Source organism: Alphaproteobacteria bacterium (genome assembly GCA_037200005.1).
Taxonomy (GTDB): domain Bacteria; phylum Pseudomonadota; class Alphaproteobacteria; order UBA9219; family RFNS01; genus JBBCGY01.
The window spans coordinates 1,294,705-1,350,673 of record JBBCGY010000001.1; the positions used below are offsets into that span (position 1 = coordinate 1,294,705).

A 55,969-nucleotide genomic window follows, 5' to 3' on the forward strand; every position below is an offset into this window, starting at 1 on the left:
CAGATTGACGCCGCGCGGCGCGTAATCTTTTTTCAGCATATCGAGCAGCGCCTCCAGCGTCACGTCGTCGCCGACGCGGGCGAGCAGAGCGTTTCGCGTTACCGGTTCCGTGCTGGCGAACAGCAGCGCCTCGATCATACGTAACTGGGGATGCAGTTCTTCGGTCATTGCCGTATTTCCTCGTTTTCTGGCTTGGCCTTGCGGAGATAGATCGGGCCGAAATTGGCGTCCTGGCGCAATTCGACTTCGCCCAGCTTGACCATTTCCAGCGTCGCGGCGAAAGTCGAGGCCACGGCGGAGCGCGCCTCAAGATCGTCCACGGGTTCTTTCGGCATGAAGCGCGTGAGCACCGCCCATTCCGGCATGAATCCGATCATGCCGCGAAGCCGGACGAGAGCGTCTTCCATGGAAAACAGCCTCCATTGCGGCATCAACGCATAGCTCGGCGATTTGGTTCTGCGCTGCGGCGCGGCGAGAGCCTGCAGCAAATCATAGAGCGGCAAGTGATAGACAGGCTTCTCGATCCGGCGGATGGGTTCGGGAATGCCGCGCAGGAAAATCTCCGTTCCCAATTGCGGCAAAGCGGCCAGTTGCGCCGCCGCCTTCTGCATCGCTTCCAGGCGCAGCAGCTGGAATTTTAGCGCCGCCGCGAGCGAGGCGGGATCGGGTTCCTCGCCGGGAGGGGCGGGAAGCAGCAGGCGTGATTTCAGATAGGCAAGCCAGGCCGCCATGACCAGGTAATCCCCGGCGACTTCCAGCCGCAAGCGCCGCGCCGTCGTGATATAGGCAAGATATTGCTCGGCAAGCGCCAGAATCGAAATGGAGCCGAGATCGACCTTTTGCTCATGGGCGAGATTGAGCAACAGGTCGAGCGGCCCGTCATAATTGCCAAGCTTGACGACCAGATCGTAATTCGATCCGCCGTCTTCCTGTTCGTTTGATGTCGCTGTCTCGGTCATGGCCCTGAGAATACCTGCATTTTCTTGATTCGGGAAAGAATAGAATATAGGCTCCCCGGCATCGGAATTAACCATAATGGAGGTTATCATGGCCGGCGTGATTTCTCTATGGGTAGCCACCGCCCGCCAGCTTTATGCGCATAGAAAAATCAAAATGGCCTACAGAGCCTATGCGCGCCAACTGCCGCAGTTGATAAAGGAACATAACAAAGAATGGATTGCCATGGACTGGAACCCCTTGACGGGTGCCAAACAGGTTGCGATCGCGCCGACCGCACAACAACTTTATGATCATCTCAATAAAAGAGAAATTCCTATCCACCCGCTGCTGATCCGACGGATCGAAGAACAAAAGAAAAAACTCCAGCTTAATTGGTAATCCATAAAACAGAGCGGTTGAGCCTCAAGGCGTTCTCGGGTTTATGCCAGCGCGGCCTCCAGGCGACGATAAAGTTCCTGGGCCAATAACGGTCGCTCGGGCTGATGAATGGCCCGTTTCGCCTTTTCCCAGCGCGACCAGGCCTGTTCGGTCATGGGTGGCAGCCCGGCGGCGAGATCATGCATATCGGCAACCTTGCTATTACAAATAAGCGCGACATCCGATCCCGCCGCGAGCGCCAGCCGCGCCCGGTCGGACAGCGCGCCGCCAAGCGCCCCCATATCCAGATCGTCCGTTATCAATAATCCATCGAAGCCGATTTCCCCGCGAATGATATCGCGGACAATCGCGGGCGATTGCGAAGCGGGCAGCACGGGATCGATGGCGGGAAAAAGAATATGGCTGCTCATGCCGACGGGCAGATGGCGCAGCCGCCGGAACGGCTCAAAATCCGGCGCGAGTTCGGCGCGGCTTTGATAAACCGTCGGCAGCTCGACATGCGGATCGACGACGGCCCTCCCATGGCCCGGCATATGCTTGATGACCGGCAAGACACCCTGGCTCAACAGACCGTCGGCATAGGCTTGGCCAAGCGCGGCAACGGCCTCGGGGTCGGTGGCAAAGGCCCGGTCGCCGATAGCCTGATGCGTTTCGGGATGGGCGATATCCAGCACCGGCGCGCAATTCACCGTCACGCCAATTTGGCGCAATTCATCGCCGATCAGGCTCCCTGCGATCCGCGCCATGTCGAGGCCGAGCGCATGATCGCGCGCGTAAAGCATGCCCAGAGATGCGGCGGGAGGAAATTTCGGCCAGTGCGGGGGCTTGAGGCGGGCGACCCGTCCACCTTCCTGGTCGATTAAAATAGGCGCGTCGTCGCGGCCCACGCTGGCGCGAAGCTCGGCGATCAAGGCGCGCGCCTGATCTTTTGTGACGCAGTTCCGCCCCATAAGAATGAAACCGAACGGACTGACCGAGGCGAAAAAATCGCGCTCTTCCTCCGTCAGTTCCGTCCCGCTGCAGCCGCAAATCAGTGGCGCGGGAAATTTTCGTTCAGGGCGGGGCAATCAGGCACCCCGCTCCGGCCGCCCTCAGATCGGCGCATACTTTCTGTGCCGTCGCAGAAGGCAATGGCTGGCTTTGAATGCGATAAGAGCCGCCGCTTTTGACGACGGATAATTTAACGCTGCGCAGCATGCCTGCATGCCGCGTAACGATATCCATCAATTTCTCTTGGGCCCTGGCGGAATCAGGAAACGCGGCCAGTTGGATGCGCGTTTGGCCCGTCTCGGCCTTCGCCGGATTCGGTGGTGGCGGCGCGGGCGGTCTGATAAGCGGCTTAACCGGCTTGACCGGAACGGGCGCGGGCTTTTGCTTTGCCGGTTTTTCCTGCGCTATTTTTTCCTTGGGTTTTTCTTTCGCGGGAACGGTCTTCTCGGCCCCTGCCGCCGGAGGCTGAGATATGGGTTGGGGAGCAGGCTGGGGGGCGGGCTGCGGCTGGGACGCAGGCGTGACGACTTTCTCCGGCAACGGCGCGGGAACGGTAATCGGGGGAGGAACAACAGCCGGCAGCACGGCAGCGGGCGGAGACTGAGATGGAGGAGAAACTACAGGCGGCTCCACCGCTGGCTTCTCGGGAGCTTTTTCGGGCGGCTTTTCTGATGGCTTCTCTGCCGATGGAACCGGCACGGACGGAGGCGGCGGAACGACTTCGATAGGCGCCTGCACGGCATGCTCGTTCGGCGCTTCGGGCGGCGGCAGCAGATGCTCGACCTGCTCACTATCTTCTTCCTTTTGGCCAAGCCGGTCGAAGATCGTCACATCCTGGTGCGGCACGTCGATGCCGCCGGGCGCAGCGGGGCGCTGCTTGACCGGCCCCCGTTCCGCCATGATAAGCGGAATTTCGCGGGGCGTGGAAGGAAGTCCCGAGACATATTCATAAATGCCTCCGCCCGCGAAACACAGCAGGGATGCGGCGATAAGAATAATTCCTCGGCGCTGCCGCAGCGTCAGTTTCGGCCTGGAACGACGAGGCGGCTTCAGCGCCGGATCGGGAAAGAGCTCAGGCGGCAACGGATTGCTCATCGCGCAGTTCCGCAAGCGGGGTGACGCCAAGCACGGCGAGGGCGGAGGCAAGCACGACCCGCGCCGCCTGCACCAGCGCGACGCGCGACAGCGAAACCTCGTCATCGCCGGGGATCAGGAAACGCATCGCGGCGTCCTCCCGGCCCTTGTTCCAAAGGCCATGGAAATGCCCGGCGAGGTCGATCAGGTAATAGGCGATGCGGTGCGGCTCCTGCGCCTCCGCAGCCGTCGCCACGATACGCGGCCATCCGGCAAGAAATCGCAGCAGCCCCAGTTCCGCCGCGCCGTCGAGCCGTGCCAAGGGCAGCGCCGCCAGCTTCGCCAAATCTTCCGCCTTGTCGCCATAGGCTTCGCGCGCGTGGCGGATGACGGAGCAGCAGCGCGCATGCGCGTACTGAACGTAAAACACCGGGTTGTCGCGCGTCTGCTCGATGACCTTGGCGAAATCGAATTCCAGCTCGGCGTCGGGCGTGCGCGACAGCATGAAAAAGCGCACCGCCCCCGCCCCGACTTGCTCCACCATCTCCTTGAGCGTAATCAGGTTGCCGGAACGCTTGGACAATTTCACCAACTCGCCGTTGTTATAGAGCTTGACGATGGCGTTGAAGATGACGTTGAGATGCGCCTTGCCGTCGGTGAACGCCGCCACCGCCGGACGCAGGCGCTCCAGATAGCCGCCGTGATCCTTGCCGAGGACATTGACCATCATCATATAGCCGCGCCGGATTTTGTCATAATGATAGGCGATGTCGGGCATGATATAGGCCCAGGTGCCGTCGCGCTTCTTCAAGGGCCGGTCGGTGTTGTCGCCGAACTTGCTGGAGCGGAACAAGGTGAGCGGCACGGGCTCCCAATCTTCCATGGTCTTGCCGCGCGGCGGCGGCAGCGTGCCGGTATAGATCAAATCCATATCCTGCAGAATCTTGAACGATTTTTCGAGCGTGCCGTCGGCGATGAGATCGCGCTCGTTGGTAAAAACGCTATGCTGAATGCCGATCAGCGCCAAATCTTCCCGGATCACGCCCATCATATGCGCGACGGCGAAATCGCGGATCGGCTCGAGCCAAACAGCTTCATCCTGTTCCAGCCATTTTTTCCCGTCGCGCGCGGCCAGCGCCTGCCCGACATCTTTAAGGTACTCCCCCGGATAAAGCCCTTCGGGAATAGCGCCGATATCCTCGCCAAGCGCCTCGCGGTAACGCAGATAGGCCGTGCGCGCCAGCACATCGACCTGGGTTCCGGCGTCGTTGAAATAATACTCGCGGGTGACGTCGTAACCGGCTTTTTGCAGCAGGTTCGCGACCGTGTCGCCGATCACCGCGCCGCGCACATGCCCGGCATGCATCGGACCAGTCGGATTGGCGGAGACATATTCGACATTGACCTTGACGCCCTTGCCGATATCGCAGTCGCCATAGGCAATCCCGGCCTGCAAAATCTTGCGAAGCTCGCCATGCCATGCATCGGGCTTAAGCCGCAGATTGATGAAGCCCGGCCCGGCGATGGCCGCGTCGTCAATCGTCGGTTCGGCCAGCAGATGCGGAACCAGAGCTTCGGCAATCGCGCGCGGCGGCTTGCCGAGCGGCTTGGCCAGCGTCATCGCCGCATTGGTCGCGATATCGCCATGCGCGGCCTCGCGCGGCGGCTCGACGGTGAAGGCGGCTTGCGGCGCATCGGGAAAAGCAGCGGCTATGGCTGCGGCCACAACGTCGCGATATTGCTCGAAAATAGACATCAGACGAACTTTTCCATCGAAAACAGCCGGTTATATTCGGTCACAGCGTAGCGATCAGTCATACCGGCAATATAATCCGCGATCAAGCGCGCGCGACGGGCTTCCTCGTTTTTGCCGTCGAAAGCAGCGATTTCCGCCTGCCAGTCGGGCGGCAGGCAGTTCGGATATTTCACGAAAAAATGGAACAGATCGGTGACGATCCGCTCGGCCTTGGCGTTGAAGCGGTTGACCTGGGAATGGCGGTACATTTTCTGCATCAGGAAATCGCGGAAGGTGCGGAAATGGCCCTGGGTTTCCGTGCTGCATGAGACAGTCGCCCTCCCCGCCCCGCGGATATCCTCGACCCTCTCCGGCTTGAGCTTCGCCAGATTTTCGCGCGTGGCGGTCAGCAGGTCGTTGACAATGAAGCCGATCACCTGGCGCACGGTTTCATGCAGCAGCTTGTCGTCAGTGATGCCCGGATAGTTTTTCCGGCTCTCGGCCAGCACGGCGGAAAAGACCGGCAAAGCGGCCACGTCGTCGAGCGTCAGCAGCCCCGCGCGCACGCCGTCATCGACATCATGGCTGTTATAGGCGATATCATCCGCGAGCGCCGCGACCTGCCCTTCCGGCCCGCACCAGTTGCCGAGTTCCATATCCCATTTCTCGTTGAAGGCGGCGATGGTCGGCGGAATTTTTTTCTCCGGCGCGAGCGGGCCGTTATGCTTGACGATGCCCTCCAGCGTTTCCCAGCTTAGATTGAGGCCGTCGAAATTCGGATAACGCCGTTCGAGTTCCGTCAATATCCGGAATGTCTGCTCGTTATGATCGAAGCCGCCATAGGGCTGCATGACGGCGTTGAGCGCCTCCTCCCCGCGATGTCCGAAGCAGGTGTGGCCGAGATCATGGGCAAGCGCGATGGCTTCGGTCAAATCCTCGTCGAGATTGAGCTGGCGGCTGATCGAACGCGCGATCTGCGCCACCTCCAGCGTATGCGTGAGCCGCGTGCGGTAAAAATCGCCCTCGAATTCGACGAAGACCTGTGTCTTATTGCGCAGCTTGCGAAAAGCGCCGGAATGAACGATCCGGTCGCGATCCCGCTGGTATGCCGTGCGCGTCGCGCTGACCGGCTCCACGATCAAGCGGCCCTTCGATTTGTCGGCATGGGTGGCGTATGGGGCTAACGGCATGGAAACCTTATGATTAACGTGGCTTTAACTACGATCATGGAATGGTGAGGCCAGTGTAGCCTATCGGCAAAACGAGTCCAAGGCATGTCGGAATCATCGCATTTTGAAACCTTGGCCGTTCATGCGGGCGCGACGCCCGACCCCACGACCAAAGCCGTCATCACTCCCATATACCAGACCGCCGCTTACGCCTTCGACAGCGCCCAGGCGGCGGCGGAACTGTTCAGCCTCGACCGGCCCGGCGATTTTTACAGCCGGGGCGGCAATCCGACCAACGCCGTGCTGGAAAGCCGCATCGCCGCGCTCGAAGGCGGTGCGGGCGCGCTGGCGGTGGCGTCGGGACTGGCGGCGGAGTTCATCGCGTTTCATACGCTGATGGATAAAGGCGGGCATATCGTCGCCTCGAACCGGCTTTACGGCGGATCGGTCTCGCAGCTCAAGCATGCCTGGCATAATCTCGGATGGCAGGTCAGCTTCGTCGATCTTGACGATCCGGCGGCGATCAAGGCCGCCATCACGACCAAGACGCGGGCGCTATTCGCCGAAAGCCTCGCCAATCCCGGCGGCGTGGTGACGGACATGGAAGCGCTGGCGGAAATCGCCAAAGGCGCGAATATTCCGCTGGTCATCGATAACACGCTCGCCTCTCCCTATCTCTGCCGCCCGATAGCGCATGGCGCGGATATTGTCATCCATTCGGCGACGAAGTTTCTCGGCGGCCACGGCAATTCGATGGCCGGTCTGATCATCGATAGCGGCAAGTTCGACTGGGCGAAGAGCGGAAAATATCCCGCCCTCAGCCAGCCCAACCCCAGCTACAACGGCAAAATATTCACCGAAGCGTTCGGCAAGCAGGCTTTCATCGTCGGATGCAGGGCGCTGGGGCTGCGCGATTTCGGCCCGTGCCTGTCGCCGTTCAACGCCTTCCTGATCCTGACCGGCATCGAGACGCTGCATCTGCGCATGGCGCGGCATTGCGAGAATGCGCTCGCCATCGCCACATGGCTGCAAGAACATCCCAAGGTCGCGCGGGTGAATTACGCCGGACTGCCGGACGACAAATATTACGGGCGGGCGCTGAAATATCTGCCATGGGGCGCGGGAGCTGTTTTCACCTTCGGCCTCAAAGGCGGTTATGATTCCTGTGTGAAGCTGGTGGAGCGGGTCAAGCTGTTCTCGCATCTCGCCAATATCGGCGATACGCGCAGCCTTATCATCCATCCGGCCTCGACCACCCACAGCCAGGTTTCGCCCGAAGCCCAGCGCGCCGTCGGCATCGGCCCGGACGTCATCCGCCTCTCCGTCGGCATCGAGCATGCGGCGGATCTGATCGCGGATTTGGCGCAGGGGCTGGAGTGAGTTTAGCGGCGATTATTGCTTGGGCGCTTGATGTTTCAGCATAAGTTTCTGCAATTGCTTTCTGAATTTCGGATCGGGCAAAAGACCCGCCACGGTTCCCAACAACTCGCTCGCCTGCCGAAAGCCTTTGACGATATCCTGTTCAGAGCGTTCGGCGACCAACTCGCGCACTTCGTTTTGGAGGCCACTGTCCGGACGTGGCGTGGCCGCCGGCGCTCGAACCGCCTCCAATTGGGCGGCGCGGAAATCGGCTTGGGCATCGGATCCCTGCTCGGCTGGAACCATCTGGCCACCGGTAAATCTGAACTTTGCCAGTTCATAATAATTCTGTTTAGCAAGCGCGTTCGCCTCCTCATGGCGGCTTGCCAATATCGCCAGGAATTCTTCTTCCGGAGGCTTGTCCACGATTTTCGTGTTGAGGCTAAGGCCTACTTTCCCAAGAACGCTCTTCAATTCACGAATGCTCTGCCTGCCGAAATTTTTCAATTTCGTGAAATCGCCTTCCGATTTCTGAATCAACTGCGCCACGAAAACAACATTTTCGGCAGAAAAAGCATTGGCAATACGAACCGACATGAACAAACAGTCCGTCGACATGGAAAATAACGGGTTAGCCTTAACCTCGTCCATCGTTATGCGTGAGCCGTCCGTCATCCATCAATCCTTCGTTATAGTATGCTCGCATGGCTATGAGCGATTATTGCTTGGGCGCCTGATATTTCAGCACAAGCTTCTGCAATTGCTTTCTGAATTTCGGATCGGGCAAAAGACCCGCCACGGTTCCCAATAGCTCGCCCGCCTGCTGAAAGCCTTTGACGATATCTTGTTCAGAGCGCTCGGCGATGAGCGCCGCAACCTCTTGAAGACCTGGGGGCTTTTTCTGGACAGGCTGCTTCGCGGCCTTACCGGGCTGCGGAAGGATCGCCGGCCCTTGAGTAAGAGAGTGAAGAATATCCGTGACAAGATCGTTTTTAACGACTTGAGAAGCTCCCTGCTTGAAAGCCGCGGCGGCGGAATCGTCAGGCACTGTCCGCCCGCCGCTGAATCTTTCCATTTGCGCATGGCCCAACGCAACATCGGCTTCCTTTTGACGGCCTTTTAAAATCGCAAGGAACTCCGGATCGGAAGGCTTGCCTTCGATTTGGGTATTGAGGCTAAGGCCATGGTCTTCTCCCAATACTGTCCGCAGTTCGACAATGGTTTTTTTGCCACAGTTTTTCGTGTGCAGCAGATCTCCCTCGGTCTTCTGTATCAGCTGGCCGATATGCTCAATGCCCGCATTCTGCATCACATTAATCGCACGAATGGAAAGATTCAGATAGTCCACCGAAGCGGCAAATATAAGATTCGAGTTAACGTCTTCCATCGTTATGATTGTTTTTTCCGCCATCGATAATCCCCACTTTTCGGCAATATGCAAAAATGAAAACTATCCGCAGAAAGCAGCGCGCAGCAAGCGCGTATTTACTTTCACGCGCTGCCTGAGCGCCAATGATGGTTAAAATTCTTGGGGATGACGCTCCTACGCCCGCAAGGGCGTAGGGTGGTCGGAGAAAGAGGATTTGAACCTCCGGCCCCTGCCTCCCGAACGGCGTCCCATATAACGCAATCAGTGGGTTGGCGACGAAGCCCGTCGTCCAAAACCGCATAATTTCCATTGTTACTCATGGATTTTATTACAGTGTAATAATCCGAATTAAAGAGGGCGCGGCAGACAATTTTGCTTCGCTACTCAAAATGAAATTCTTGCTTCAAGATATTAAAAAGAGAAAAAGCCCCCTCACGATCGAGCTGAATGACTTGGCTTTGCTTGCCTGGAACGGCCCTGCTATCGCGGCCATAACTGTTGATCTGCAAGAAGATGCTCCCATCATCGTTTCTGAAACTGGTATAGGTAGCTTTAATTTCATCATGAACGGTTTGACGCTCATGATCTTTACGGTCGAAATTTCTAATTAATGCCATTCCCGTCCTCCATTGCCATGAGGCAAAACTTTTAGCTTACTCATTGTCTTGCTGACTTTTACGGCGTCGCATCAAATATTCCTTTATCGCTTTTCTGGTGATCCAAGCAAGGCTGCGTTCTTCTTCTTTTGCTATTCGTTCAAGCTCAATGCGCGCGGCGATTCCAGTGTTACCGTCAATCGACCGCTTGTATCACCAGTGGCGGCTACCATAGGAGGCCTCGTTTAATGTGTGATGATGCTAGCTGCATCACTAAGATTCATATTAATGTTCATATATTATTTTTCAACTATCTTTTCGTAATTATGAATGTTATTATATTAGCGTTGCATCAGATGTGGAAAACTGCAATGAAATCAATGATATTAAATGACAGGCGCAAAATGCCAAGAACGGACAAGGAAGAAATGCCTCAGGGAATACAGGAATACATTGCCCACCTCGAAGCTATCGCCGCAGTCTTTAATGACCATGCGAGAACCTTAGGCTTGGGCGTATACCTCGATGCATCAAATGTAATTGCGGCCGCAAAGAGCGGCATAGGATTCTCTAAAATCAAGAGATTCATAGACAGGGCAGATGATTCCGGCGTTCTGCACGATTCGCAACTTATGACGGCCCTGGATTGTATTGGGGAACTTTTGACTTCGCCTAATCAGAATGGTCTCGTAACGGGCGCCATGCAATCTGGCAAAACGACCACGTCTTTAGCGCTGCAATTTTCTGGCCCTATTGTATATCTTCTTACGGGACGTCGTCTTTACCCGATTTATCTCATCACTAGCCATACCAGCCAAGAAGACCAGACGAAAACCGAGATTGCTCGATTCTTGGACTTTTATGGCGAACTAGCCATCGTTGTGGATGAGAAAAATCGTTGCACGCTTATCGACTATGTCACGCAATTTGCCCTCGATGAAGGGTTTAAGCATTCACCCACGGTTAATACCTATCGCGAACATATTCTACAAAAAGCCTTGCCCGATACGTTCGCCGGCCCCCGATTGGATGACTTTATTCATCGCCGTGCGCCTGGGGAAGGCATAAAGCAAATAGCAAATCTTTGCCGGCGAGCGGCGTCGAAGGGATTTGAACCTTTGCTATTAATCGATGAACCACAATATGGAGCCAGCGATCGCCAAGTCACAACGGAAGACGACAAGGTCGAATGGCGGTCTTGCGTATTAGCTCAAATTTTCAATCGTATCAAAGAAGCACTCGGCAAGGACGCCCCCGCCCATAGCTTTATTGGCCTTTCGGCCACCCCTTATGAACTGCATGACGTTAGGGCTGTATGGCAGGTAACTCAATACCTGACCTCCGCCTACTCTGGCTTTAATTATTTCGGTGGAATAGTTCTTGACCCTGACGCGGCAGTGACACCCCCCAGAACAATAAGCTTTGCGGATTTTAGTGCCGAAATCGAAGTGCCCTTTCTTGCTAAAGTCGACCTTAGAGCCTACGACGCGCGTCCGCGGGCGTTTCAATGGTTCGCGGATGAGAATGAGTATCTCGGAACCCAAGATGAATATCGCAAGGACGTAGAACAGGCATTACGAAAGGCCATTATGTATATGGCTGGGAATGGAACCACGCCGGCCACGGGAATCTGCATAAGATTATTCAACAACAATAATCGCTCACATGAACTCCTGCGACGCCTATACCTGAACAACCAGGAAATCGAAATAATCGAATACTTCGGCTCGGATCATCATGGCCGAAGCGTTAAGCGAGCCATCGCGGAACGGTCTTGTCCAGATCTACCTTTCTTGATCGCGGTTACCAACCGCGCGCGCATGGGCGATGCGTTTCCAAATGAAGTCGAATGGTTCTTGGAATTTTCGAAAAAAGCAGCCGACCTGAACTCTTTATTGCAAGGTCTGCTAGGACGCGCCTGTGGATATGGAAAAAACTCCACCGTTATTATGTCCAACGAGAATATCCGTATCGTTGACGCATATAAAAATAGGCAAGGTGGTTTTGTCCACAAGCCAAGTCGGCATAGCGTTCTAGTCGGAGGGTATCGACGGGGAGCGCCGACCAGCCTTATCCGCATTAGGCGGGATATGAACGATCCCCTAATTGCAAAATATTTCGCGCGCATCGATCAAGAAATTGTCAAACCATACACCATTCAAACCGAGCCTACCGCCTCTCTCAAAACCACGCGCACCAGAGGTGAAGATCACCGGAGAGGGCCTATTTTGACTATCGCGGAGGAAATCGGGCTGTTTGAATATATAGAAGCCGAAGAAAATAGGAGACGCCTTTTTCCCGCTTACGAACCATTCCAAATCGTGCGCGCTGGTGACGAAGTTTCTGATCCAAAAGACTCAACCCGTAAATTTCGTTATACCTTGGGTGAAAATGGCGATTGCCGATTTACCTTTCGTACTCTGCGTAAAGAGAGTGCCCACAGCGGTATCCGCAGCCGTGGTCTTGGCCGCAAGGATGCTACGGACCCAGAACAAGCAGGCAATACGCTAGAGCCTCAGGTAAATATGGTGAAGATCGACCCAGACAATGGTCAAATCATTGAAAATGAGAATGCAAAGGGATGGTGGCGCGCGGAAGCCGTGACGCTTCCACTTCTTAAACCAGTCCGCACATTACGAGATGGAGAAGCAACTTATCCCGTTCAGCATGGACCGTATTCAGGGTTACTTGACGATGAAGAAAGAACGGCGGCCGGCTATGAGGAATAGCGGTTCTGCCGAATGGATTTACGCCTCATCGGCGCTTTCCTCGGCTTCTTCTTGTTCTTTGGCTTGCTGTTCGGCGATTGCCTTCGGCAGTTTCGCCAAGGGACGACCAGCGAGATAATCGGTGACCTGTTGCTCCAAGAATTTTGGCGTTAGTCCGCCTTCAGCCAGCTTAACCGCGAACTTACGGCCAGGATGGAGCACGTCCCATGGCGATTTGTATTGCGTGGCGCGGCGATTTCCGGGGTCTTTGTTTCCGAAACCATCAATCGCGCGATTCCAGACCGGCTTGAACGTTTCGATGAGCATGTTTTCGCCAAGCGGAATCCATATGTCATCGACGATTAAATGCCTGAAGTAAAAATCGGCGAGATCGAGATTATTGGCCTCCTCTATGGAGGTAGCATGTTGGCGGAGACGATCGACCAAGGCATTGCCTTTCGCCGCGTCCTTGGTAAGTCCGCCTTTCCGCCCGCCTTTGGGTATTGCCTTGCCGATATAGATAGGGCTTTTGAATCCGCCCTTCTGGTTCTTGGCGGCGATAGGTACATAAAAAGATAGTTTTCCGGTGTAATAAATGACGTAAATGCCCGCGCCCTTGATGCCATCCGTCGCGGTCAGCGGCAATGGATCGCGCTCCAGCAACTCGGTTTCGATGCTGCGCGCGAGGTTGAATTTATCAAGAGGATTATACGGCGTATCATTCATGGGTAGACCCTACAGCCGAATCAGGCCGTTCGCCTCGTTTTTGTTTTCCGGCCCTGGCCGCAGGCGAGAGCTTTCCCCATGCTCGACGCGATGGCGGTCGCCATCGACACGGGCACGGCATTGCCAAGCTGCCGCATCGTTTCCGTCCACGATCCCGGAAAGATGAAATTGTCGGGAAAATCCTGGAGCCGCGCGGATTCCCTGACCGTCAAATATCGTACCTGTCCATCGGGGAAAAGCAGCATGTTCTCTCCCCCTGGCACTCCATGATCTCCCGCTTTTAATGCCTTCGAGGGTTCGTCGAGCACGCTGCCGGTATGCCCCGCATAGGAACGAGCGCCCGGCTGGAAATGATGGTTTGGAATCCCATGCTTGCTCGATTTTTCTGGATCGGGAAGATCGGCCAGGGCGTCCCTTACCGTTCGCCAAGGCTTGGTATTGGGCTTGACGTTCAAAGCACCGCCCTTAAGCGATTTACTGCCTCCGATGATGGCGTCGCGAGTCTTGGACGAAATCCGGTGCCTCTTCCAATAATCGCGAGTGATGAGCTGATCCCAAATCAGGGCATCACGCGAATGCGTGGGGTTGGGGAAGTTCCACTCGATTCCTAGGTCAAGACGAACGCCAGCGATGATGACACGATGCCTTTTTTGGGCTGCCCCATAATCTGCCGCGTTGATCTTATGAATTTCGACCCGATAAAGGGGGCCATTGCCATGGCCAGCCGGAAGTCGCTTCAGGCGCTCTAAATGTTCATTCCAGCTTTCGCCCGGCTTCGCCATCATGGCGGGACGGCGCAAGCGCTCGACGATATATTGCAAATAGTCGGCGAAGGCCTCGCGCGCCAAGCCGCGGACGTTCTCGAATAGGAACATCTTGGGCGTCAGTTCCCGCACGGCTCGAATGGCATGCGGCCACATATCGCGAGGATCATTCGGCCCTTTATGCTTGCCCCCAATGGAAAATGGTTGGCAAGGCGGGCCACCAGCGACCAGGTCTATTTCTCCCATTCCCTGGAAAATCACGTCGCGCACGTCGCCGTGGTGGATGGGCCATCCTTGGGTGGGGCCGCCGCGCCCGGCATTTGCCTTGATGGTGGCGTATGCGTCGCCGTTCCATTCCACCATCAGAACAGGCTCGAAGCCCGCGCCTTGCAGGCCTAACGCCAGCCCCCCAGCCCCGGTGAACAACTCCACGCTATGCATCCAAGAATCTCCTAATGGTTTTTTCCAGTTTTTCTTGGTCCTTCAATCCACATTCCCATAGCACCAAAACGCTCCAGCCCATCTTGCGAATGGCGCGACGAACGGCGGCATCTCGGTTTTTGTTGGAGGATATTTTCCCCAGCCAAAAATCCACGCGCGATTTGGGTACCCGCGCCCGCCCGGAATGACATGGATGTCCATGCCAAAAGCAGCCATGTATGAAAATCGCCTTTTGCAGACGCTTCAGCACGATGTCCGGCGATCCTGGCAGCTTGGAATCGTGTAGCCGATAGCGATACCCCATCCCGTGCACGATCCGGCGAACAAGCAATTCCGGCTGGGTGTGCTTGGAACGAACGAGGCTCATGCGCTTGCTTCGTTCCTTGGGCGTCAAGGTATCCAAGTCGCATCACCGTTCCTTATGGTTGGCTCCGAGACGGGAAAATATCCGATTCGAAACGTTTTGCCCTATCTTTTTGACTCTATTAGCAAAGATGGTCAAGTGTTCTCTTTATGTTCTCAGTCTTTTGGAATCGTTTTTCGACATGTTGTAACCAGAAAGACTCATCCGCCTGATGGGGGGTTTTCGGTTTCTTCGTTAATTTTCATGGCCTTGAATTGAAACCGATGTAAGAAAGTCTTTGGCTCACAAAGGCAGACTACGCCGACTCTTGCGGTCGCTTCATCCGCCTTTGTGAATAAAATCCGTAGCCCACATAAGCCTCAATGAGAACCTAGCCGTGTCCGAAGGGAAGCTATGACGCCTTGCATGGCGTGACGGCAGTATATTTTAAAGTTTCGCATCCTTACGCGACGAATAATTTTTGGAAGCCGGTCTTTGCGGATAAAATGCATCTTCGGCATTATGCGCAGGCTCCATGCCCAGTTCCTTTTTAATCCATTCAAGGACATTTCCATGAACGCAAAGGGCGGCTTGCTCCTCTGGATCGGCTAACGGCAGCCATTGCTTTGAATATCTCAAAGTCTGCTTGTACTTTCCTTTTCCAATCTCTGCTTGCCGCTCTTCCCCAACGCGCATTCCGCGCGATTGGGATTTAAAGCTGGCAAACAAGGTCCGCACAAACTCCGTTTCCGGACTTGTGACCATTGGATTGGCTTCCAACGCCTCAACCACATTACCAGCAGTGAGCCATTGCGACGTTTTGCACTGGCGGATAGAGGGCTGCTCTGCCCAAGCAATGGCTTTCTCTTCATCCGCGCCATATATATGGCGATAGGCAGGAACAAGAACGTCAGGGAATAGGAAGAACTCCGATGCACCTTCCCTATTTCTGTAGAATCCGAAGTGATCATATGAGAAATCCAGGCCATTCACTTCGGCGCGTCGCGCATAGGGCTTACGGTGGAAAAAGGCATGCTGCAATTCTTGCCAAAGCTTTCCTATTTGCTGATCATCGCAGCCAAGCAGACGTTTGGCGTTTTCTTTTCCAAGAACTTCCAACGGCGCTTTTTCCAAACGGCCATAAAGTGTATGCTCGCAAAGATGGATTAAGCCTTCATCAATGCAAAATACTTCCCGTGCTTTTTGCTGATAAAATCCCATGCGCCAAACAGGGAACATTTTTCCGCGCACATGCAGAACGTCTTGCTGATTAGCCACAATGTCTACGAATTTTTCCCGAGACTGCCTTTTTTCATAGGCTGCCTGCAAAGGAGCATAGACTCGTTCCTGCAATATGGTTTGGTCAATGCCGAGTGCCTGCGCCATGTCTTCCAAAACCAGCATATTCTTGAGCTTAATCGGAAGACCGTCTACATAACGCTGCTGCTTTCGCTCGCGGGCGAACATTTCCAAATGCCGTTCGGTATAAAAGACTTTAATCCCCTCTATATTCGGCCAGGGCTCAGGGTCAGACGGGTTGTTATGTTTTCCTGCGGTGGGCGGAAATTCATATCCACCGGGAAGCATGTAAAGTCCGCCCAGCAGCTCGCCGACTACCAACTGGTCAATGCCTTCAATATAAGGGCTTAGATAAATGGCGGTTTTTCTCCCGTCATGCCTGCGGCTGGCGCGTGTGTGAAATTGCACGATCTTGCCCGGCGAGAGGCTGGGCGCATGCTGCACGGTCATTTCCAGCGGAGGAAAGTCAATGCCACGCCCCCATAATTTGCATTGCACGACCGCTTTTAGTTTTCCCTCCATGAAGGCGCGCTGGATGAGTCCATGCTCTTCCCGATCCATATTTCCCCACACAACGCCCGCGTAACCTTCACCAAACGCTTCATTCAGTTTTTGGGCGATATGAATGCCATGCTGCACGTTCACGGCCTGATGCAGTTGCATCATGTCTTTCAAGGGTTTTCCTGTTTTGGGATGGAGGCCTTTCCTGATGACCTGCAATAACGCGTTGTCACTACCTGTTTGCTCGATAAACCGCATTTGTTCGGCTTCCGAATAATCCTCCCAACGATTGGTCTTGGGCTGGATAATAGAAGTCGGATCGATTTCGCGGCTGACGATGATGTTGACATGCGGCGCGATTTCCTTGCGCTGAACGCCCTCGAGATGCGTAATTTCGCATATAGGCTTTTTGCCGCCGAAAAGATAATCGCCGATTGTTTTTCCGCTTCTGAATAGCGGAGTCGCGGTGAATCCAATAATCAGACAGTTAGGGAAGAAAGCTTCCTGATAAAACTCTTTAGTGACATCCCCGCGCGGCTTGTCGTCGACTTCGTCGATCAATACGACATCAAATTCTTCCGGCTTTATCGAAGGTGCTGGCAGGCGCGTTTTGAGGTGAGCGCGGCCATGCAAAGCCCTGGCGGAATCATGGGTCGCGATTACAATAGCCTTCTTTAAAATTTCTCGTTTCTTATCGTCGGGCAGATCGGCATGGTATAGGCCGATATTATCCTCGTTAAAACGATCTCCAAATATGCCCGCCTTACGCGCGCCGGGTTCTTCGTCTTTTTCTCCTAAAAGCCTGCTGCCCCACTGGTCAACCAGTTGATTGGTCGGAACCGTTATCAAAACGCGCTTGCATAACGCGGGATCGTTCAGCACATAGCGTCCGTTGGGCATGGTATTGATGCCTACGATGAAATCGCCGCCGCTGATGGTTTTGCCTAGGCCGCCGGGCGCGACGACGTGGCCGTTGGTATGAAGCTGCTGAGTTTCTGGATCGGACTCATGGAAATAAGCCACGATGCCATGCCCGATTTCTTGCTGGCTCCCCTCGCGCAGTACATGATCGCCACTCTCAAGATGGCGCTCGTAGCGCCTGATCATCGTGCGAACGTTATTGACGAGGGGATCGACCATAGATTAACCCAATTGAAGTCTTGTCTGGGATGAACTGTCGACAGGCGCACTTCTGGAGGGTTCGAAATCCGCCTCCGCTGGCGCTTTATGCCAGTCCCTGGGCAGCGTCAGTTGGAAGCATTCTTGATACGTTTTCTCTACAGCACGAATAATGCCTTTGCGAATTTGCGCCGCGCGATATTTCAGCGGCTTCTTGCGCTTACTCTCCTGGCTGTTATCTCCTAATGCAATGGAGCTATAGGCCTCGTCTGCATACCAGCGAACCTCGCTGTGAACCTTGGCGAGAAACCCATCGATCTTATCAGCCTTGTCGTTAGGCACCGGCACCACGAAAGTCACCGGTTTTCTCGCCGCACCGCCTTCGCTTTCGTAAACAAGTTCCGGTATGGGCTTGATCGTCCCCCTCTGATCGCCGGTCAGGCTGCGAATGGCTTGAATTGTGAGCTTTATGGCACTATCGTTCGTTTCGCGCTTATCCAGCGTGACCCCAATATCGCGCTCATAACGCGCCATGTCGTCCAGGAAATGTTGCAACGGCTGATCGCCGATATAGACTTCATCCAGCATGGCATGGTTTTTCTTCACGCGCCATTCATGATCGGTGGAACGCATGTGCCGCTGTAAGCTAGGAATAAACCCCTCGAAAACTTGCTGCCCTGTTCCACTGTTTGCGCCAAGCAAAGATTCCAAAGCCCTGGCGACGGCCAGCTTCTGACTGCGCGTATGGAGATTCAGAGAGCGCGTGCGTACGGCCTCTCCCATTACCGGCTGATCTTTGTCACCAACATGAAAATGAAGGTCGCAATGCCAGAATGGATTTTCGCCACCGACATCCAAATGCATGGAAACCGGAGCAAGAGTAATTTTCTGGCTGCCCCGCGATGAAACATGAATAAGGGTGTTATTCTCAAAGCCAGGAAGATTGAAGCGCTCCGCCGTTGCCCATTCCTTGCCCTGCTCTTCCAGCCAGTATTGAAAGCTCTCCATGACGTCGCGTTTGGTCACATGAATGCGCTGGCCTTCCGATGTGCGCCGCTCTCCCATTCTTTGCAGGAAATCGACCACATAGCCCGCGCGGCTATCGAGTTCACGTTGTTCCGTTTCCTCGCCGTCGCACAACGCGGCAAGACCTAAAGGAATGCTGAACGTCAGTTTATCCTTCTTCGAATATGGGTTTGTAGACGTGAAGAACACTGTATGCATGCCGGAACGATGCTTTATATCGAAACTTTCCGCAGGCAGAGGCAGCGATGTGTTGAGATCGATGGCGTGATCTCCAGCGGCGGTAAGATCACGAGCGGGAACGATCCCTTCCGTATTGTAAATCATGCTTTGCACGGCTATTTTTAGATCGACCGCGTCTTCCATCGTCAGAGGAATGCCGCGTTCCGCATAGGCTTGATCGTACTTCTCAAGCGTATAATTGGCCTTTTGAGCTTTTCTCCCATCAGCGTCTTCACCTCTGGAAAAGAGCATTTGAATAGGGAAATCCGGCCTGCGAAGGTCGATACGACATTCAAATCTATTAAGCTCCTTGTTTTGCGCCTGCATCAAATACATCTGGGCGTCGGCAAGCAGGCGCGTTCGCGTTTCTTCAAAAGCCTCGTCACGCTTGATCATTCGTTCGAGAATCTCATCTTCCGTGAGCGCGCGCGCCGGGCTAAGAACGGCCTCGCTTGGCTTGGCTTGCACATCGGTTGCGACTTGCACGGACTCGGCAGGTTTTTCGGACGGAGCCTCCGGCGCTTTTGCTGGGGCAAGCGACGGATTCTCGACAGGCGGCAGCGCAGCCGTAATATCGGCTGCCGCTGCCGGAAAAGTCGACACACCTGCTCCGTTCTGTACGGATTCAGTTGGTTTTTCCGGCGCAGGCAGCAGAGGGGGACTATTATCGACCGGCTTCAGCATCTCCGGTTTATCCACTGGCGGCACGATAATGCCGATCCCCGCCAGCAACATTCTGGCTTTTTCTCCGCGCTCCCATACCAATAATGCGCGCTTTCCCTCGCCGCTTTCAGCATGAGAAGAAAGGTTGCTATGCAGGGGCAGCGTATATTTATCACGCAATTCCTTCAGCGACTTCTCGTCACCCAATGCGGCAATGACGAGGCCTGAAAACTCAGCGATATGCTGTTTCAGCGCATTGTTACGCTCCAAATCGCCGATGCCAAGCTTCGGGTGCTTCTTGCCATCGACAGCAAAAATCTTCTGCATGGCCTGCACGAGATTTTCGCGCGTCGCGGCGGCGACAACGGGAACCTTGCTCTTACCGTTCACGGGAATAACGTGCGCGAATTCCAGCGGGCGCATGATTTCATCGCCAAACAGCACGGATGCCAATTCGGCATGAGGCGGAAATTTGGCATTCATATATGCGAGTGTCCCGAATGGCTTTAGCTGCCCACTCAACCAGCTCATGCGCGCGATATCGTCATTGCGCTCAGGAGAATTGCTTGAATGTGCCTTGTCAGCCTCGCGGAAAATGCGCCGTATTACCACGCCGTTTAGAGCAACGGGGACGGGGGTGTTATCTTCTTTTTTGGGTTTTTCTTCTTCGATTTTTACGTCATCGACCCTCGGAGATGTAACGTCGGATTTTGCCGCGAGAGCTTCTTGTTGTATTTGTGGCTTTGGCGCTTCTATTTCCTTGAGGCGGCGAGCATGGCCCAAAAGTTCCAGGATATTATCTCCCAGAAAACCGTCAGAGAATGTACTTTTTTCTCCAATTGCGGCCTGTACTCGATGAGAGTTCCCGAACGTTAACAAGGCAGGAGATTTTCCACGGAATTCTTGCTTAAACGGAGGAATCACTGTCAAATCCTGACGAGATTTCATCGTTGTTAGTGCATATATGGCCATTAGATATGCAAAATGGCTTTGTTGATTCAGTTTTTCAGCCATATCCTCTTCAAATTTTTTCATTTGAAAAGATGCAGGCAAGCTCAGCGGATATATCCGCTGAGCTTGCATATGCCCCGGTGTTCCAAATGTCATCGAGATTGGGCTATTGAGCGACGGATATAGATGGCCCTCATTGCCCTGGATAAGGGTAACCCTAATCCCAGATTTTTTGCTCTGGCGACCGATGTCTTCTATAAAAACGCCTTGCTTATACGCATTTCCGCCATGCTTGATATCCCATTCTAACCACATGAGGGGATATGGTGGCGAGTATAACTGAGGAGATTTTTCTAGATGCGAAATAGATTGCTGAATCTGTTTTGCACTAGAATTACGTTTGTTCACTGAATCATTTATGACGTTGAACACATCTGTATCCAGAGCATAACCCGGGCTTTTTTCAATGCAATGAGCGAGCCAGACGATATCCCTGTCGTTAACGGGTATCGCCATGAGTTTTTCTGCCGAAAGTTCGGTATATTCATTGGTCTTACGCGCATCCGTCAACATGGCATACGCGCGGAACTGACTAGACAGCGCAATATCTTGTCTCAGCGATAATGTCGCAGGGTCATATGTTTTATTCATACTGTAAACTGCTCTTATAAATTTTATTCAGAACTCCGAAACGCATACAATATGCCGAAATCATGAAAGTAAAAAACTTAAACGCTTTCTTTTTCTTGCCAAGCGTCAAATTATTCATTTTTTCTGATTTTACCCAACGCATAAGACACGGCCATTAACCATGTCTAATGCCTCCCAACTCAAACACGGGGGTGCATCCCCCTATATATGGGAGAACAGACTCGCTTTTCATGACGACGCGCCAATTATTTCATTCTCCCAACATCGCTCATGTAAACTTTGGACGCCATGGAATGTCTGGAGAGAATGGGAGATATTATCGGACACTCCGCCAAAAATTTCCTGAAACTATTGAATTTTCTTGACTTTCCGCGATCTCGTGATATAGATATAGTATCAGCATAGATGACCTTTCCGTGGCCGCTTGGATTCTGTCTCCGGCGGCTTTTTTGTTGCCCTCACGAACCCAAGCCGGTTTTTTCCGCGCTTGGGTTTTTTTATTGCCCGCGAGGAGGCCGCATGTCCGAAGACGATGCCCCTTCCTTGCCGATCAAACCTCTGCTCCATAAATCGGCGCGATCCGTTCACCGGCTCCAAGGAGCTTATGCGGGTCTAAAAGATGTTCGACATTCATCGGACAAGCCCGTCAGCCATGATGATAGTACAGGCGGTAGGACTAAAAGCTACGCGCAAGTTGCGACTTTGGTCAGACCACGGGTGGTCAGACCAAAGTCATGCGGGCTGAAGCCCAATCGGAAACGCCCCTACCGCCTCATGGGAAGGTTCTCGAAGGAAGAACGAAACGCAGTCATTTCAAAGGCGACGGCGGCCCGGTTGTCGGTCAATGAATTCATTCGCCTGTCGACGCTGGAAACCGATTACGCGGCGTCTCTTAATCCGGCCTTGCGGCAATTGTTCGTCGCCGTCCACCGGGAGCTTTGCAGGCAGGGACAAGATTTGGGGCGGATAGCCGATCACCTGGGCGCGAATTTCCTGTCGCCCAACGAAACGAATTCCATGCTTGGCATGATCGGCTGGGATTTAATGGCCGCCATTCGAGCCGTCACGAACGCCCTAGCCGAAGGGCGAAGCCCGCCCGATTAAGGGCCTGCCCGTTCCGAACTCTCAAACGCCTCTTTCGCCGGAAGGGGCGTTTTTTATTTCCAACAACCAGCAAAGGAGGAATCGCCATGAGCGATAGCAACGGCGCGTTACCGGCACGGCACTTCACCGTGCAAACACTGGCCCGATATTGGGAAGTCTCGCCCAGCCATATCTACAACCTCGTTCATAGCAACACGCTTCGCCATCTGCGGATCGGCAAGGCCATTCGCATTCCAAGTCATTTTGTCAAAGAATTTGAGGAGGCGGCATGTCAAATCACAAGGAGAAATATCGACTCTGGCAGCATCCAAACGGAACAATTTATGTCATCTGGACGGAACGGGACGCAACAAGCAGCACCGGCGCGCAGACAAAACGCGTTTCAACGGGGGCAACGGATTGGAACGCCGCCGAACAGTACCGCGCCCAATTCATCGCGGGACTAAATAATCCGGCCCCGCCTGCGGAGCCGACGATTGGCTATCTGCTCGACCGTTATCGGAACGAACATGGGCCGAAAACCCGCTCGCCAGAAACGATTGATTTCCATCTGAAGGTACTCAAGCCCTTCTTTGGCAATCTAATGCCGAGCCATGTCAGCAATAAATTGCTTGAACAATACGCCCAGCGGCAGGGAGGAATTTCTAATGGCACGATCTTGCGTCAATTGAGCACTTTGAAGGCCGCTTTACGCTATGCTGCCGGCAACAGGTGGATCGCGCCCTTGCCGCCGTTCAAAATGCCCGTGCGCAAGCCGCCGCCGCGCGACCTGTGGCTTACACGGGAACAGGTGGCTACGCTGCTGGAGAAGGCAAAAACGCCGCATCTTCGCCTTTTCATCTTGCTGGCGGTCTCCACGGCAGCGCGGTCGGGCGCGATCCTTGATTTGAAATGGTCGCAAATCGATTTCGCGGAACGCCTGATCGATTTCGGCGCGGGATGGGGCAACAAGCGCCGCGCCATCGTGCCGATGAACGACGACGTTCACGCGGCCCTGAAAACGGCGAGGGAGTTAGCGCAGACCGAGCACGTCGTCGAATTTAACGGCAAGCCGATAAAATCGGTCAAGGGAGCGTTCTGGAGCCTGTGCAATGATTGCCGCATCAAAGCCAGCCCGCACGTCCTGCGCCACACGGCGGCGACATGGCTGGTCATGGACGGCGTACCGTTACGGGAAGTCGCCCGCTTGCTCGGCAATAGCGAGGCGATGGTGGAACAGGTTTACGGGAAGCATTCGCCAGACTATTTGCGGCGGGCCGTGCGCGCCTTGGCCGTTCAGAAGCCTAAAACTCTGGAGCCATAGAGCCAAAATAACAGATCGAAGATAGCGGCTATTTTTTTGACTCGTGCTTCCGGAATTGATTCTCACATGCATTCCATAGAGCGCCGCCAAATCCAGCCCCACCCGCTGGAAACAGGATTATTCCGACCAATAAGTATTTCTCCCAGTTGAAGGGTAGGCCAAGCCATCGTGGCACGACGGCCATTAAAATGAACATGGGCAAGCCCCAGCCCAATACTCCATGAAGAAGAATAAATCTCATGCGTCCTTTGGCGCGAATAACACGCCATTTCTCATGCGCCTTTTCAGTCCATTTCGAGCTAGGAATTTTCATGTGCGGCAAACTATACGGCCAAAATTATTACACCTGTAATAATTTTCAGAAACGGGCAACGACCTAACCTATTGAAAAAATTGGTCGGAGAAAGAGGATTTGAACCTCCGGCCCCTGCCTCCCGAAAGCAGTGCTCTACCAGGCTGAGCTATTCTCCGATTTACGCGCAGGCGGATTTTATAGCGGGTCAAAAGGGGATTGTCCATTATTCCCGCCATACCCCCCGCTACGCCCCTTGCGACCCCCTTCGCAAAGCATCCTCTTGACCCTTTCCCGCCTTTTCTGGACAATGCGGCCATTATTGATAGGGGAGCGGATTATGGGCGGCCTGCGCCAGGATATCGCAAAGCTCAGCCTCGGCGATTACCTTATATTGCTCGGCCTTCTAAGCGGCTTTACGGGACTGACAACGCGTCTCGTCATGGAGACCTGCTCCGATTGGCAAGCCTATCGGGATGCCCGAACGCCGATAGAGGCCTTGCCCGTCAAAAAACAAATCGCGCATGTGGATGCCAAACGCGCCATGATCCTGTGCAGGAATTCGATCACCGGACGGGAAGGCTATATCGACCTTCCGCGAAACGGCCCCCAGCGCGAGACACTGATTAAAATACTGGAGAGCCCCGACAGAGCGGTTTCCTGTCACATCCGCACGGGAACACCGAATAGAACGGCTCTCTTCCACGGCTTATGACACTACCGCACGATCTGGCATAAACTCATCTGGCATTGCACCGTAATGCTAGTGGGAGAGCCTTCCCGCTGATCGGTCGCTTTCGGAATATTGCATTCGACCTTATAGGTCACGTCGGACTGAAGCCCGATCGATTGCCGCAGGATTTCGATTTTCTTCGGAATGCAGTTATTCTGCTTGGCGATATCGCGCACTTCCGCCTGGCCCGCGAAGCTCGTGCCCGCCAGCAGCAGCGCCAATAACCCAAGAAAAATTGCGAATCTCATCATCCGGACAGAATGGGCGCCTGCCGGTTAAGAAAAATTTAATCCGCCTTTTCCAATACAAATAAAAATCCATCGACCGGCTTTCCTTTTTCGTGCCGCGGCACGCAAGGCTCGAATGTGCAGATGCGAAACCCGTTTTCGGCGGCAAGGCGGCGTAAATAAGCCTCGCCATGGGCATAGCGCCGCTGCGGCTGAAGGATGAAATCTTCCCCGGATTCCAACCGCTCCACCGTGGCCGCGAATAGCCCGCCGGGACGCAACGCGGCGTAGACGGCGCGGAACAACGGCGCGAGATCACCCAGATAGACCAGCACATCGGCGGCCAGCGCCAGATCGAAAGCACGCCTGATTTCAGGAATGGCCGCCACCACCTCTCCGGCGATCAGCTGGTGATAAAACCCTGTCGCTTCCGCATGCGCCAGCATGCGCGGCGACAGATCGATCCCGGCCATGAAACGCGCCAGGCTCGCGAACTCCCGTCCGGCCAAGCCCGTGCCGCAGCCGAGATCAAGGATATCGCACGGTTCCATGCCGGGACGCGCGCGTTCGACCGCCCGGCGCAGAAGGCTCGGCGCCTGATAGCGAAGCTTGCCCCGCAGATTATCGTCGAATTCCGCCGCATAGCCGTCAAACAGCGCGCGCACATAATCCGGCGACAAATTCTCTCCGCTCGCCGCCGCCAGCCGCACCGCCGTCCGCGCCGGGTCTTCGGGGCACAGCGCCCGATAATGCTCCCACGCCCTGCCCGCCTTCTCGGATTCCTGCACCGCGAGCCATAAATCGCCGAGATGCAGCCATGCTTCGGCATCTTCATCCCGATCCCGCAGATAGCGCGTCAAATGCTCGATAGCGGCGCGATACTCGCCGGTTTCCGCGCACCAGGCGCAAAATTGCCGGACAAAATCTCCGTCGGGATGGCCGAGCATAAAAACTTCCCGCCCCAGCGCCACGGCATCCTCATGACGGTGTTGATCGGCCATGATAGCGGCGAGCATCCGCATGACCGAAGCGGCGGGCGTGTGCGACAGAAATTCCCGTAGAACGCGTTCGGCCTCGGCAAAACGGCCCGCCGCGCGGCAAGCGTCGGCCAGCGCCAGCGCGAGATCGCTGCGTTTCGGCTCATCGGCCAGCGCGGCCTTGAGTGCGGCGCGGGCTTCTGGCACATCTTGCGGATGAATTACCGTCATATCTATCACGCTGGCAATGTCTGCGATGTCGTCAAGCATGTCACGCTGCTCGCTCTGCTTGCCCATCTCAAGCAAAAAACCGCGCCATTCGCCGCGATCGACACGCATGCGGGCTGCGGGCTTTACGATCTCGACAGCGAAGCGGCCCGCAAGACCGCCGAAGCGGATGACGGCGTTAGCGCCTTGCTGCGAAGCCCTGCCGCGCCGGAATTTATGGATTACCGCGCGGCGCTGGGCAAGGCAAATCCCGGCATCTATCCCGGCTCGCCGCATTTGATCCTGCATGCGCTGCGGCCCGGCGACCGTTATATCGGCTGCGAGCTTCATCCGGAAGATTATGCGGAATTGCGCAACAATTTGGGGCGCAGTCCGCAGGCGCAGCTTCACCAGCGCGACGGCTATGAGGCCTTGGCCGCGCTGGTTCCGCCGCAGGAGAAACGCGGCCTCGCGCTGATCGATCCGCCCTATGAGCAGCCGGACGAATATGCGCGCGTCGTTGCCGCCGTCGCTGCCGCCTACCGCCGCTGGCCGGCCGGGATTTACGCCATCTGGTATCCGATCAAAGACCGCCCCGCTTTGTGGCAATTCCATGAAGCCATGGCCTCGACCGGCATCGGCAGGCAACTGCTACTGGAATTCATTTATCGCGACGAAACCCGCGCCGACCGCCTGAACGGCAGCGGCATGATCGTCATCAATCCGCCCTGGCAATTCGACGCCGCGATGCGCGCAACCTATGCCAAATTGCACGAAACGCTGGCGACCGAAGCCAAAACAACCAAAATCAGCTGGCTAACGCCCGAAAGTAATGCGTGAAAGCTTTGACTTTGACACCCGCAATCGGGCATCTATCACCCATGACACAATCGGAAAAACACGCAGCCGCGCCCGTTGCCGGAAACGCAGGCCGCAATCTCGTCGGCCTGTCGTTCGACGAGATGCGGGCGGAATTCGACGCGCTCGGCATGGAGAAATTCCGCGCCAAGCAGGTCTGGTCGTGGATTTACTGCCGCGGCGTCACGGACTTCGCGGCGATGACCAATCTCGCCAAGCCCGCGCGCGAGAAGTTGGCGGAGCATTTCACCATCGCCCGGCCCGCCGTCACGCAGGATCAGCAGTCGGAAGACGGCACGCGCAAATGGCTGCTCAAGATGGCGGACGGTCAGGAAGTCGAAGCCGTGCATATCCCGGAGGAGGATCGCGGCGCGCTATGCGTCTCGTCGCAGGTCGGCTGCACGCTGACCTGCCGCTTCTGCCATACCGGCACGCAAAAGCTGGTGCGCAATCTTAGCGCGGCGGAAATCGTCGGCCAGGTAATGCTGGCGCGCGACATGCTGGGCGAATGGCCGTCCACCAAGGAAACCCGCATGCTGTCCAACATCGTGATGATGGGCATGGGCGAGCCGCTTTACAATTTCGACAATGTGGCGAAGGCGCTGAAAATCGTCATGGACAATGAAGGCATCGCGATTTCCAGGCGGCGCATCACGCTCTCGACCTCCGGCGTCGTGCCGGAAATCAAGCGCTGCGGCGAAGAACTCGGCGTCAATCTCGCTATCAGCCTGCATGCCGTGAATGACGAGCTGCGCGACAAGATCATCCCGCTGAACCGCAAATATCCGATCAAGGATTTGATGCAGGCTTGCCGCGACTATCCGGGCCTGTCGAACGCGAGGCGGATCACGTTCGAATATGTGATGCTGAAAGGCGTCAATGACAGCGACGCCGACGCCCGCGCCCTGGTGAAGCTCATCGGCAGCATTCCCGCCAAGATCAACCTGATCCCCTTCAACGCCTGGCCCGGCGCGCCGTTCGAATGCTCGGACGACGACCGCATCGAGAAATTCGGCGACATCGTCAATCGCGCCGGTTACGCCAGCCCCGTGCGCACGCCGCGCGGGCGCGACATCATGGCGGCTTGCGGCCAGCTTAAATCCGCCAGCCTGCGCCTCTCCGCCGCCGAGCGCGCCGCCATCGACGCGCTCATCGCCGCCAAGGACAAAGCGGAAGGGCTGGAAACCCCCGGTTTTACTGGTTAACGCTCGGATTCTTCCGCCGTGAAAATAAATACGGCATTGGGAATCCCGCCCGCGAATGATACGTTGCGCGGATATTATTCTACCTAGCAACAGGAGATCGGCATGCCGGTAAGCAAAAAATTCAGTCGCGCCAAGACGGCATTGTTATTTGTCGTTACGGTCGGCGGGGGCGCCGCGACATTTAAATACCTTTCCGATGCTACAAAGGCCCAATGGCAGGAAACGCGCCAGCGAGCCGGTATCCTCGACAAGGCAGAAAAGACGGGCGCCTTCAATACGACGGAAGAAACGCCTGTAAGTGATTGCGTGAATCGGGGCTATGCTCCCGACGCTTGCGCTGCCGCCTACGAGTCCGCGAACGACCTCGCCGCGCGCTACATTAATTCCGATATAGCGCCGCCCGTCGTGGCGGTGCAATTCAAGCTCGACGATCCGAAGATCGCATTGGCGCTGCGCGGCGGACATCTCTCGCAGCGGCCCGCCAAACCCGGCCATGCCGTGCGTCAGGATAACAAGGAAATCGATACCCGGCCCGCTCGCCCCATTATCACCGGCCTGAGCGGACAGCAAACGCCGTCTCCGTAACTTGATGAAGCAGAGCGGCGCGGCCTCCCTCCTTTCCGGAGGCGAGATTCCGCCGCTTTGCCGTCCGTCCCGCACTCCGTCACCTGAAATCCATGGCCGCCACCGTCCTGCTCAACGTCCAAAATGCCTGCATCCGCTTCGGCGATAAGGTTCTGTTCGAGGATTTGACCTTCAACATCCGCCAGGGCGATAAAATCTGTCTTGTCGGCAAGAACGGCGCGGGCAAGACCACGCTGATGAACATCATCACCGATCAATGCGAGCTTGACGGCGGCACGCGCTGGCAGCTGCAAAGCACGACCATCGGCTATCTGAAGCAGGAAGTGGCGCCGAAGCCGGGGCAGACCGTTTATGAATATATCTTCGAGGAATTCATCGGCCGGGAAGACGCCGAGCTTCACGCCTATAAGATCGAGGCAGTGATCCAGCCGCTCGACCTGCATGTCGAAGACCGCATGGACGCGCTGTCGGGCGGGCAGCTACGGCGCGCCGCTTTGGCCCGCGCGCTGGTCGAGGAGCCGGAAATCCTGCTGCTCGACGAGCCGACCAATCATCTCGATCTCGACGTCATCGAATGGCTGGAGAATTACCTGCGCTATTACAACGGCGCGCTGGTCTGCGTCAGCCACGACAAGACTTTCCTCGGCAATATCTCCGATCAGGTATTCTGGCTGGATCGCGGCAGGCTGAAAATCTGCCCGAAGGGCTTCGCCGATTTCGAGGAATGGTCGGCCATGCTGCTGGAGCAAGAAGAACGCGAGCTTCACAACCGGCAGAAAGTGCTGGACCTGGAACTGGAATGGGCCAGCCGGGGGGTGAAGGCGCGGCGCAAGCGCAATGTTCGCCGCCTCGATCTGATGAAAGAAGAGCGCAAAAAACTGAAATCGGACAAGCACGCCCTCGCCCGCATGCTGGCCAAGATCGAATTGCCGGGACTCGATACCGACGCCGCCTCGTCGCGCATCGCCGCGGAATTCTACCGAGCGGATAAATCATACACGGACGAAAGAAACGGGCGCACCAAGACCATCCTCAAGAAATTCAGCCTGCGGATTCTGCGCGGCGACCGCATCGGCATCGTCGGCAAGAACGGCGCGGGCAAGACCAGCTTCCTGAAAATGCTGGTCGGTGAGGAAAAGCCGGATATGGGATCGGTCAAACTGGCGCGTGACATCGCCTTCTCCTATTTCGACCAGAAGCGCCAAGAACTCAACCCGGATCATTCGCTGCAACGGACTTTATGCCCCGGTGGCGGCGATTACATCGAAGTCATGGGCAAGACACGTCATGTCTGCGGCTATCTGAAAGATTTCCTGTTCGATCCCAAGATGGCCGCCCATCCCGTATCGGTGCTTTCCGGCGGGCAGAAAAACCGCCTGCTGCTCGCCAAAATCCTCGCCAATCCCGGCCAGTTGCTGATCCTCGACGAACCGACCAACGATCTCGACATGGATACGCTCGACCGGCTCGAGGATATTCTGTCGCACTATACCGGCACGCTGATCGTCGTCAGCCATGACCGCGATTTTCTTGACCAGACGGTAACGAAAATCCTCGCCTTCGAGGGCGAAGGGCGCATCGACGGTTATATCGGCGGCTATCAGGATTATCTGGCGGCAAAGCGCGACGGCCTTCGCCCGAGGCAAGATTACGACGACGAGGAGGAGGCCGAAATCACCGCGCCGCCGCCGAAACCGGCAAGCGCGCCGAAACAGAAAGCTGCCGCGCCGCGTATGTCCTTCAAGCAGCAATTCGAGCTGGACAAGCTGCCGGAACGCATTCGTGCGCTAGAGGAAGAAATCGCTTACATCGAAGTGCAAATGGCCGATCCGACGCTCTATACGCGCGAGCCGGAAAGCTTCGACAAACTGTCGCGCCGCATCGGCGCGGCTAAGTTCGAACTGGAGCAGGCGGAAACGCGATGGCTGGAGCTGGAGGCGATGCGGGCGGCATCAGGCGGATAGGCTTCTGCCGACGCTATTCTTTCGCGTCGGCCTTCTTCTTGAAAGCCGCCGCGATGGTCTGCCAGGTATTCGCCTGACGCACGGGATCGACGAGGATGGGTTCCTGCTCCGCGCCCTGCGATGCGGGAACCGAGCGGCGCAAACCGACTTGATCCATGATCCTCGATAAAATATCCGGCGGCAGGGTTCCGCCTTTCACGCCGCCATGCTCGGCGATTTCCTTCGCCGCCTGATCCAGCGCGAAACTCGCCATGGATTTCATGTGCGGCTTGGCAAGGCCGAGCAGCAAAGTCTGGTCGCGCACCGCCCAGGCGATGAGCAGCTTCTGCGCCTCGTCCTTGTTGCCTCGCATGGCAGAAAGCGCCTGCCGGGCCTTGGTTTGCGCGTAGTCTTCGGTCATGATTCTTTCATACCCTTAAGCCGCCAATTCCGCAAGCTGGCGAAGATGGGAAAACAGCCCGCCACTAAAAACCGAAAACTTTTTGCAGCAGTCCCTCTTGCCACAGCAATTTCAGGCTCATGCTTAGGGATACCACGACCAGCAAAGGCTTAAGCAGGCCAGCTCCATGACGAAGCACCATGCGGGCGCCAATATTGCCGCCGATGACCATGCCAATCGCCATCACGGCGCCCTGAAGCCACGCAATTTGCCCGCCGAAGAGAAAAAACAGGCACGCGCCGACACTGCTCATGAAATTATAGATTTTGGCCCGCATGGTGGCTTCATCCAGCCTTAATCCCAGAAAACTTACCAGCCCCATGGCGAAGAAAGTTCCCGTCCCAGGGCCGAAGAATCCATTGTAAAAACCGATGAGAGGAATGAGAGTGAAGTTAGAGACGGCGAAAGATAATCGCGCCGCCCGTGGCACCTCGCCTAGTTTGGGGCTGCACAAAATCCATAAAGCGATTCCGATCAATAAGAACGGTATCAGAATTCGCAAAACGCCTTGATCCAGGAAAGAAACGCTTAAGGCTCCTACGATCGATCCGGCGAACGCCGTCAGCGCGGGAATCCAATGATCACGCAGCCGCAGCTTGCCCATGCGCCAGAAATGAATAGTCGCGCTTAATGTGCTGAAGATGCCCTGGAATTTATTGGTGGCGAGGGCGGCAACGGGAGACAGGCCGCTCGCCATCAGGCCGGGCACCGTCAATAGCCCACCGCCGCCCACCATCGCATCGATCGTGCCCGCGATTAAGGCTAGAAGAAAAAGCCCGCCGAGGCCGAAAAAGGAAATATCATCCATCTATCGGCAATATATCTTAAGCCGCCAATTCCGCAAGCTGGGTCAGTTCCCGGCGCAGGCCGCGCAAACGTCCGGCGGGATCATCCCAAGTGCGGATCAAAACCAACTTCTGGTCGGGGCGCATTTTAGCCAGACCGCTTTGCTTGTTAAGCCAGGCGATCAACTTCTCCGGATTGCCGAAGCTGTTTTGGTAGAATGAAATGACCGCGCCCTTCGGCCCGACATCGACGCGGTCGATCCCGGCCTGCTTGCAGATTTGCTTGACAGCGATGGTGTGCAGCAGGTTTTCCACTTCGTCCGGCAGCTTGCCGAAACGGTCGGCAAGCTCCGCCGCGAAGCCGTCGATCTCCGCCTGATCGACCAGCCCCGCGATCCGACGGTAAAGCCCGAGCCGGACATGCAGATCGGCGACATAGGTTTCCGGAATCAAGACCGGCACGCCGAGATGAATTTGCGGCGTCCAATCGCGCTCGACATGTTCCGCGCCGCCCGCCCGCGCCGCCGCGACGGCATCCTCCAGCATCTGCTGATAAAGTTCGATGCCGACTTCGCGGATATGGCCCGACTGCTCTTCGCCGAGCAGATTGCCGGAGCCGCGAATATCCATGTCGTGACTCGCAAGTTGGAAGCCCGCGCCCAACTGGTCGAGAGTCTGGATCACCTCCAGCCGCCGCTGTGCGGTCTGCGCCAGAATCTGCTGCGGCGCGTAGGTGAAATAGGCATAGGCGCGCTGCTTGCCGCGCCCGACGCGCCCGCGCAGCTGGTAAAGCTGCCCGAGGCCGAACATATCGGCGCGATGAATGATCAGCGTGTTGGCGTTCGGAATATCGAGGCCGGATTCGACGATATTGGTCGAAAGCAGCACATCGAACTGCCCGGCGTCGAACGCGGTCATGATATCTTCAAGCGCCGTCGGACTCATGCGTCCGTGGGCGCTGACCATCCGCGCTTCGGGCACCAGTTCGCGCAGGCCGCGCTCGACCTCCGCCATATCCTCGATGCGCGGACAGACATAGAAAATCTGCCCGCCTCGGAAATGCTCGCGCATGATCGCCTCGCGGATCACCATCGGATCGTAGGGCAGCACGAACGTATGCACCGCGAGCCTATCGACCGGCGGCGTGGCGATCAGGCTGAGCTCGCGCACGCCCGCGAGCGCCAGTTGCAGCGTGCGCGGAATCGGCGTGGCGGTGAGCGTCAGCACATGAACCTCGCTGCGCAACTGTTTCAGCTTTTCCTTCTGCTTGACACCGAAATGCTGCTCTTCGTCGATGATGAGCAGGCCGAGATTCTTGAACGCCATATCTTTCGCCAGCAGCGCGTGGGTGCCGATGACGATGTCCACATTGCCGTCGCGCGCCTCCTGCTTGGTCTGCGCGGCGTCCTTCACCGGAACGAAACGCGACAGCTGCGCGATGCGGAACGGAAATCCGGCGAAACGGCGGGTGAAATTCTGGTAATGCTGCCGCGCCAGCAGTGTCGTCGGCACCACCACCACGACCTGCAACCCCGCCTGCGCCGCCAGGAAAGCGGCGCGCAAGGCGACTTCCGTCTTTCCGAATCCGACATCGCCGCAGATAAGCCGATCCATGGGCTTTCCACTGGCAAGATCGCCCGCGACATCTTCGATGGCTTGCGATTGATCGTCGGTTTCCATATAGGGAAACCGGCTGCAGAATTCATGGAACACGCCGTCCGCCGCTTCGATACGCTCGCCCTGGCGCAATTCACGCGCGGCGGCGATTTTCAGCAGCTCGTCCGCCATGTCTTTCAGGCGTTTCTTGACCCGCGCCCGCCGATTTTGCCAGCCGACGCCGCCGAGCTTATCCAGCGACGCGCCGGAATTGTCGGAACTGTAGCGCGACAGCACTTCGAGATTTTCGACCGGCACGAACAGCTTATCGCCGCCGTCATAGATAATTTTGAGGCAATCATGCGCCGCGCCGGAAACATGCAGTGTCTCCAGCCCCTCATAGCGCCCGATGCCGTGCTCGGCATGCACCACCAGATCGCCGAGATCGAGCGCCCCAAGCTCCAGGCGGAACTGGTCGGCGGCGCGCCTTTTCCGGGGAGCGCGGATAAGCCGGTCGCCGAGCAAATCCTGCTCCGTGACCACAGCGAGATCGCCGCTGACGAAACCATGATCGAGGCCGAGAATAATTGCCCCTGCCGCATTGCCCGGCAAACGGCGCAGCGCGTCATAGCTATCGACGGCGGCCAGCATATCGACGCCCTGCTCGCGGGCCATGACCAGCAGTCTTTCGCGCGCGCCGGAACTATAGCAAGCCAGCGCCGTTCGCTTATTCTGTTTTTGCTGTCCGATAAAATAGCTATGCAGCGCCGGGAAAATGCCGTGCGCCTCCCCTCCTCCAGGCGCTGGGGCATTTCTTATCGCTCCGAAATCCATCCCCAGCTTGCCGCCGCAATCGACCGCGCGTTCGTCGCCGGGTGCGGCGGCAAAGGGCGATAGCTGCAAGCGGCAATGCACCGCCATCATTTTCTCCAGCGCGGCGGGCGCCAGATAAAGCTGCTCCGGCGGCACCGGCTTATAGACGATAGCCATCTTCGTCGCGCGTTTTTGCTTCTCGGCCTGATAGAGCGTCAAGCGCGCCTGATAGAAATCATCGATCTGGGTTTGCCGCGCCGCCAGGGACTCATCCATATGCGTGTCATAGCTGACCGCCGCGCGCGGCAGGTAATCAAACAAGGTGCCGAGCCGCTCGTAAAACAGCGGCAGCCAATGCTCCATGCCGGGAAAGGCGCGCCCTTCGGTCACGGCTTCGTAAAGCGGGTCCGCGCCCTGCACTGCGCCGAACAGAGCGCGATACTGGCTGCGGAATTTTTCCTTGGCCGCCTCACCGCCCGGTATCTCCGCCATCGGGCGCAAATCGAGCGCGGGCAATTGCCCCACCGTCATTTGCGTCAGGGGATCGAAGCTGCGGATGGTTTCGATCTCGTCGCCGAAGAAATCCACCCGCACGGCGTGATCGATGCCCGGCGGGAACAGATCGACGATGCCGCCGCGCACGGCGAATTCGCCGGCCTCGCGCACCGTTTCGGCGCGGCGATAGCCATGCCCGGCCAGGAACCCCAGCAATGCCTCCATCGCCAGCCGCCCGCCGGGACGCATCGCCAGCCCAGCATCGCGATAGGTTTCCGGCAAGGGGATTTTCTGCGCAATGGCGCTTACCGTGGTCAGCAGCAGTCTCGGCGCGGCGCTTTCATGCAATAGGTCGCTGAGAGTCGCGATCCGCCTGCCGATAATCTCATGGCTCGGCGATACGCGGTCATAGGGCAGACAGTCCCAGGCCGGGAATTCCAGCACCGTCACGTCCGGCGCGAAGAACGCCAGCTGGTCAGCCAGCGACGCCGCGCGCATATCGTCGGTGGCGATATGGATCAGCCCGGCCGCGCCCGCCTTGCGCGCCAGTTCGCCCAGCGCGCGCGCGTCATGCCCGGCGGGACAGCCGGCGAGGGTCCATTGCTTATTTTGGTTTAAGTCGATGTCGATCATAGACGCGGGAGTATCATATACTCTTGCCGCGCACAAATTCCTTCGCCTTATTTCTTTTTAATTCCTTCTTTCAGCGTATCGACGAATTTCCGGTCGTCCAATTTGCTGCGCGAACGCGCCGGAACGGCCTTGCTAAGGCTCCACAGGAATTCAAACTGACGCCGGAACGTATCGGTGATCGATTGGTTGCGGACGATAAGGACTCGCTGCGCGTCGCACATGAGCAAAGCGAACCGGTCATTATACAGAAGATAAGGAATGGTGCCGATCAATTCCGGCGGCAGCCAGCGATAGACGGAGGGTTGCGATAAAAAGAACGAATCTCCCTCCCGCAACAGAATTCTTTCCCGGAATCCGGTCTTTCTGGCGTAGGCGTCATAGCGCAGGCATTCTTCCGGATCGCGGGCCGGGAATTCGCGCTCGTCGAGATTGCACATCATGATCTCGTCATGCGGCCCGCGCATGCAGGAATAGATATCCCTGTTCAGCACGCGGATGAAATCAGGACCATGATGCCGCTGCACCTCGAAGGTTTCCTTATGCAAGGCGACGCCCATATTATCGGAAAAAACGATCCCCGCATTGCTCAACGCATTTTCGATCGCCTGCATCGTGCCGACACGCGGTGAGCCGAGCGCGCGCTCGATATTATTGATGCTGGGCAGAGAGACGCCGGATGCCTTGGCCAATTCCGATTGCCGCCATTTCAGCAGGGCGCGAGCGGCTTTAATTTGTTCGGGCGCGATCATTAGTATGGGCTCGTCATAAAATCGGCGATCATATTATGCATTATATATACTTTTTGATGTTTTGAAACTATATTATTGGCGGTAGATTGCCCGGATAGCATTTCGCCAAATTGGAAAAGGATGAAGATTATGGCCATGAGTTATGCGCGTTTCCCGATTTTTTTCCTTGTCATCGCCGGATTGCTTTGCATCTGGCCCGCGACAGGCCGGAGCGAAGACAAGCAGGCGGGCAGCGTCTATGAAAAGGTTCTGGAGCGCGGCAGCATCCGCTGCGGATATCTGGTGTGGCCGCCCTATATTACGAAAGACCCGAACACGCTTCAGCTTGGCGGGATCAATTATCTTATCATGGAAGAAATCGGCAAGACGCTCGGCCTCAAGATCGAATGGGTTGAGGAAGTCGGGGCGGGAGAAGCCATCCAGGGACTCAATACGGGCCGATACGACGTCATGTGCGCGACGCTATGGCCGGATCAGGCGCGGCTGAAATCGTCGCTGATGACGCGCCCGACATTCTATTCGACGGTCTACGCAGTCGTGCGGGCGGACGATAATCGCTTCGACGGTAAACGAGAGAACATGAACGCACCCGATGTCACCTTCACCGGCATCGAAGGAGACGTCACGAAAAGCCTGGCAATGGAAAGCTTTCCCAAGGCAAAAAATGCTCGCCATGCCGGAAAGCGCCGACGGAAGCCTGCTGCTGCAAAATATCGTATCCAAAAAGGCCGACATCGCGCTTATCGATCGCGGCATGCTGAAGACCTTCATCAAAGCCAACGGTTCTCTGCTTAAGCTGGTCGCAGGCATCGAGCCGATCGGCGGCGCTTTCGGCGAGACGCTGGTGGTGCGCAAGGGAGAAGTCGAGATGAAGCTTCTCCTGGATAACGCCATAGGGATTCTTATCGACAAGAATGCGATCGCGGAACTCGGAACCCAATTTCCCGACAACGGCTATCTCTATCCCTTGCCGTCATGGAAGGCCGCGCCGGAAAACCGCCCATAGACGCCCTAAACGATCTTATGCCGCAGGAACATCTGCATCACGCCGGTCAGCTTATTGCTTTCCGGGCGGGTTTTTCCCGTGAGCCATTCGTATAAGTCCGGGTCGGGTTCCGCGAGCAGATTTTCGTAATCGTCCAGTTCCGCCACGCCGAAATCATGGATATGCCGGTCGGCGAAGCTGCCGAGCAGCAAGTCCATTTCCTTGGTGCCGCGATGATGGCTGCGATAGCGCAGGCGCTCGCGGCGGCGGTGGAGGATTTCGGGTTGGTCATCCATGATCCATCTCTTATAATCCCCTCCCATGCGCCCTGCCATCCTTTTTCCGCTCTTCGCCCCCGTCACGTCGTTGCCGGGCGTCGGGCCACGCCTGGGCAAACTGTTGGAGAAACTGTGCGGCCCGCATATCACCGACCTGCTGTGGCACCGTCCGTTCGCGGTTATCGACCGTGCCTACCGGCCCACGATTGCCGAAGCCGAACCTGGACGCACCGCGACGCTGGCGGTCAGGATCGCCGAGCATATCGCGCCGAAAAATCCCCGCCTGCCCTACCGTATCGTCGCTTATGACACGAGCAGCGAGCAAATCACGCTGAATTTTTTCAACACGCAGGCGAAATACCTGACCGAGCAATATCCTGCCAATGTCGATCTTCTTATCAGCGGGCGCGTTGAGCTATATCGCGGCGAGAAGCAGATGAGCCACCCGGATTTCGTGGCGCCCGCAGCGGAAGCTGAGAAAATCCCGCTGGCCGAGCCGGTCTATGGTTTGACCGAAGGGCTGAACGGCAAGCAGATGCGCCGCTTCATCGCCGCCGCGCTCGAGAAGCTTCCCGCGCCGCCGGAGTGGATCGATCCGCATCTGATGGCGGCGCGGCAATGGCCGGAATGGAGCGCCGCGCTGCGCCAATTGCACAACCCCGCAAGCCCCGACGATCTGGCTCCGGCCCATCCCGCGCGGCAGCGGCTCGCCTATGACGAACTGCTGGCGAACCAGATGGCGATGATGATCTATCGCCGCAACCGGGGTCATAAGGGCCGCGCCTTCCAGGCGACCGGCAAATTCACCGCGCCGCTGCTGGCGAGCCTGTCCTTCAAGCTGACCGACGCGCAGGAACGCTGCCGCGCCGAAATTGCCGGGGCCATGAGCGGCGAAGACCCGATGCTGCGCCTGCTGCAAGGTGATGTCGGCAGCGGCAAGACTGTCGTCGCGCTGCTCGCCATGCTGCAGGCGGCGGAAGCGGGGTCGCAGGCCGCTCTGCTCGCGCCCACGGAAATATTGGCCAAGCAGCATTGTGCGAATTTGCGCGCCATGCTGCAACCCATCGGCATCGAGATCGGTCTGTTGACCGGCAAGATCAATCCGCAGGACAAGCGCGCCGTCACGGCGGCGCTTGCCGATGGAACTTTGTCACTTGTCGTCGGCACTCATGCGCTGATCCAGGACGATGTCGCGTTCCACGATCTCGGCCTCGTGGTGATCGACGAACAGCACCGTTTCGGCGTGCAGCAACGCGCGCAGCTGGCGAAAAAAGGCCGCGGCGTCGATATTCTCGCGATGACGGCAACCCCGATCCCGCGCACGCTGATGCTGACCGCCTATGGCGACATGGAAGCGTCGCTGCTCGACGAGAAGCCGCCGGGACGGCAGCCCATCGATACCCGCGCCGTCGATATCGCGCGGTTGGGCGAAGTGATCGCGGGCCTGGAGCGTCATGTCGCTTCTGGACGGCAGGCTTACTGGGTCTGCCCGCTGGTCGAGGAATCGGAATTGATCGACCTTGCCAATGTCAAAGACCGCGCCGCGCTGCTGGCGGCGCAGCTGGGCGCGAACGCTGTCGGCCTGATTCACGGCCAAATGCCGGTGCCAGAGCGCGACGCGATCATGGCGCGCTTCGCCGCCGGAGAACTCAAGGCGCTTGTCGCCACCACGGTGATCGAAGTCGGCATCGACGTGCCGAACTCTACGCTGATGGTGGTCGAACATGCCGAGCGGTTCGGCCTCGCGCAGCTGCATCAATTGCGCGGGCGCGTGGGACGCGGCGACGACCGCTCGGTTTGCCTGCTGCTCTACCAGGGGCCGCTCGGCGAAGCGGCCAAGGCTCGGCTCAAGATGATAAGGGAAACCGAGGATGGATTCCGCATCGCCGAGGAGGATTTGCGGCTGCGCGGCCCCGGCGAAATGCTAGGCACGCGCCAAAGCGGCGCGCCGGAGTACAAGCTGGCCGATCTTGCGGCGCACTATGATTTGCTGGCGGTCGCGCGCGACGACGCCCGCCTGGTTCTGGACAAAGATCCGGCCCTGCAATCGCCGCGTGGACAAGCCATGCGCATTCTGCTTTACCCTGTTCGCCTATGATCGCGCCGCCGGTCCTTTTGAAGGGCGGCTGATACCGAAGGAACACCATGCTGCTGACTTTGATGAAGGCAAACTCCACCGCGCCACGGTGGACCGAGGCCCATCTGGATTATATGGGATCGGTGGCCATCGACGCCGATTTGATCGCGGCGGCGGGCTTTTTGCTATGGGAACAGGTGGATATCTATAATATCAGCAACGGCGAGCGGTTCACGACCTACGTCGTGGAAGCCCCCGCCGGAAGCCGCACCGTCAGCATTCAGGGCGCGGCGGCGCATAAAGCCGGGCCGGGCGATCTTATCATCATCGTCGCCTATGCGCAGATGGAAGAATCCGAAGCGCGCGGATTCAAGCCAAAGGTGGTGCTGCTGGATGGAAAAAATACGCCGATTAAATGACTTCAGGCTCGGCGTTTCTTGATTCTCGCTTGCGCTTCACCCACCCCGACAGATGCTCCAGATACAGATAGATCACCGGCGTGATGTAGAGCGTCAATAGCTGCGAAACCAAAAGACCGCCGACCACGGCGATGCCAAGCGGCTGGCGCAATTCCGCGCCGGCGCCGAAGCCGACGGCGATCGGCAAAGTGCCGAACAGCGCCGCCATCGTCGTCATCATGATCGGGACGGAAACGCAGGACGCAGGCCTGATAGATCGCCTCCTCCGGCTCCACGCCCTCATGCCGCGCCTGAATGGCGAAATCCACCATCATGATTGCGTTCTTCTTGACGATGCCGATAAGCAGCACGATGCCGATGATGGGCGATGACGCTCAAATCCATTTTGAAAATATAGAGGGCCAAAAGCGCGCCGATCGCCGCCGAGGGCAATCCGGATAAGATCGTGATCGGATGGACGAAGCTCTCATACAGCATGCCGAGGATGATATAGATCACCAGTACCGCGACCAGCAGCAGGAATCCCTGCCCCCGCCGACGAGTCCTGGAACGCCTGCGCCGATCCCTGGAAATTGGTCACCAGCGTCGCGGGCACGCCAAGCTGCCGCTCGACGGCGCGCAGGCGGGTTATGGCCTCGCTCAGCGCGAAATTCTTCGCCAGATTGAACGACAACCGTCACGGCGGGCAATTGCCCTGGTGATTGACCGAAAGCGGCCCGGTCGTCTGGCTTAAGCTCGCGATGGCGTCGAGCTGCACCAGCTTGCCGCCCTCGCCGCGCACATAAAGCTGCTTGATGTCCGCGGGATTGCGCTGGCTCTCTTTCGCGACTTCGAGAATAACCTGATAGTCGTTGGTCTGGCCGTATAGCGTCGCGATCTGGGCGTTGCCGTAAGCAGCATAGAGGGTCTGGCGGATATCCTCGTAACTGATGCCGTAGCTCGCCGCCTTGTCGCTATCCACGTCGAATCACGAGTTCCAGGCTCTTAAGCTGAAGATCCGTCGTCACGTCCATGAAGCCCGGTTCCTTGAGCAGCGCCTGCTCAGCTTTGCCGCCCATTCGTACAATTCGTCGAGATCGCTGCCTTGCAGGGTATATTGATACAGGCTTTTGCTCAGCCTGCCGCCGATCTGGATATTCTGCACCGGCTGCATGAAGACGTTGAGGCCGGTCACTTCGCCGAGCTTGCCGCGCAGCCGCTGGATGATCGCCAGGGCCGGAGGCCGCTTGCCTTGCGCCGCGAGACTGAAGAAAATGCGCCCGGAATTGAATGAGCCGCGCCCGCCGCCGATGGCGAAAAAGACGTTTTCCACCGCGGGATCGGCCTTGATGATCGCCGCCGCCTGGCGCTGTTTTCCACCATCGCTTCATAGGAAACATCCTGCGCCGCCTCGGTGAAGGGCGAAAACGAAACCGGTATCCTCCAGCGGAAAAAATCCCTTGGGCATGTTTCATGAATCCGGCCATCGATCCGCCCAGCGTGAGAAAGGTGACGAACAGGGTGAGGCGGCGATGCCGCAGAACGAACTGCAAGCGTCTTTTCATAAAGCCCCAGCATCGCGTTGAAACCGCGCTCGAGCCATTTGCCGAAGCCCGATTCCTCATGCTCGCCGGTATGCGGCTTCAGCCAGCGGCTGCATAACATGGGGGTAAGCGTCAGGGAGATCAATCCCGATGCCAGAACGGCGAAGCTGATCGTCACGGCGAATTCGCGGAACAGGCGCCCGATGATGCCGCCCATGAAAAGCACCGGGATGAACACCGCCACCAGCGACAGGGTAATCGAAAGAATCGTAAAGCCGATTTCCTTCGAGCCCTTGAGCGCGGCCTCGAACGGCGTCATGCCCCGCTCTATATAGCGAACGATGTTTTCCATCATGACAATGGCGTCGTCCACCACGAAGCCGACGCATAAAGTCAGGGCCAGCAGCGAGACGTTGTTGATGCTGAATCCGAGCAACGCCATGCCGCCATAGGTCGCGATGATCGATAGCGGCACGACGATGGCCGGGATCAAGGTCGCCGAGACGCGGCGCAGGGAAAAGGAAAATCACCAGAATGACCAGCGCGAAGGTAAGCTGCAGCGTGAACTGCACGTCATCCACCGAATGCTTGATCGAGGTCCGACCGGTCGAACATCGGCGTCATTTCAATCGAAGCGGGCAATTGAGAGCGAAATACGGGAAGGAGCGCCCTCACCTTGTCGACGACGGCGATAGTGTTGGCGTCCGGCTGGCGCTGGATGGCGATGACGACCGCGTTGTGACCGTTGATGGAGCCGATCGTGCGCTGGTCCTCCACCGAATCCGATACTTTCGCCACATCCTGCAGCCGCACCGGCGCGCCGTTAGCGCCATGCGACGATCAGCGGACGAAATTCCGGCCGCATTGTCGGGCTGCCCGGCAACCCGAAGATTAAAGAGCTGCGCGCTGCCGCTGATGACGCCGACGGGCGTCACCGACGCGGCATTCGCCACCGCCTTGCTCACTTCGGACATCGCGATATCGCGCGCCGCCAGAAGCCGGGGATCGGCTTCGATCCGCACCGCGTATTTCTGCGCGCCATAGACCTGAACCTGCGCCACGCCCGGCAGCACCGAAATGCGCTGCGCCAGCATCGTGTCCGCATATTCGTTAACCTGCGAGACCGGCAGCGTATCCGACGATATGGCGATAAAAAGGATCGGCTGGTCGGCGGGATTGACCTTCTGGAACGATGGCGGCGACGGCATCTCGGTCGGCAGCCGCCGGGCGGTCGCGGCAATCGCCGTTTGCACATCAAGCGCCGCGCCGTCGATATTGCGATCAAGATCAAACTGCAGGCGTGATCTGCGTGCTGCCCAGCGTGCTGCTCGACGTGATCGAACTGACGCCGGAAATGGTGGAGAATTGCCGTTCGAGCGGCGTCGCCACGGATGCAGCCATGGTCTCCGGGCTGGCGCCGGGCAGATTGGCGCTTACCTGAATAGTCGGAAAATCGACCCGCGGCAGCGCGCTGATCGCCAGGGTCCGATATCCGGCAATGCCGCCGACGACAATAGCCAGCGTCAGCAAAAATCGTAAAAACCGGGCGGCGGATACAGAATTCAGAAATATTCATGGCGTCTGCTTATCGGTTTTCGGCGAAACGATCTCCAGTTGAGCGCCTTCGGTGACGCGCAGCAGGCCGTCGATCACGACCTGTTCGCCCTCGCTCAGCCCCTCGGTGACGATAGCGGAATTATCGGCCTGCGGCAGGGTCTTGATCATGCGCTTTGCCGCTTTGCGGGTTGCCACGTCGACAACGAAGACGAAATTATTGCCCCGATCGCCCTGCACGGCCGTCATCGGGATGACGAGAGCGTCCTTGGTGACGGCAGGTGTCAACGTGACATCGACGAACATGCCGGGCCAGAGCTTCTCGTCGGGGTTGGCGAATTTGGCCCGCGCGGCGAAAGTGCCGTTGCTCTGATCGATGGCGTTGTCGATATAATCGAGCGCGCCGGCGAGGCTGCCCTGCATTTCCGCGCGCGCGGCCTGTACCGGAACCTCCCCCGCCGCCGTGGCGGCTTTCAGCCTGTCGAAATAGCGTTGGGGAACCGCGAACTGCACCCGCACCGGATCGATTTTATTGATCGTGACGATGGGCTGCGTGTCGTTGGCCTTGACGTTATTGCCCGCGGTCACCGTGATCATGCCTGCCCGGCCGGTAATGGGAGCCTTGATCACCATATAGCTGAGCTGCACATCGAGACTGTCGAGCGCCGCTTTGGTCGCGACCACGTTGGCGGCCTGCGCGTCATAGGCGGTTTTATCCATGTCGCTTTTTTCTTTGGTGACATATCCTTGATTCACGAGCTGCTGAGAACGCTCGTATTGCGACTTGGCGTTCTTGAGCTGCACCTGATCGCGTTCGAGATTGGCCGCCAGCTGGGCGCGCTGAGCCAGGAGCGAGCGCGCGTCGAGTTCAAGCAGCACGTCCCCCTCATGCACCAGATCGCCATCGCGGAAACGCACATTGACAATCTGCGAGTCGGTCCGCGATTTGATCGAGACCGTCTCGTAAGCATAAACCGCGCCCACCAGCTTGATGTCCTGCGGCACGTCGCGGCGGACGACCGATGCAACGGTAACCCGAACCGGCGGCGGAGGGGCTGCCACGGCGCTTTTTCCTGTCTCGGCATAATACTGCCAACCCCACCAACCGCCACCTCCCATGAGGATCAGCAACGCGAGGACAATCCACGAACGGTGGGATTTCTTTTTATGGGACTTAGGCATCTTTCTTCCGTTCCGCCGTACAAGAACGGCATATATTGCTGTTCAGCTTATTGAGCAGCGTCAAAAGTGTAGCATGCTCCCGCCGCGTGAAACCATGAAGCGAATCGCGCCTCAATTCCAGCGCCAATTCCTGCATCTGCCGCACGACCCCGCCAACCTGCGCCGTGAGATAGAGCCGGTGCATTCTGCGGTCGCGCTTGTCGGGCTTGCGCACCACCCACCCGGTTTTCTGCAGGCGGTCGATCAAACGCGTCAGCGTAATCGGCTGAACGTCAAGCATTTCGGCAAGCTCTTTCTGATTGACGCCGGGATTGCGGCGCAGATTGCCCAGCACCTGCCATTGGGCGCGCGTCAGGCCGATATCCCTGGCGCGGCAATCGAAATCGCGGCGTATGGCGCGGCCCGCTTCGACGATAAGCAAGGCTTCATTGGTCTGGTCGTCACTGGTCAGCCATTCCGGCATGAACTTCCTCCATGCATTCGTATGCCAGTATATTATAAGCTAGCTTACTATATAGTCAATAGACGAAAAAGCCTGGACATGAAAAAGCCCGGCGCTTTTTTAATAGCTGCCGGGCAATCTTCCCCCGCTCGACCGAGAAACGCGGATTATTTCATGTCATGCTTGAGATAGGCGGCGGTTGAACTTGGCCCCTGGCAAACTACGCCGACGCTGCGCGGCGGCCGCCTTCGTAATGCGCCAAGCAGCGCGTTGTCGGCGGCAACGCTGGCCATAAGCTGCCTTCTCAATAACTCATCGAGTTCTTCGCTACGGTTCGCCATCGCTGCCCTCCTGCTACCTCGCATAAATTGTGCGATAGCGAAATCATACCGCAGCGCCGTAAAGGGAGGTTAAAGATTACCGATCATTTTAGCTAAATTTGAGCGATTAAAACACCATCAACCAATTGATAATGCTATCAAAATTACAAGCCGCTTACAAAATGGTGCCTAATTGATTCAAATTCGCGAAGGTTTATACTCGCGGCTGCAACCAACCAAAAGGAACCCGTCATGTACAAGCTGTTTTATTCTCCCGGAGCCTGTTCGATGGCGGTGCATGTCGCGCTGAACGAATGCGGCGCTAAATTCGATGTGGTGGACGTCAGCCAGCCGGGCATGAAAGATCCCGGCTCGGAATTCCTGAAAGCCAACCCCAACGGCGCGGTGCCGACGCTGATGGATGACGGGCTGCCGATCCGCGAGGGCGGCGCAATTTTGACCTATCTGTGCGACAAGGAAAAATCGCCGCTGCTGCCCCGCATCAGGGCCGGAGCGCGCCACAGCCCTGTCATGGCTGATGTGGTGCAACGCCACGCTGCATCCCGCTTACGGCAAAGTGTTCTGGACGATGAAGAAGCTGAAAGACCAGCCGGCCTTGCAGCAACAGCTTTTCCCCATGTTCATCGCCGGGATTCAGGAGATGTGGGACGAGGCCGAAGCCCGTCTCGCCCAGTCGCCGTTTCTTGCGGGGGCCGCAAATCACCATCGGCGATATCCTGCTGACCGTGATCGCCAACTGGAATGGCTACCTGCCGCAGCGGTCAATTACGGGCCGAACACGAAACGCCTGCTGCAACAAGTCAGCGCCCGCCCCGCCTATCAGAAAGCACTAGCGGCGGAAGGCGTGGAATATAAGGCGGCGGCGTGATGAGCGCCTTTACCAGGGCGTCGGCGTCAGGCCCGCGCGTCAGGCTGTGCCTAAGCGTCATGCGGCGATCGCTGTATTCGGCGCGCTGAAAGAAATTCTCGATCTCGGCGCCGCTGCGGAGATGCCATGTCGCGTCCGGATGATGCGGCAATGATGGCGGTTTCGCCATTCGAGTTGGCGTGAAACAGCACTTGCGCGACCGGCCCTCCCGCAAGAATGGCGGAATCCATGCCGGTTTTGGAATCCTCGATTTTCAGACACTCATCTTGCCTGAGCGGCTGCCCGACCATTCCCCTGCTGCATAATTCTTCTGCGCCAAATGCCAGGGATCGGCGCACGTCGCGGATTTCGGATTCCGCCCGCGCTCCTTTACGGTCGTCGCGCCGATGACGAACTCGAAAAGATCCGCCACATTCGCCCGCTCGAGGCCGGCATTGACCAAGCTGTCTTCGGTATTGGATACGGCGACGATGGAAATCCCGGCAATCTTGGCCATTTTATAGCCGAACCATATGCCGTCCTTGGCCGGAACTTCATATTTCTCGACCATGGCCGCATATTCCGCCAAGCCCTGCGCGGCGAACTCATCCTTGCTTATTCTTTTGCCGAAACCGGGATTTTCCTGCGCCAAAAGCGCATAGCTGCCGCCATAGCCCCTGCCCGAATGCCGCATCCAATCCGCGTCGGTGATCGGCCTTCGCGCCCAAGGGCACGGCGACGATATTCATCGCGTCGCGATGCTTGAAATCGCCGTCCAGCACCACGCCGTCGATGTCGCTCAGAATCGCGCGCGGCGTCCAGATTTGCTCTTTATTCATCTGCGTAATGAAATGAGGAAGGCTGGACAAAATATTTCGCATTTCTATTCTTCCTATAAGGTCACGGGCTATATGAGCGATATAGCGCGCCCGTGTCCTGCATCGCAAGCAGACTCAATACTTTCAATCATGGTTAATCATCATATTCCTTACCACCTGCTTCTCATGAAAGTAATAAAGCCCGTCTCTATGATAAAATGCCGGTATGACTGATACAGACAACGAAATACCCCCGAAGGTGATGGACATCTATCTTTCGGCCGAAGATTATTACGCCCAGGGACGCCAGGCGATCAAAGACCGCGATTATCGTTTGCTGGCCACGACGCTTCATGATTACCGCATGCGAGTTGAAGAAAACCGTGCCCATCCGAGAATCAAGCAAATACGGCAACTGTTCAAATTGGCGAAAGCGCTGCTGCGCGCGCCGCAAGAACTCAAAGGGGCCCGTGGCCCGGACATCGTCCAGGAAGCGCTGCACGCCCTTCAAACCGCGCATGACGTTGGACGGACGCCCCATGATGGCGGCTTCGCGGCGGCGGCGCGCGATTTTCTATATCTCCGCTCTTTCCGGGAAAAAGTGGCGCGAACCCTTGTCCGGCATGCCGAAGAGCATCCCAATAAGGATAACCGGTTTACTTTATTCATATGGGCGGAGCATTCCGTCAAACCCGGCTCTCGGGAGTACGGAAAGAGCCTGGAAGGGCTATTGAAATATATGCCGTCCCATCATCATCTGGATGGATCGATGCTTACGCGGGCGGAGCCTTTTATGGCCAGCACGGCATGTCCGCAGGCCTTAAAAGACAACATGCTCGCAAGGCTTCGCGACTGCGAAATTTCGTATCCCCCTTATCGCGAGCATGTCGAGAGAGTCATCGCCGCCGCTTCGCAGCCTCCCGCGAGAAGTTTTCTGTCCCGTAAGCGCCCGAAGCCCAGCCCTTAAATCACCCCCGCCACCGCAGCACCGGCTGCCTTGCCGCCCGGGTTTCGTCGAGGCGGCGGCGCGGGGTGTGGCGCGGCGACTGTTTGAATATATCCGCTTCGCCGCGCTTGGCCGCCTCGGCCAGATCGCGCAAAGCGGCGATGAATTCGTCCAATGTTTCCTTGCTTTCAGTTTCGGTCGGCTCGATCAGCAGCGCGCCATGCACGACCAGCGGAAAATACATCGTCATCGGATGGAATCCGCGGTCGATCAGCGCCTTGGCGAAATCGAGCGTCGTTACGCCGGTTCCTTCCAGGAACTTATCGTCGAATAAGGCTTCATGCATGCATGGCCCGGCGAAGGGCGCGCTCATGACGTCTTTCAGCGACGCCAGGATATAATTCGCGCTCAACACTGCGTCGCTCGCCACCTGATGCAGCCCGTCCGCGCCGTGCGACAGCATATAGGTCAACGCGCGAACGAACATGCCCATCTGGCCGTGGAAGCTTTTGATTCTGCCGAACGGCGCGCCTTCGGCGTCTTTCGCATGTTCGATCAGCCGCAATTTGTCGCCTTCCCGTACGATGCGGGGCAGCGGCGCATAAGGCGCAAGGCTTTCGGCGAACACCACCGGGCCCGATCCGGGGCCGCCGCCGCCATGCGGCGTCGAAAACGTCTTATGCAGATTGATATGCATCACGTCGATGCCGAGATCGGCGGGACGCACGCGTCCGACAATGGCGTTGAAATTCGCGCCGTCGCAGTAGAAATAGCCGCCTGCCTTGTGAATATCGGCGGCGATGGCGATGATATCGCGCTCGAACAGCCCGCAGGTGTTGGGATTGGTCAGCATGATCCCGGCGACATCCGGGCCGAGCTTGGCCTCGAACGCCTTGAGATCGACGCGCCCGTCAAGCGCGGGAATCGGATCGACCGTGAAGCCGAGCGAGGCCGCCGTCGCCGGATTGGTGCCATGCGCCGATTCCGGCACCAGCACGCGCCGCCGGTGGCCCTCGCCGCGCGCTTCCAGCGCCATCTTGATCGCCGCCATGCCGCAAAATTCGCCATGCGCGCCCGCGCCCGGCGACATCGCGACGGCATGCATGCCGGTGAGCTTGAGCAGCCAATCGGCCAATTCGTCGATCAGCGCCAGCGCGCCCTGCACGGTTTCGATAGGCTGCATCGGGTGCAGGTCGGCGAAGCCGGGCAGCCGCGCCATCTTCTCGTTCAGGCGCGGGTTATGCTTCATCGTGCAGGAACCGAGCGGGTAGAAGGTGCTGTCGATGCCGAAATTCTTCTGGCTCAGGCGGGTGAAGTGCCGCACCACTTGCGGCTCCGACAATCCGGGCAGACCTATTGCCGAACGCCGCAAACCACCGAGCCGGTCATGCTTGAGACCGGCGGGCGGGAAATCGACCCCGGTGCGGCCCTCTTGCCCTTGCTCGAAGATCAACGGCTCTTCGAGCATCAAGGCGCGGTTCTCGGATGGCGCTACGCTGGCTGGGGAGGAAGGGCGGCCCTGACGATTCAGCATCCGCATACCTCGCGCAAATTCTTTACGAAGACATCTGTATCTTTGTCCGTATTGAGTTCCGTTGCCGCAACCAAAAGCAGGTTTTCGAGTTTCTTCTGGCCGGTATAAAACCGCGAAACCGGCACGCCCGCCAGAATCGGCAGCTTCGCCAGCTTCTCCACCACTTCCGCCGCGGGCTTCGGCAAGGCAATGGTGAACTCATTGAAAAAGCTGTCATTCAAAAGCTTGCAGCCCGGCACATCGGCGATCTTATCCGCCAATTGCATAGCCTTCGCATGATTGAGCGCGGCCAGTCGCCGCAGTCCTTCTTCGCCCAGCAGGCTTACATGAATGGTGAAAGCCAGCGCGCAAAGCCCCGAATTCGTGCAGATATTACTCGTGGCCTTCTCGCGCCTGATATGCTGCTCGCGGGTGGAGAGCGTCAGCACGAAACCGCGCTTGCCTTCGGCATCCACCGTCTGGCCGCACAGGCGGCCAGGCATCTGCCGCACGAACTTGTCCCGGCATGCGAACAACCCCAGATAAGGCCCGCCGAAATTCAGCGCATTGCCGAGCGACTGCCCCTCCGCCACGACGATATCCGCGCCCATCTCGCCGGGAGACATCAGCAGGCCGAGCGCCACGACCTCCTTGACCGAAACGATCAGCAGCGCGCCCTTGGCGTGGACGGCTTCGGCCAGCGCCCGGTAATCGCGCACATGGCCGAAGAAATCCGGATAGCCGACGACGACGCAGGCCGTCTCGCCGTCGATCACCGAAGCTAAATCCTCATGCCCGTCCGGCGCGGGCGGCGCGGCCAGCGCGGTAAATCCGGTCAGGCGCGCCATCGTCCGCGTCACGTCGATATCATGCGGGTGGAGATTGCCCGACATCACCGCGCGCGACCGCCCGGTGATCCTGGCGGCCATCATCACGGCTTCGGCGCAGGCGGTCGAGCCGTCATACATCGAGGCGTTGGCGACATCCATCCCGGTCAGCATCGCCACCTGGGTCTGGAACTCGAACAGGGCCTGCAGCGTGCCCTGGCTGACCTCGGGCTGATAGGGCGTATAGGAAGTCAGGAACTCGCCGCGCAGCAGCAACTGATCGACCGAAGCCGGAATATGGTGCCGGTAGGCGCCCGCGCCGAGAAAACTGGGGCATGATCCCGCCGCGACATTTTGCGTCGCCAGCGCCGCGACATGCCGCTCGACCTCGATTTCGCCCTGATGCGGCGGAAGGCCGGCAATCGGGCCGTTCAGCCATGCCTTCTTCGGCACGTCGGCGAACAGTTCATCGACCGATGCGACGCCAATAGCCTCGCACATGGCGGAACGGTCTGCGGGGGTTAAAGGGAGATAGCGCATGAATTTTTAACCCGGTCTGCTGTCGGGCGGCCTGATGGGCCCGATGTTCAAAATCTTCTCGATCGCACTCGGGCGATATGGGGGATCGGCCCTATCGTAACCGGGCTTACGCATATCCAATACCACCTTAGCCAGTTTCTCGAAATCCTCGGGGCCATTATAGATTTGTGCCGCGACCCGTGTCCACAGGCGGCCTTGCGCCGCAAAAGGAACATAGGCGACGATGGAATGCTTGCGCGCCAGATGCTGCTGCAAGGCGTAGCATCCGTCATCATCGGCCTTATAGGGCAAATCCTCCGGCAGCGGCACGAGAATCATGCTGCCGATCATCTCATCTGGCACTTTGCCGCGCACGCCCCAGGCTTCGGCAAGAATGTCCCGTCCCTGGCGGATCAGCGCATGATTATGCCGAAGGACATTGTCTTCGCCCAATCTATCCATAAATCCGAAAGCGGCTGGAATCGACAGGAAGTTGGAATCGTCACGCGTGCCGGTGAACTGAAAATTATTCGGAAAAGGATATTTCGAATCCCATGACAGAATCGAAGGCTGCAAAGCCGCCTGCCGGTCCGGCGCGGCCCACAGAAAAGCGCAGCCGCGTGGCGCGAAATGCCATTTATGCAGGCTGGCGACATACCAATCCGCGCCGGTTTCCTTGATGCTGAAGGGAATATTGCCGGGCACATGCGCGGCATCCACCAGAACCTGAACGCCGCGCTCATGGCAAAGCTTGGTCATCGCCGCGATGGGCATGACCAGGGCCGTGCCGGACGTGATGTGATCGAGAATAGCCAGCTTCGTGCGCGGCGTGATGGCGGCGCGCACGGCATCCAGCGCCTGTTCGGGGCTGGGAGAAAAAGGATCAATTGCAGCCAACGTAACCTTCGCGCCATGGGATTTGGCGATATGCTCCGCCGTCATCGTGATGGAGCCATAACCCGTGGATGTCGTCAGGATTTCATCGCCGGGAGCAAAGGCCTGCGCGCGGAGAATGGCATTGATGCCCTCGGTTACGTTGCCGATCAGCGCCACTTCCTGCCCCGCGACGCCGAAACGTTCCGCGACCAGCGCGGCGACTTTCTGCCATGCGGGCCGCTGCGTATCCAAGGCATAGGGTACGGGAGACTCTTCGACAGCTCTTCGCACCGCCTCCCGCGTATCGAGAACTTCGCGCGGCGTCACGCCCGTCGCGCCATGATTGAGATAAGTCACGCCCGGCTCGAAGGAGAAAAACTCTTTGGCGGAGGGGACAAGCATATTATTTTTTCACCAACTCCGCATACGCTTTCTCGTCCATCAGCCCTTGCGCCTGCGCCGCATCGGCGGGCTTCAGCTTGAAGAACCAGCCCGCGCTCAATGGCGCGGCATTGACGAGCGACGGATCGGCGGCCAGCGCGTCATTGACCGCGACGACTTCGCCGTCAATAGGCGCATAGACCTCGCTCGCGGCCTTGACGGATTCGACGACGGCAAGCTGCTCGCCCTGTTTCGCCTTGCTCCCGATGGCGGGCAATTCGACGAACACGACATCGCCGAGGGAGTTTTGCGCGAATTCGCTGATGCCGCAGACGGCAACATCGCCCTCGATCCTGACCCATTCATGCTCTTTGGTGTAATATTCCTGGCTCATGATGTTTTCCTCACATAGCGATGCGGCACGAACGGCATTTTGACGATGCGCGCTGGAATTTTCCGCCCGCGCAGCGGAACAACGACCTGATTTCCGGCGACGGCGGAAGCGGTTTCAATATAGGCCATGGCGATGGCGGCGTCGAGCGACGGCGCGAAGCTTCCGCTGCTCACCTGCCCGATCACTTGGCCGCTCTCGTTTTCGACGGGCGTATGCTCGCGGGCGATGGCTTTGCCCTCCAGCATCAGCCCGACGCGGCGGCGCGGCGCACCCGATTGCATTTCATTCATGATCCTGTGCGCGCCGGGGAAATCCTGCGCGGCGCGGCGCGGCTGGCCGATGACCCAGTTCAGCGCGGCCTCGACCGGAGAAATCGTCTCGTCGAGCTCATGCCCATACAGGCATAGGCCCGCTTCCAGCCGCAGCGTATCGCGCGCGCCAAGCCCGGCAGGCGCAACCTCTTCCTCCGCCAGCAATTTCCGCCAGAAATCCGCAGCCGCCCGCGCGGCTATCGAAATCTCGAAGCCGTCCTCGCCGGTATAGCCGCTGCGGGTGATGAAAATCTTTCCGAAGCGGGGAATTTCATATTCGCCCGCATTCATGAAAGCGAGCCGCGCCGCGCCTGAGCAAAACCGCTCCATCACCGAAACCGCACCCGGCCCTTGCAGCGCGATCAGCGCCTGCGTGGGATGCAGGCTTATGCTTTCGGCGGCGGGCAGCCTGGCGCGCAAATGAGCGAGATCGACATGCTTGCGCGACGCGTTGACCACCAGAAACCAGTTCTCGCCCGCGCTATCCAGCCGGGTAATCATAAGGTCATCGATGACGCCGCCTTGCGTATTGAGCAGCAGCGAATAGAGCGTCTGCATCGGCGCGAGCGCGGCAAGATCGCCGGGCACCAATTTCGCCAGATCGGCCAAGGGGCAGCGCAGCGCAATCTGCCCCATATGGGAAACGTCGAACAGCCCGGCTTTGGCGCGCGTATGCAGATGCTCCTTGATGATGCCGGACGGGTATTGCACCGGCATATCATAGCCCGCGAACGGCACCATCTTGGCCCCCGCCTCCACATGCGCGGCATAAAGAGACGTGCGCTGCAGGAGATCGGTCATAGGGGCTACCGGCGTTTATTCAGTTTCGGCGGCGTCATGCCTTGCGACGGCGCGGCGGCGGGTTCGCCGCGATTGAAGGCCAGCTGCTCCGGCGTCAGCTGGAAGCCGACCAGAACCCGCCAGCCCTTGCCGTCGTCGGCATTGGGAATCGTGACATGCAGTTTTTCGGTGCTGTCGGCGCGTCTGTCGTCGCCGGAGAATTTGAAGACCACCGCCACATTCTGTTTTCTCACGGGAATATCCGCAGGCGTGACCAGCGCGACGAAATACGGGAATTCGACCCGGTCCACGCCCAGTTTCGGCCCGCGCTCGGCCAGCATTTTCGCGTCAAGAACGACATCGATGCCGCCCCCGTCGCTGAATTTGCAATCGCCGTCGACGCGGTCGATTTTCGCGGCGGCGACCAGCTCGCTCCGGCGCGGCTCCTCGCGGCCGAAATCGGCGATTTGCGCCAGATCGCGCACCGCCGCTATCTGCGGGCACTGGCGATCAGGCTTGGCGGAATCGTCGCTCGCGCAGGCGGCCAGCAATAGAAGCGGAAGAATGCCGAGTTTATTTATCTTCATGTTCCAGACACCATAGCATAATGGCCTTTTGCACATGCAGGCGGTTTTCCGCCTCATCCCAAACGGCGGATTGCGCGCTATCGATCACTTCATCCGTGACTTCCTCGCCGCGATGAGCGGGCAGGCAATGCAGGAAAATAGCGTGCGGCGGCGCAAGCTGCATCAGCGAGGCATTGACCCGGTAAGGCTCCAGCAGCGCATGGCGATGCGCGGCGTCGGTATTGTGCATGGAGACCCAGGTGTCGGTCACGACGGCGTCGGCCTCCGCGACCGCCTGCCGCGCGTCCTCGCCGACGGAAATTCTCGCGCCTTTCGCCTGCGCCAGCGTAATGCGTTCGCGCGAAGGGCCAAGCTCGGCGGGACAGGCGATGCGCAACTGAAAACCGAACGCGGCGCTGGCCTGGATGAGGCTGTTCAGCACGTTATTCTCGCCGTCCCCAACCCAGGCGATGGTGCGCCCCTTGGCGGGGCCGACGCGCTCTTCCACGGTCATGATGTCGGCCATCACCTGGCACGGATGCGTGGCGTTGGTCAGGCCGTTGATGACCGGTATCGTCGCTCCGGCCGCCAGTTCGTCCAGCTTATGCGGATCGCCGGTGCGGATCATCATCATATCGACGAAGCGCGACATGACCCGCGCCGTATCGCCGATCGTTTCGCCGCGCCCCAGCTGCATTTCCGCGCCGGTCAGCACCACGGCCTCGCCGCCGAGCTGGCGGATGCCGACCTCGAAAGACACGCGGGTGCGGGTCGAGGGCTTTTCGAAAATCAGCGCGATGGTCTGGCCGTTCAGGCCGCGGAAATCTTCCGGATTGGCTTTGATTTGCCTGGCCTGATCCAGGATTTGCCGCAGGGCATTCGGTTCGATCTGATCGAGGTCGAGAAAATGTCTTATCATCAACGTTATGCCTGTCCCTGAATTGCCGCGGCGACATCGTGCAAGATAGAAACGGCATCGTCAATCTGTGTCTCGGTCACGGTCAAGGCAGGCAGCAGACGGAAGACATTTTCGTTGGCGGTCATGACCAGAAGTTTCCGCTCGCGAGCGGTTTTCCGGACTTTTTCTTCCGGCACCGCGCAGCGCAGCCCCTGCATCATGCCCATGCCGCGGCGCTCGGCATAGATTTGCGGATGGCGCGCCACGAGATCGTTCAGCTTCGCCTCCAGATACCAACCCTTGCGCGCGACTTCATCCAGAAAGCCGGGCGCGGCCAGAAGATCGAGCACCTTATCCACCACCGCCATGGCCAGAGGATTGCCGCCATAGGTGCTGCCATGCACGCCGTAGGTCATGCCCTGCGCCGCCTTGGCGCTCGCCAGGCATGCGCTGACCGGAAAGCCGTTGCCGATGGATTTGGCGATGCACATCACATCGGGAACGATGCCCGCCCATTCATGGGCGAACAGCTTTCCCGTGCGCCCCATGCCGCATTGGATTTCATCGAAATAAAGCAGCAGCCCATGCCGGTCACATAACGCCCGCAAGCCGCGCAGAAATTCCGGCGACGACGCGCGAATACCGCCATCGCCCTGTATGGGCTCGATGACGACGGCGGCAGTCTGCGGCCCTATCGCGGCTTCGACCGCCGCCAGATCGCCAAGCTCGACCTGATCGAACCCGTCGGTAGGCGGCCCGAAGCCCTTGACCAGCTTCTCGGCCTTGGCAGCGGAAATGGCGGCCAGCGTGCGCCCGTGGAAGCAATTCTTGAAAGTGATAACGCGATAGCGTTCCGGCTTGCCGATGGCGCTGAAATATTTGCGGATGATCTTGATACCGAGTTCCCACGCCTCGACGCCGGAATTCTGGAAAAAGGCCGTATCGGCAAAGGTCAGATCGACAAGGCGCTTCGCCACTTTTTCCTGGAGGTGCGATTTGTAATAATTGGACGCGATCCAGAGTTTTTTCGCCTGGACATGAAGCGCCTCGACCAGAACCGGGTTGGCATGGCCGAAAGCCGTGACCGCGATCGCGCCGCCGAAATCGAGATAACGCTCGCCTTGATCGTCGAACAGATAACAGCCCTCGCCGCGCTCGAAATACACGTCGGCGGGCTGATAGACCGGCATGAGCGCGGGCATATCTTCGGGCTTGATCGGCGGATAATCGGCCATCACGGATGCCTCTAAGATTTCAGTTTATATCCCGTGCGAAACATCGCATAGGCGACGACCAGCAGCACGAGATCGGTCAGCAGCACCACGACGACACCGGTATGCAGATTGCTGTCGCCCGCGCCGACAAAACCATAGCGGAAACCGTCGATCATGTAAAAAATCGGGTTGGCGTGGCATAAAAATTGCCATTGCTCCGGCAACTGGCGCGCCGAAAAGAACGTGCCCGACAGGAAAGTCAGCGGCATGAC

Annotated in this window: 56 protein-coding genes, 1 tRNA gene and 4 pseudogenes (2 of these 61 running past the window's edge); 16 read left to right on the plus strand and 45 right to left on the minus strand. The window is 57.7% G+C overall.

Annotated features, from left to right (window positions below):
* Together scpB and WDO70_06700 are read right to left on the minus strand one after the other, a co-directional pair.
* Window positions 1-168, minus strand: partial view of an SMC-Scp complex subunit ScpB gene (gene scpB, locus WDO70_06695; protein MEJ0062884.1) — the 5' portion only. The gene continues 492 nt to the left of window position 1, outside the view; the window shows 168 of its 660 coding nt (coding positions 1-168); its start codon is at window positions 166-168; its stop codon lies off the left edge, out of view.
* Window positions 165-959: a ScpA family protein gene (locus WDO70_06700; GenBank protein MEJ0062885.1), complete on the minus strand. Its 795-nt coding sequence runs from the start codon at window positions 957-959 to the stop codon at window positions 165-167. The genes scpB and WDO70_06700 overlap by 4 nt, the downstream gene beginning before the upstream one ends.
* 88 nt (window positions 960-1,047) lie before the next feature.
* On the opposite strand from WDO70_06700, the gene WDO70_06705 reads away from it, so the two are divergent.
* Window positions 1,048-1,338, plus strand: coding sequence for a hypothetical protein (locus WDO70_06705; GenBank protein ID MEJ0062886.1), 291 nt, complete (start codon window positions 1,048-1,050; stop codon window positions 1,336-1,338).
* Window positions 1,339-1,379: 41 nt separating this feature from the next.
* Here WDO70_06705 and nagZ read toward each other — a convergent pair whose 3' ends face one another.
* Genes nagZ through WDO70_06725 form a run of 4 tightly spaced genes read right to left on the minus strand, consistent with a single transcriptional unit; the run spans window position 1,380 to window position 6,327 of the window.
* Complete coding sequence (nagZ, locus tag WDO70_06710) at window positions 1,380-2,405, minus strand: beta-N-acetylhexosaminidase (protein ID MEJ0062887.1); 1,026 nt, start codon at window positions 2,403-2,405, stop codon at window positions 1,380-1,382.
* Window positions 2,392-3,423: a hypothetical protein gene (locus tag WDO70_06715; GenBank protein ID MEJ0062888.1), complete on the minus strand. Its 1,032-nt coding sequence runs from the start codon at window positions 3,421-3,423 to the stop codon at window positions 2,392-2,394. Before WDO70_06715 ends, nagZ begins: the two co-directional genes overlap by 14 nt.
* Window positions 3,401-5,158 (minus strand): arginine--tRNA ligase, encoded by a 1,758-nt coding sequence (argS, locus tag WDO70_06720; GenBank protein MEJ0062889.1) that lies wholly within the window; start codon window positions 5,156-5,158, stop codon window positions 3,401-3,403. Before argS ends, WDO70_06715 begins: the two co-directional genes overlap by 23 nt.
* Entirely contained in the window at window positions 5,158-6,327 is a 1,170-nt protein-coding gene (locus WDO70_06725) for a deoxyguanosinetriphosphate triphosphohydrolase (protein ID MEJ0062890.1), read from the minus strand. Before WDO70_06725 ends, argS begins: the two co-directional genes overlap by 1 nt.
* Window positions 6,328-6,411: 84 nt before the next feature.
* On the opposite strand from WDO70_06725, the gene WDO70_06730 reads away from it, so the two are divergent.
* Complete coding sequence (locus WDO70_06730; protein MEJ0062891.1) at window positions 6,412-7,686, plus strand: O-acetylhomoserine aminocarboxypropyltransferase; 1,275 nt, start codon at window positions 6,412-6,414, stop codon at window positions 7,684-7,686.
* A 12-nt stretch (window positions 7,687-7,698) separates the two neighbouring features.
* On the opposite strand, the gene WDO70_06735 is transcribed toward WDO70_06730, so the two are convergent.
* The 3 genes from WDO70_06735 to WDO70_06745 form a co-directional block, all read right to left on the minus strand.
* On the minus strand, window positions 7,699-8,340 hold the full coding sequence (locus WDO70_06735) for a DNA-directed RNA polymerase subunit alpha C-terminal domain-containing protein (GenBank protein MEJ0062892.1): 642 nt from the start codon (window positions 8,338-8,340) through the stop codon (window positions 7,699-7,701).
* A gap of 43 nt (window positions 8,341-8,383) precedes the next feature.
* The gene (locus tag WDO70_06740; protein MEJ0062893.1) at window positions 8,384-9,076 is read right to left on the minus strand and encodes a DNA-directed RNA polymerase subunit alpha C-terminal domain-containing protein; all 693 of its coding nucleotides are present in this window, start codon (window positions 9,074-9,076) and stop codon (window positions 8,384-8,386) included.
* A 338-nt stretch (window positions 9,077-9,414) separates the two neighbouring features.
* Window positions 9,415-9,651 carry a methionyl-tRNA formyltransferase gene (locus WDO70_06745; protein MEJ0062894.1) on the minus strand — a complete coding sequence of 79 codons (237 nt, stop codon included), beginning with the start codon at window positions 9,649-9,651 and terminating at the stop codon, window positions 9,415-9,417.
* A 227-nt stretch (window positions 9,652-9,878) separates the two neighbouring features.
* On the opposite strand from WDO70_06745, the gene WDO70_06750 reads away from it, so the two are divergent.
* Entirely contained in the window at window positions 9,879-12,359 is a 2,481-nt protein-coding gene (locus WDO70_06750; protein ID MEJ0062895.1) for a hypothetical protein, read from the plus strand.
* A gap of 18 nt (window positions 12,360-12,377) precedes the next feature.
* On the opposite strand, the gene WDO70_06755 is transcribed toward WDO70_06750, so the two are convergent.
* The 5 genes from WDO70_06755 to WDO70_06775 all read right to left on the minus strand — a co-directional run bounded on the left by WDO70_06755 (window position 12,378) and on the right by WDO70_06775 (window position 21,041).
* Entirely contained in the window at window positions 12,378-13,064 is a 687-nt protein-coding gene (locus WDO70_06755) for an Eco29kI family restriction endonuclease (protein MEJ0062896.1), read from the minus strand.
* A gap of 20 nt (window positions 13,065-13,084) precedes the next feature.
* Window positions 13,085-14,269, minus strand: a complete 1,185-nt coding sequence (locus tag WDO70_06760; GenBank protein ID MEJ0062897.1) for a DNA cytosine methyltransferase — start codon at window positions 14,267-14,269, stop codon at window positions 13,085-13,087.
* Complete coding sequence (locus tag WDO70_06765; protein ID MEJ0062898.1) at window positions 14,262-14,672, minus strand: very short patch repair endonuclease; 411 nt, start codon at window positions 14,670-14,672, stop codon at window positions 14,262-14,264. The genes WDO70_06760 and WDO70_06765 overlap by 8 nt, the downstream gene beginning before the upstream one ends.
* A 387-nt stretch (window positions 14,673-15,059) precedes the next feature.
* Complete coding sequence (locus tag WDO70_06770; GenBank protein ID MEJ0062899.1) at window positions 15,060-17,552, minus strand: DEAD/DEAH box helicase family protein; 2,493 nt, start codon at window positions 17,550-17,552, stop codon at window positions 15,060-15,062.
* Between the two features lie 3 nt (window positions 17,553-17,555).
* The gene (locus tag WDO70_06775) at window positions 17,556-21,041 is read right to left on the minus strand and encodes a hypothetical protein (protein ID MEJ0062900.1); all 3,486 of its coding nucleotides are present in this window, start codon (window positions 21,039-21,041) and stop codon (window positions 17,556-17,558) included.
* 834 nt (window positions 21,042-21,875) lie between these two features.
* Between WDO70_06775 and WDO70_06780 the strand changes: the two genes are divergently transcribed.
* A complete protein-coding gene (locus WDO70_06780) occupies window positions 21,876-22,145 on the plus strand; it encodes a hypothetical protein (protein ID MEJ0062901.1) in 270 nt (89 codons plus the stop codon).
* A 268-nt stretch (window positions 22,146-22,413) separates the two neighbouring features.
* Window positions 22,414-23,448 (plus strand): site-specific integrase, encoded by a 1,035-nt coding sequence (locus WDO70_06785; GenBank protein MEJ0062902.1) that lies wholly within the window; start codon window positions 22,414-22,416, stop codon window positions 23,446-23,448.
* Window positions 23,449-23,842: 394 nt separating this feature from the next.
* On the opposite strand, the gene WDO70_06790 is transcribed toward WDO70_06785, so the two are convergent.
* Window positions 23,843-23,919 (minus strand) — tRNA-Pro (locus WDO70_06790).
* Window positions 23,920-24,080: 161 nt separating this feature from the next.
* On the opposite strand from WDO70_06790, the gene WDO70_06795 reads away from it, so the two are divergent.
* Window positions 24,081-24,455: a hypothetical protein gene (locus WDO70_06795; protein ID MEJ0062903.1), complete on the plus strand. Its 375-nt coding sequence runs from the start codon at window positions 24,081-24,083 to the stop codon at window positions 24,453-24,455.
* Window positions 24,456-24,457: 2 nt separating this feature from the next.
* On the opposite strand, the gene WDO70_06800 is transcribed toward WDO70_06795, so the two are convergent.
* Together WDO70_06800 and WDO70_06805 are read right to left on the minus strand one after the other, a co-directional pair.
* Window positions 24,458-24,724: a hypothetical protein gene (locus tag WDO70_06800; GenBank protein ID MEJ0062904.1), complete on the minus strand. Its 267-nt coding sequence runs from the start codon at window positions 24,722-24,724 to the stop codon at window positions 24,458-24,460.
* 35 nt (window positions 24,725-24,759) lie between these two features.
* On the minus strand, window positions 24,760-25,908 hold the full coding sequence (locus WDO70_06805) for a methyltransferase (protein ID MEJ0062905.1): 1,149 nt from the start codon (window positions 25,906-25,908) through the stop codon (window positions 24,760-24,762).
* Here WDO70_06805 and rlmJ point away from each other — a divergent pair.
* The 4 genes from rlmJ to WDO70_06825 all read left to right on the plus strand — a co-directional run bounded on the left by rlmJ (window position 25,894) and on the right by WDO70_06825 (window position 30,496).
* The gene (gene rlmJ / locus WDO70_06810; protein MEJ0062906.1) at window positions 25,894-26,724 is read left to right on the plus strand and encodes a 23S rRNA (adenine(2030)-N(6))-methyltransferase RlmJ; all 831 of its coding nucleotides are present in this window, start codon (window positions 25,894-25,896) and stop codon (window positions 26,722-26,724) included. The two genes, WDO70_06805 and rlmJ, sit on opposite strands and share 15 nt — an antisense overlap.
* 41 nt (window positions 26,725-26,765) lie before the next feature.
* On the plus strand, window positions 26,766-27,947 hold the full coding sequence (gene rlmN, locus WDO70_06815) for a 23S rRNA (adenine(2503)-C(2))-methyltransferase RlmN (GenBank protein MEJ0062907.1): 1,182 nt from the start codon (window positions 26,766-26,768) through the stop codon (window positions 27,945-27,947).
* 102 nt (window positions 27,948-28,049) lie between these two features.
* The gene (locus WDO70_06820; GenBank protein ID MEJ0062908.1) at window positions 28,050-28,532 is read left to right on the plus strand and encodes a hypothetical protein; all 483 of its coding nucleotides are present in this window, start codon (window positions 28,050-28,052) and stop codon (window positions 28,530-28,532) included.
* 92 nt (window positions 28,533-28,624) lie between these two features.
* Complete coding sequence (locus WDO70_06825) at window positions 28,625-30,496, plus strand: ABC-F family ATP-binding cassette domain-containing protein (GenBank protein MEJ0062909.1); 1,872 nt, start codon at window positions 28,625-28,627, stop codon at window positions 30,494-30,496.
* Between the two features lie 13 nt (window positions 30,497-30,509).
* Here the strand turns inward: WDO70_06825 and WDO70_06830 are convergent, their stop codons facing one another.
* The 4 genes from WDO70_06830 to WDO70_06845 form a co-directional block, all read right to left on the minus strand.
* On the minus strand, window positions 30,510-30,896 hold the full coding sequence (locus tag WDO70_06830) for a hypothetical protein (protein MEJ0062910.1): 387 nt from the start codon (window positions 30,894-30,896) through the stop codon (window positions 30,510-30,512).
* Window positions 30,897-30,960: 64 nt separating this feature from the next.
* Window positions 30,961-31,743, minus strand: coding sequence for a TSUP family transporter (locus tag WDO70_06835; GenBank protein ID MEJ0062911.1), 783 nt, complete (start codon window positions 31,741-31,743; stop codon window positions 30,961-30,963).
* Window positions 31,744-31,759: 16 nt separating this feature from the next.
* On the minus strand, window positions 31,760-35,257 hold the full coding sequence (gene mfd, locus WDO70_06840; GenBank protein MEJ0062912.1) for a transcription-repair coupling factor: 3,498 nt from the start codon (window positions 35,255-35,257) through the stop codon (window positions 31,760-31,762).
* Between the two features lie 47 nt (window positions 35,258-35,304).
* Window positions 35,305-36,006, minus strand: a complete 702-nt coding sequence (locus WDO70_06845; GenBank protein ID MEJ0062913.1) for a helix-turn-helix transcriptional regulator — start codon at window positions 36,004-36,006, stop codon at window positions 35,305-35,307.
* Between the two features lie 129 nt (window positions 36,007-36,135).
* On the opposite strand from WDO70_06845, the gene WDO70_06850 reads away from it, so the two are divergent.
* The gene (locus WDO70_06850) at window positions 36,136-36,801 is read left to right on the plus strand and encodes a transporter substrate-binding domain-containing protein (protein ID MEJ0062914.1); all 666 of its coding nucleotides are present in this window, start codon (window positions 36,136-36,138) and stop codon (window positions 36,799-36,801) included.
* Window positions 36,761-37,012 carry a hypothetical protein gene (locus WDO70_06855; protein ID MEJ0062915.1) on the plus strand — a complete coding sequence of 84 codons (252 nt, stop codon included), beginning with the start codon at window positions 36,761-36,763 and terminating at the stop codon, window positions 37,010-37,012. The genes WDO70_06850 and WDO70_06855 overlap by 41 nt, the downstream gene beginning before the upstream one ends.
* 5 nt (window positions 37,013-37,017) lie before the next feature.
* Here WDO70_06855 and WDO70_06860 read toward each other — a convergent pair whose 3' ends face one another.
* Window positions 37,018-37,287 carry a succinate dehydrogenase assembly factor 2 gene (locus WDO70_06860; protein MEJ0062916.1) on the minus strand — a complete coding sequence of 90 codons (270 nt, stop codon included), beginning with the start codon at window positions 37,285-37,287 and terminating at the stop codon, window positions 37,018-37,020.
* 25 nt (window positions 37,288-37,312) lie between these two features.
* On the opposite strand from WDO70_06860, the gene recG reads away from it, so the two are divergent.
* Together recG and panD are read left to right on the plus strand one after the other, a co-directional pair.
* Window positions 37,313-39,367, plus strand: coding sequence for an ATP-dependent DNA helicase RecG (recG, locus tag WDO70_06865; protein ID MEJ0062917.1), 2,055 nt, complete (start codon window positions 37,313-37,315; stop codon window positions 39,365-39,367).
* A 47-nt stretch (window positions 39,368-39,414) separates the two neighbouring features.
* The gene (panD, locus tag WDO70_06870) at window positions 39,415-39,765 is read left to right on the plus strand and encodes an aspartate 1-decarboxylase (GenBank protein MEJ0062918.1); all 351 of its coding nucleotides are present in this window, start codon (window positions 39,415-39,417) and stop codon (window positions 39,763-39,765) included.
* Here the strand turns inward: panD and WDO70_06875 are convergent.
* The 11 genes and pseudogenes from WDO70_06875 to WDO70_06925 form a co-directional block, all read right to left on the minus strand.
* On the minus strand, window positions 39,758-39,985 hold the full coding sequence (locus WDO70_06875) for an efflux RND transporter permease subunit (GenBank protein ID MEJ0062919.1): 228 nt from the start codon (window positions 39,983-39,985) through the stop codon (window positions 39,758-39,760). The genes panD and WDO70_06875 overlap by 8 nt on opposite strands.
* A 203-nt stretch (window positions 39,986-40,188) precedes the next feature.
* Window positions 40,189-40,242 (minus strand): annotated as a pseudogene (locus WDO70_06880) (hypothetical protein).
* Window positions 40,232-40,438 (minus strand): hypothetical protein, encoded by a 207-nt coding sequence (locus WDO70_06885; protein MEJ0062920.1) that lies wholly within the window; start codon window positions 40,436-40,438, stop codon window positions 40,232-40,234. The pseudogene WDO70_06880 and the gene WDO70_06885 overlap by 11 nt, the downstream one beginning before the upstream one ends.
* 3 nt (window positions 40,439-40,441) lie before the next feature.
* Window positions 40,442-41,077, minus strand: a pseudogene (locus WDO70_06890) (efflux RND transporter permease subunit).
* Between the two features lie 275 nt (window positions 41,078-41,352).
* A pseudogene (locus WDO70_06895) lies at window positions 41,353-41,763 on the minus strand (efflux RND transporter permease subunit).
* A 98-nt stretch (window positions 41,764-41,861) separates the two neighbouring features.
* Window positions 41,862-42,101, minus strand: a complete 240-nt coding sequence (locus WDO70_06900) for an efflux RND transporter permease subunit (protein MEJ0062921.1) — start codon at window positions 42,099-42,101, stop codon at window positions 41,862-41,864.
* Window positions 42,102-42,202: 101 nt separating this feature from the next.
* A pseudogene (locus WDO70_06905) lies at window positions 42,203-42,541 on the minus strand (efflux RND transporter permease subunit).
* Window positions 42,542-42,575: 34 nt separating this feature from the next.
* Window positions 42,576-42,818: an efflux RND transporter permease subunit gene (locus WDO70_06910; protein MEJ0062922.1), complete on the minus strand. Its 243-nt coding sequence runs from the start codon at window positions 42,816-42,818 to the stop codon at window positions 42,576-42,578.
* 42 nt (window positions 42,819-42,860) lie between these two features.
* A complete protein-coding gene (locus WDO70_06915) occupies window positions 42,861-44,024 on the minus strand; it encodes an efflux RND transporter periplasmic adaptor subunit (GenBank protein ID MEJ0062923.1) in 1,164 nt (387 codons plus the stop codon).
* Window positions 44,017-44,487 carry a MarR family transcriptional regulator gene (locus tag WDO70_06920; GenBank protein MEJ0062924.1) on the minus strand — a complete coding sequence of 157 codons (471 nt, stop codon included), beginning with the start codon at window positions 44,485-44,487 and terminating at the stop codon, window positions 44,017-44,019. Before WDO70_06920 ends, WDO70_06915 begins: the two co-directional genes overlap by 8 nt.
* Before the next feature lie 146 nt (window positions 44,488-44,633).
* Window positions 44,634-44,807 (minus strand): hypothetical protein, encoded by a 174-nt coding sequence (locus tag WDO70_06925; protein MEJ0062925.1) that lies wholly within the window; start codon window positions 44,805-44,807, stop codon window positions 44,634-44,636.
* Window positions 44,808-45,038: 231 nt separating this feature from the next.
* On the opposite strand from WDO70_06925, the gene WDO70_06930 reads away from it, so the two are divergent.
* Complete coding sequence (locus tag WDO70_06930) at window positions 45,039-45,530, plus strand: glutathione S-transferase N-terminal domain-containing protein (protein ID MEJ0062926.1); 492 nt, start codon at window positions 45,039-45,041, stop codon at window positions 45,528-45,530.
* A 77-nt stretch (window positions 45,531-45,607) separates the two neighbouring features.
* On the opposite strand, the gene WDO70_06935 is transcribed toward WDO70_06930, so the two are convergent.
* The 3 genes from WDO70_06935 to WDO70_06945 form a co-directional block, all read right to left on the minus strand.
* A complete protein-coding gene (locus tag WDO70_06935; GenBank protein ID MEJ0062927.1) occupies window positions 45,608-45,844 on the minus strand; it encodes a hypothetical protein in 237 nt (78 codons plus the stop codon).
* An 84-nt stretch (window positions 45,845-45,928) separates the two neighbouring features.
* Window positions 45,929-46,348 carry a hypothetical protein gene (locus WDO70_06940; protein ID MEJ0062928.1) on the minus strand — a complete coding sequence of 140 codons (420 nt, stop codon included), beginning with the start codon at window positions 46,346-46,348 and terminating at the stop codon, window positions 45,929-45,931.
* Window positions 46,260-46,523, minus strand: coding sequence for a hypothetical protein (locus tag WDO70_06945; GenBank protein ID MEJ0062929.1), 264 nt, complete (start codon window positions 46,521-46,523; stop codon window positions 46,260-46,262). Before WDO70_06945 ends, WDO70_06940 begins: the two co-directional genes overlap by 89 nt.
* Window positions 46,524-46,698: 175 nt before the next feature.
* On the opposite strand from WDO70_06945, the gene WDO70_06950 reads away from it, so the two are divergent.
* A complete protein-coding gene (locus WDO70_06950) occupies window positions 46,699-47,439 on the plus strand; it encodes a hypothetical protein (protein ID MEJ0062930.1) in 741 nt (246 codons plus the stop codon).
* 1 nt (window position 47,440) lies between these two features.
* Here the strand turns inward: WDO70_06950 and gcvPB are convergent, their stop codons facing one another.
* The 9 genes in view from gcvPB to WDO70_06995 are tightly spaced (at most 11 nt apart) and all read right to left on the minus strand, a layout consistent with a single transcriptional unit that may run on beyond the window.
* The gene (gene gcvPB / locus WDO70_06955) at window positions 47,441-48,958 is read right to left on the minus strand and encodes an aminomethyl-transferring glycine dehydrogenase subunit GcvPB (protein ID MEJ0062931.1); all 1,518 of its coding nucleotides are present in this window, start codon (window positions 48,956-48,958) and stop codon (window positions 47,441-47,443) included.
* Window positions 48,946-50,298, minus strand: coding sequence for an aminomethyl-transferring glycine dehydrogenase subunit GcvPA (gene gcvPA, locus WDO70_06960; protein ID MEJ0062932.1), 1,353 nt, complete (start codon window positions 50,296-50,298; stop codon window positions 48,946-48,948). The genes gcvPB and gcvPA overlap by 13 nt, the downstream gene beginning before the upstream one ends.
* 6 nt (window positions 50,299-50,304) lie before the next feature.
* Window positions 50,305-51,555 (minus strand): aminotransferase class V-fold PLP-dependent enzyme, encoded by a 1,251-nt coding sequence (locus WDO70_06965; protein ID MEJ0062933.1) that lies wholly within the window; start codon window positions 51,553-51,555, stop codon window positions 50,305-50,307.
* 1 nt (window position 51,556) lies between these two features.
* Window positions 51,557-51,928, minus strand: coding sequence for a glycine cleavage system protein GcvH (gcvH, locus tag WDO70_06970; GenBank protein ID MEJ0062934.1), 372 nt, complete (start codon window positions 51,926-51,928; stop codon window positions 51,557-51,559).
* The gene (gene gcvT / locus WDO70_06975; protein ID MEJ0062935.1) at window positions 51,925-53,040 is read right to left on the minus strand and encodes a glycine cleavage system aminomethyltransferase GcvT; all 1,116 of its coding nucleotides are present in this window, start codon (window positions 53,038-53,040) and stop codon (window positions 51,925-51,927) included. Before gcvT ends, gcvH begins: the two co-directional genes overlap by 4 nt.
* 5 nt (window positions 53,041-53,045) lie before the next feature.
* Window positions 53,046-53,606, minus strand: a complete 561-nt coding sequence (locus WDO70_06980) for a hypothetical protein (GenBank protein ID MEJ0062936.1) — start codon at window positions 53,604-53,606, stop codon at window positions 53,046-53,048.
* Window positions 53,593-54,504, minus strand: a complete 912-nt coding sequence (gene argF, locus WDO70_06985) for an ornithine carbamoyltransferase (GenBank protein ID MEJ0062937.1) — start codon at window positions 54,502-54,504, stop codon at window positions 53,593-53,595. Before argF ends, WDO70_06980 begins: the two co-directional genes overlap by 14 nt.
* 5 nt (window positions 54,505-54,509) lie before the next feature.
* Window positions 54,510-55,718: an aspartate aminotransferase family protein gene (locus WDO70_06990; GenBank protein MEJ0062938.1), complete on the minus strand. Its 1,209-nt coding sequence runs from the start codon at window positions 55,716-55,718 to the stop codon at window positions 54,510-54,512.
* A gap of 11 nt (window positions 55,719-55,729) precedes the next feature.
* Window positions 55,730-55,969, minus strand: partial view of an ABC transporter permease gene (locus WDO70_06995; protein ID MEJ0062939.1) — the end only. It continues 540 nt past the right edge of the window; only the last 240 of its 780 coding nucleotides appear in the window; the start codon falls outside the window, past its right edge — the gene reads right to left on this strand; it ends in the stop codon at window positions 55,730-55,732.

What these genes read in the sequence shown, in the direction of transcription:
- WDO70_06700 (MEJ0062885.1), bottom strand. Translation starts at nt 959, where the DNA reads ATGACCGAGACAGCGACATCAAACGAACAGGAAGACGGCGGATCGAAT.
- WDO70_06705 (MEJ0062886.1), top strand. Translation starts at nt 1,048, where the DNA reads ATGGCCGGCGTGATTTCTCTATGGGTAGCCACCGCCCGCCAGCTTTAT.
- WDO70_06715 (MEJ0062888.1), bottom strand. Translation starts at nt 3,423, where the DNA reads ATGAGCAATCCGTTGCCGCCTGAGCTCTTTCCCGATCCGGCGCTGAAG.
- argS (MEJ0062889.1), bottom strand. Translation starts at nt 5,158, where the DNA reads ATGTCTATTTTCGAGCAATATCGCGACGTTGTGGCCGCAGCCATAGCC.
- WDO70_06725 (MEJ0062890.1), bottom strand. Translation starts at nt 6,327, where the DNA reads ATGCCGTTAGCCCCATACGCCACCCATGCCGACAAATCGAAGGGCCGC.
- WDO70_06730 (MEJ0062891.1), top strand. Translation starts at nt 6,412, where the DNA reads ATGTCGGAATCATCGCATTTTGAAACCTTGGCCGTTCATGCGGGCGCG.
- WDO70_06735 (MEJ0062892.1), bottom strand. Translation starts at nt 8,340, where the DNA reads ATGACGGACGGCTCACGCATAACGATGGACGAGGTTAAGGCTAACCCG.
- WDO70_06740 (MEJ0062893.1), bottom strand. Translation starts at nt 9,076, where the DNA reads ATGGCGGAAAAAACAATCATAACGATGGAAGACGTTAACTCGAATCTT.
- WDO70_06745 (MEJ0062894.1), bottom strand. Translation starts at nt 9,651, where the DNA reads ATGGCATTAATTAGAAATTTCGACCGTAAAGATCATGAGCGTCAAACC.
- WDO70_06750 (MEJ0062895.1), top strand. Translation starts at nt 9,879, where the DNA reads ATGTGTGATGATGCTAGCTGCATCACTAAGATTCATATTAATGTTCAT.
- WDO70_06755 (MEJ0062896.1), bottom strand. Translation starts at nt 13,064, where the DNA reads ATGAATGATACGCCGTATAATCCTCTTGATAAATTCAACCTCGCGCGC.
- WDO70_06760 (MEJ0062897.1), bottom strand. Translation starts at nt 14,269, where the DNA reads ATGCATAGCGTGGAGTTGTTCACCGGGGCTGGGGGGCTGGCGTTAGGC.
- WDO70_06770 (MEJ0062899.1), bottom strand. Translation starts at nt 17,552, where the DNA reads ATGGTCGATCCCCTCGTCAATAACGTTCGCACGATGATCAGGCGCTAC.
- WDO70_06775 (MEJ0062900.1), bottom strand. Translation starts at nt 21,041, where the DNA reads ATGAATAAAACATATGACCCTGCGACATTATCGCTGAGACAAGATATT.
- WDO70_06785 (MEJ0062902.1), top strand. Translation starts at nt 22,414, where the DNA reads ATGTCAAATCACAAGGAGAAATATCGACTCTGGCAGCATCCAAACGGA.
- WDO70_06795 (MEJ0062903.1), top strand. Translation starts at nt 24,081, where the DNA reads ATGGGCGGCCTGCGCCAGGATATCGCAAAGCTCAGCCTCGGCGATTAC.
- WDO70_06800 (MEJ0062904.1), bottom strand. Translation starts at nt 24,724, where the DNA reads ATGATGAGATTCGCAATTTTTCTTGGGTTATTGGCGCTGCTGCTGGCG.
- rlmJ (MEJ0062906.1), top strand. Translation starts at nt 25,894, where the DNA reads ATGAATTACCGTCATATCTATCACGCTGGCAATGTCTGCGATGTCGTC.
- WDO70_06805 (MEJ0062905.1), bottom strand. Translation starts at nt 25,908, where the DNA reads ATGACGGTAATTCATCCGCAAGATGTGCCAGAAGCCCGCGCCGCACTC.
- rlmN (MEJ0062907.1), top strand. Translation starts at nt 26,766, where the DNA reads ATGACACAATCGGAAAAACACGCAGCCGCGCCCGTTGCCGGAAACGCA.
- WDO70_06820 (MEJ0062908.1), top strand. Translation starts at nt 28,050, where the DNA reads ATGCCGGTAAGCAAAAAATTCAGTCGCGCCAAGACGGCATTGTTATTT.
- WDO70_06825 (MEJ0062909.1), top strand. Translation starts at nt 28,625, where the DNA reads ATGGCCGCCACCGTCCTGCTCAACGTCCAAAATGCCTGCATCCGCTTC.
- WDO70_06830 (MEJ0062910.1), bottom strand. Translation starts at nt 30,896, where the DNA reads ATGACCGAAGACTACGCGCAAACCAAGGCCCGGCAGGCGCTTTCTGCC.
- WDO70_06835 (MEJ0062911.1), bottom strand. Translation starts at nt 31,743, where the DNA reads ATGGATGATATTTCCTTTTTCGGCCTCGGCGGGCTTTTTCTTCTAGCC.
- mfd (MEJ0062912.1), bottom strand. Translation starts at nt 35,257, where the DNA reads ATGATCGACATCGACTTAAACCAAAATAAGCAATGGACCCTCGCCGGC.
- WDO70_06845 (MEJ0062913.1), bottom strand. Translation starts at nt 36,006, where the DNA reads ATGATCGCGCCCGAACAAATTAAAGCCGCTCGCGCCCTGCTGAAATGG.
- WDO70_06850 (MEJ0062914.1), top strand. Translation starts at nt 36,136, where the DNA reads ATGGCCATGAGTTATGCGCGTTTCCCGATTTTTTTCCTTGTCATCGCC.
- WDO70_06855 (MEJ0062915.1), top strand. Translation starts at nt 36,761, where the DNA reads ATGCTGAAGACCTTCATCAAAGCCAACGGTTCTCTGCTTAAGCTGGTC.
- WDO70_06860 (MEJ0062916.1), bottom strand. Translation starts at nt 37,287, where the DNA reads ATGGATGACCAACCCGAAATCCTCCACCGCCGCCGCGAGCGCCTGCGC.
- recG (MEJ0062917.1), top strand. Translation starts at nt 37,313, where the DNA reads ATGCGCCCTGCCATCCTTTTTCCGCTCTTCGCCCCCGTCACGTCGTTG.
- panD (MEJ0062918.1), top strand. Translation starts at nt 39,415, where the DNA reads ATGCTGCTGACTTTGATGAAGGCAAACTCCACCGCGCCACGGTGGACC.
- WDO70_06875 (MEJ0062919.1), bottom strand. Translation starts at nt 39,985, where the DNA reads ATGATGACGACGATGGCGGCGCTGTTCGGCACTTTGCCGATCGCCGTC.
- WDO70_06915 (MEJ0062923.1), bottom strand. Translation starts at nt 44,024, where the DNA reads ATGCCTAAGTCCCATAAAAAGAAATCCCACCGTTCGTGGATTGTCCTC.
- WDO70_06920 (MEJ0062924.1), bottom strand. Translation starts at nt 44,487, where the DNA reads ATGCCGGAATGGCTGACCAGTGACGACCAGACCAATGAAGCCTTGCTT.
- WDO70_06925 (MEJ0062925.1), bottom strand. Translation starts at nt 44,807, where the DNA reads ATGGCGAACCGTAGCGAAGAACTCGATGAGTTATTGAGAAGGCAGCTT.
- WDO70_06930 (MEJ0062926.1), top strand. Translation starts at nt 45,039, where the DNA reads ATGTACAAGCTGTTTTATTCTCCCGGAGCCTGTTCGATGGCGGTGCAT.
- WDO70_06935 (MEJ0062927.1), bottom strand. Translation starts at nt 45,844, where the DNA reads ATGGCGAAACCGCCATCATTGCCGCATCATCCGGACGCGACATGGCAT.
- WDO70_06940 (MEJ0062928.1), bottom strand. Translation starts at nt 46,348, where the DNA reads ATGCGGCATTCGGGCAGGGGCTATGGCGGCAGCTATGCGCTTTTGGCG.
- WDO70_06950 (MEJ0062930.1), top strand. Translation starts at nt 46,699, where the DNA reads ATGACTGATACAGACAACGAAATACCCCCGAAGGTGATGGACATCTAT.
- gcvPB (MEJ0062931.1), bottom strand. Translation starts at nt 48,958, where the DNA reads ATGCGGATGCTGAATCGTCAGGGCCGCCCTTCCTCCCCAGCCAGCGTA.
- gcvPA (MEJ0062932.1), bottom strand. Translation starts at nt 50,298, where the DNA reads ATGCGCTATCTCCCTTTAACCCCCGCAGACCGTTCCGCCATGTGCGAG.
- WDO70_06965 (MEJ0062933.1), bottom strand. Translation starts at nt 51,555, where the DNA reads ATGCTTGTCCCCTCCGCCAAAGAGTTTTTCTCCTTCGAGCCGGGCGTG.
- gcvH (MEJ0062934.1), bottom strand. Translation starts at nt 51,928, where the DNA reads ATGAGCCAGGAATATTACACCAAAGAGCATGAATGGGTCAGGATCGAG.
- gcvT (MEJ0062935.1), bottom strand. Translation starts at nt 53,040, where the DNA reads ATGACCGATCTCCTGCAGCGCACGTCTCTTTATGCCGCGCATGTGGAG.
- WDO70_06980 (MEJ0062936.1), bottom strand. Translation starts at nt 53,606, where the DNA reads ATGAAGATAAATAAACTCGGCATTCTTCCGCTTCTATTGCTGGCCGCC.
- argF (MEJ0062937.1), bottom strand. Translation starts at nt 54,504, where the DNA reads ATGATAAGACATTTTCTCGACCTCGATCAGATCGAACCGAATGCCCTG.
- WDO70_06990 (MEJ0062938.1), bottom strand. Translation starts at nt 55,718, where the DNA reads ATGGCCGATTATCCGCCGATCAAGCCCGAAGATATGCCCGCGCTCATG.